The sequence below is a fragment of the Sinimarinibacterium flocculans genome, assembly GCF_003201205.1.
Lineage (GTDB): Bacteria > Pseudomonadota > Gammaproteobacteria > Nevskiales > Nevskiaceae > Solimonas > Solimonas flocculans.
Genome location: NZ_QICN01000015.1, coordinates 1 through 55,784, shown reverse-complemented (window position 1 = coordinate 55,784; position 55,784 = coordinate 1). Strand labels below are relative to the sequence as shown.

58 protein-coding genes and 1 pseudogene (1 of these 59 running past the window's edge) are annotated in these 55,784 nt (G+C 63.9%); 45 read left to right on the top strand and 14 right to left on the bottom strand.

What is annotated here, in order from left to right; translation table 11 throughout:
- Together C8D93_RS19340 and C8D93_RS19335 are read left to right on the top strand one after the other, a co-directional pair.
- On the top strand, positions 1 to 18 hold the 3' portion of the coding sequence (locus C8D93_RS19340; RefSeq protein ID WP_110266882.1) for a hypothetical protein. Its footprint begins 666 nt before the window's first position; the window shows 18 of its 684 coding nt (coding positions 667-684); its start codon lies off the left edge, out of view; the stop codon is at positions 16 to 18.
- On the top strand, positions 15 to 332 hold the full coding sequence (locus tag C8D93_RS19335) for a type I restriction endonuclease (RefSeq protein WP_146216676.1): 318 nt from the start codon (positions 15 to 17) through the stop codon (positions 330 to 332). Before C8D93_RS19340 ends, C8D93_RS19335 begins: the two co-directional genes overlap by 4 nt.
- A 310-nt stretch (positions 333 to 642) precedes the next feature.
- Here C8D93_RS19335 and C8D93_RS19330 read toward each other — a convergent pair whose 3' ends face one another.
- On the bottom strand, positions 643 to 1,668 hold the full coding sequence (locus C8D93_RS19330; protein ID WP_110266894.1) for a DNA-binding protein: 1,026 nt from the start codon (positions 1,666 to 1,668) through the stop codon (positions 643 to 645).
- Between the two features lie 105 nt (positions 1,669 to 1,773).
- Here C8D93_RS19330 and C8D93_RS19325 point away from each other — a divergent pair, with 105 nt between their 5' ends.
- The 3 genes from C8D93_RS19325 to C8D93_RS19315 all read left to right on the top strand — a co-directional run bounded on the left by C8D93_RS19325 (position 1,774) and on the right by C8D93_RS19315 (position 4,548).
- Positions 1,774 to 2,973, top strand: a complete 1,200-nt coding sequence (locus C8D93_RS19325) for a site-specific integrase (RefSeq protein ID WP_170124132.1) — start codon at positions 1,774 to 1,776, stop codon at positions 2,971 to 2,973.
- Between the two features lie 77 nt (positions 2,974 to 3,050).
- Entirely contained in the window at positions 3,051 to 3,842 is a 792-nt protein-coding gene (locus C8D93_RS19320) for a Panacea domain-containing protein (RefSeq protein WP_110266879.1), read from the top strand.
- A 112-nt stretch (positions 3,843 to 3,954) separates the two neighbouring features.
- Positions 3,955 to 4,548 carry a hypothetical protein gene (locus C8D93_RS19315; RefSeq protein WP_211307431.1) on the top strand — a complete coding sequence of 198 codons (594 nt, stop codon included), beginning with the start codon at positions 3,955 to 3,957 and terminating at the stop codon, positions 4,546 to 4,548.
- Between the two features lie 106 nt (positions 4,549 to 4,654).
- Here the strand turns inward: C8D93_RS19315 and cadR are convergent, their stop codons facing one another.
- A complete protein-coding gene (gene cadR / locus C8D93_RS19310; protein WP_110266877.1) occupies positions 4,655 to 5,164 on the bottom strand; it encodes a Cd(II)/Pb(II)-responsive transcriptional regulator in 510 nt (169 codons plus the stop codon).
- Positions 5,165 to 5,237: 73 nt separating this feature from the next.
- Between cadR and C8D93_RS19305 the strand changes: the two genes are divergently transcribed.
- Together C8D93_RS19305 and C8D93_RS19300 are read left to right on the top strand one after the other, a co-directional pair.
- Positions 5,238 to 5,876, top strand: a complete 639-nt coding sequence (locus C8D93_RS19305; RefSeq protein ID WP_110266876.1) for a cation efflux transmembrane domain-containing protein — start codon at positions 5,238 to 5,240, stop codon at positions 5,874 to 5,876.
- Positions 5,863 to 6,111: a hypothetical protein gene (locus C8D93_RS19300; RefSeq protein WP_110266875.1), complete on the top strand. Its 249-nt coding sequence runs from the start codon at positions 5,863 to 5,865 to the stop codon at positions 6,109 to 6,111. The genes C8D93_RS19305 and C8D93_RS19300 overlap by 14 nt, the downstream gene beginning before the upstream one ends.
- Positions 6,112 to 6,259: 148 nt before the next feature.
- Here C8D93_RS19300 and C8D93_RS20830 read toward each other — a convergent pair whose 3' ends face one another.
- Positions 6,260 to 6,406, bottom strand: a complete 147-nt coding sequence (locus C8D93_RS20830; protein WP_170124131.1) for a hypothetical protein — start codon at positions 6,404 to 6,406, stop codon at positions 6,260 to 6,262.
- A gap of 280 nt (positions 6,407 to 6,686) precedes the next feature.
- Here C8D93_RS20830 and C8D93_RS19290 point away from each other — a divergent pair, with 280 nt between their 5' ends.
- The 5 genes from C8D93_RS19290 to C8D93_RS19270 are packed head-to-tail and all read left to right on the top strand — an operon-like array spanning position 6,687 to position 13,893.
- The gene (locus C8D93_RS19290) at positions 6,687 to 7,946 is read left to right on the top strand and encodes a TolC family protein (RefSeq protein ID WP_110266873.1); all 1,260 of its coding nucleotides are present in this window, start codon (positions 6,687 to 6,689) and stop codon (positions 7,944 to 7,946) included.
- Between the two features lie 12 nt (positions 7,947 to 7,958).
- The gene (locus C8D93_RS19285; protein ID WP_245904013.1) at positions 7,959 to 9,014 is read left to right on the top strand and encodes an efflux RND transporter periplasmic adaptor subunit; all 1,056 of its coding nucleotides are present in this window, start codon (positions 7,959 to 7,961) and stop codon (positions 9,012 to 9,014) included.
- Entirely contained in the window at positions 9,004 to 9,639 is a 636-nt protein-coding gene (locus C8D93_RS19280) for a cation diffusion facilitator family transporter (protein WP_110266872.1), read from the top strand. The genes C8D93_RS19285 and C8D93_RS19280 overlap by 11 nt, the downstream gene beginning before the upstream one ends.
- Positions 9,632 to 12,775 carry an efflux RND transporter permease subunit gene (locus C8D93_RS19275; protein ID WP_110266871.1) on the top strand — a complete coding sequence of 1,048 codons (3,144 nt, stop codon included), beginning with the start codon at positions 9,632 to 9,634 and terminating at the stop codon, positions 12,773 to 12,775. Before C8D93_RS19280 ends, C8D93_RS19275 begins: the two co-directional genes overlap by 8 nt.
- Positions 12,772 to 13,893 carry a fatty acid desaturase gene (locus C8D93_RS19270; protein ID WP_110266870.1) on the top strand — a complete coding sequence of 374 codons (1,122 nt, stop codon included), beginning with the start codon at positions 12,772 to 12,774 and terminating at the stop codon, positions 13,891 to 13,893. The genes C8D93_RS19275 and C8D93_RS19270 overlap by 4 nt, the downstream gene beginning before the upstream one ends.
- A gap of 485 nt (positions 13,894 to 14,378) precedes the next feature.
- Here C8D93_RS19270 and C8D93_RS19265 read toward each other — a convergent pair whose 3' ends face one another.
- The 4 genes from C8D93_RS19265 to C8D93_RS19250 form a co-directional block, all read right to left on the bottom strand.
- Complete coding sequence (locus tag C8D93_RS19265) at positions 14,379 to 15,221, bottom strand: alpha/beta fold hydrolase (RefSeq protein WP_211307430.1); 843 nt, start codon at positions 15,219 to 15,221, stop codon at positions 14,379 to 14,381.
- Positions 15,222 to 15,273: 52 nt separating this feature from the next.
- Positions 15,274 to 15,729, bottom strand: coding sequence for a DUF305 domain-containing protein (locus C8D93_RS21190; protein ID WP_110266891.1), 456 nt, complete (start codon positions 15,727 to 15,729; stop codon positions 15,274 to 15,276).
- 82 nt (positions 15,730 to 15,811) lie between these two features.
- A complete protein-coding gene (gene cueR / locus C8D93_RS19255) occupies positions 15,812 to 16,300 on the bottom strand; it encodes a Cu(I)-responsive transcriptional regulator (RefSeq protein WP_110266869.1) in 489 nt (162 codons plus the stop codon).
- Entirely contained in the window at positions 16,297 to 18,522 is a 2,226-nt protein-coding gene (locus C8D93_RS19250; protein WP_245904011.1) for a heavy metal translocating P-type ATPase, read from the bottom strand. The genes cueR and C8D93_RS19250 overlap by 4 nt, the downstream gene beginning before the upstream one ends.
- Positions 18,523 to 18,674: 152 nt before the next feature.
- On the opposite strand from C8D93_RS19250, the gene C8D93_RS19245 reads away from it, so the two are divergent.
- The 7 genes from C8D93_RS19245 to C8D93_RS19215 all read left to right on the top strand — a co-directional run bounded on the left by C8D93_RS19245 (position 18,675) and on the right by C8D93_RS19215 (position 24,324).
- Positions 18,675 to 18,872 carry a heavy-metal-associated domain-containing protein gene (locus C8D93_RS19245; protein ID WP_110266890.1) on the top strand — a complete coding sequence of 66 codons (198 nt, stop codon included), beginning with the start codon at positions 18,675 to 18,677 and terminating at the stop codon, positions 18,870 to 18,872.
- Between the two features lie 57 nt (positions 18,873 to 18,929).
- Positions 18,930 to 19,364: a hypothetical protein gene (locus C8D93_RS19240; RefSeq protein WP_146216675.1), complete on the top strand. Its 435-nt coding sequence runs from the start codon at positions 18,930 to 18,932 to the stop codon at positions 19,362 to 19,364.
- 75 nt (positions 19,365 to 19,439) lie between these two features.
- Complete coding sequence (locus C8D93_RS19235) at positions 19,440 to 21,017, top strand: TolC family protein (RefSeq protein ID WP_146216674.1); 1,578 nt, start codon at positions 19,440 to 19,442, stop codon at positions 21,015 to 21,017.
- A gap of 39 nt (positions 21,018 to 21,056) precedes the next feature.
- Complete coding sequence (locus C8D93_RS19230) at positions 21,057 to 21,359, top strand: hypothetical protein (RefSeq protein ID WP_110266865.1); 303 nt, start codon at positions 21,057 to 21,059, stop codon at positions 21,357 to 21,359.
- Positions 21,359 to 22,789, top strand: coding sequence for a copper oxidase (locus C8D93_RS19225; RefSeq protein WP_211307429.1), 1,431 nt, complete (start codon positions 21,359 to 21,361; stop codon positions 22,787 to 22,789). The genes C8D93_RS19230 and C8D93_RS19225 overlap by 1 nt, the downstream gene beginning before the upstream one ends.
- A 12-nt stretch (positions 22,790 to 22,801) precedes the next feature.
- Positions 22,802 to 23,791 carry a c-type cytochrome gene (locus C8D93_RS21450; RefSeq protein ID WP_146216673.1) on the top strand — a complete coding sequence of 330 codons (990 nt, stop codon included), beginning with the start codon at positions 22,802 to 22,804 and terminating at the stop codon, positions 23,789 to 23,791.
- A 62-nt stretch (positions 23,792 to 23,853) separates the two neighbouring features.
- A complete protein-coding gene (locus tag C8D93_RS19215) occupies positions 23,854 to 24,324 on the top strand; it encodes a DUF411 domain-containing protein (RefSeq protein WP_211307428.1) in 471 nt (156 codons plus the stop codon).
- A 229-nt stretch (positions 24,325 to 24,553) separates the two neighbouring features.
- Here C8D93_RS19215 and C8D93_RS21185 read toward each other — a convergent pair whose 3' ends face one another.
- From C8D93_RS21185 to C8D93_RS21395, 3 genes are all read right to left on the bottom strand, one after another.
- Positions 24,554 to 25,405 carry a sterol desaturase family protein gene (locus C8D93_RS21185; protein ID WP_170124130.1) on the bottom strand — a complete coding sequence of 284 codons (852 nt, stop codon included), beginning with the start codon at positions 25,403 to 25,405 and terminating at the stop codon, positions 24,554 to 24,556.
- An 85-nt stretch (positions 25,406 to 25,490) separates the two neighbouring features.
- The gene (locus C8D93_RS19205) at positions 25,491 to 26,249 is read right to left on the bottom strand and encodes a helix-turn-helix domain-containing protein (protein WP_110266863.1); all 759 of its coding nucleotides are present in this window, start codon (positions 26,247 to 26,249) and stop codon (positions 25,491 to 25,493) included.
- 123 nt (positions 26,250 to 26,372) lie between these two features.
- Positions 26,373 to 26,603, bottom strand: coding sequence for a type II toxin-antitoxin system RelB family anti-toxin (locus tag C8D93_RS21395; RefSeq protein ID WP_110266862.1), 231 nt, complete (start codon positions 26,601 to 26,603; stop codon positions 26,373 to 26,375).
- Between the two features lie 182 nt (positions 26,604 to 26,785).
- Here C8D93_RS21395 and C8D93_RS19195 point away from each other — a divergent pair, with 182 nt between their 5' ends.
- The 6 genes from C8D93_RS19195 (at position 26,786) to C8D93_RS20505 (ending at position 29,454) form a co-directional block, all read left to right on the top strand.
- The gene (locus tag C8D93_RS19195) at positions 26,786 to 27,124 is read left to right on the top strand and encodes a hypothetical protein (RefSeq protein WP_110266861.1); all 339 of its coding nucleotides are present in this window, start codon (positions 26,786 to 26,788) and stop codon (positions 27,122 to 27,124) included.
- A 69-nt stretch (positions 27,125 to 27,193) separates the two neighbouring features.
- Positions 27,194 to 27,523 (top strand): hypothetical protein, encoded by a 330-nt coding sequence (locus tag C8D93_RS19190; RefSeq protein ID WP_110266860.1) that lies wholly within the window; start codon positions 27,194 to 27,196, stop codon positions 27,521 to 27,523.
- On the top strand, positions 27,523 to 27,798 hold the full coding sequence (locus tag C8D93_RS20515; protein WP_146216672.1) for a nuclear hormone receptor family protein: 276 nt from the start codon (positions 27,523 to 27,525) through the stop codon (positions 27,796 to 27,798). Before C8D93_RS19190 ends, C8D93_RS20515 begins: the two co-directional genes overlap by 1 nt.
- A gap of 34 nt (positions 27,799 to 27,832) precedes the next feature.
- Positions 27,833 to 28,345, top strand: a complete 513-nt coding sequence (locus C8D93_RS20510) for a hypothetical protein (RefSeq protein WP_146216671.1) — start codon at positions 27,833 to 27,835, stop codon at positions 28,343 to 28,345.
- 290 nt (positions 28,346 to 28,635) lie between these two features.
- A complete protein-coding gene (locus tag C8D93_RS19180) occupies positions 28,636 to 28,911 on the top strand; it encodes a hypothetical protein (RefSeq protein WP_110266858.1) in 276 nt (91 codons plus the stop codon).
- 33 nt (positions 28,912 to 28,944) lie between these two features.
- Positions 28,945 to 29,454, top strand: coding sequence for a hypothetical protein (locus tag C8D93_RS20505; RefSeq protein WP_146216670.1), 510 nt, complete (start codon positions 28,945 to 28,947; stop codon positions 29,452 to 29,454).
- Between the two features lie 71 nt (positions 29,455 to 29,525).
- Here the strand turns inward: C8D93_RS20505 and C8D93_RS19175 are convergent, their stop codons facing one another.
- The 3 genes from C8D93_RS19175 to C8D93_RS19165 are packed head-to-tail and all read right to left on the bottom strand — an operon-like array spanning position 29,526 to position 30,933.
- Positions 29,526 to 29,792, bottom strand: coding sequence for a thioredoxin family protein (locus tag C8D93_RS19175; protein ID WP_110266857.1), 267 nt, complete (start codon positions 29,790 to 29,792; stop codon positions 29,526 to 29,528).
- Between the two features lie 3 nt (positions 29,793 to 29,795).
- Positions 29,796 to 30,521 carry a hypothetical protein gene (locus C8D93_RS19170; RefSeq protein ID WP_110266856.1) on the bottom strand — a complete coding sequence of 242 codons (726 nt, stop codon included), beginning with the start codon at positions 30,519 to 30,521 and terminating at the stop codon, positions 29,796 to 29,798.
- Positions 30,511 to 30,933 carry a heavy metal-responsive transcriptional regulator gene (locus C8D93_RS19165; protein WP_110266855.1) on the bottom strand — a complete coding sequence of 141 codons (423 nt, stop codon included), beginning with the start codon at positions 30,931 to 30,933 and terminating at the stop codon, positions 30,511 to 30,513. Before C8D93_RS19165 ends, C8D93_RS19170 begins: the two co-directional genes overlap by 11 nt.
- A gap of 135 nt (positions 30,934 to 31,068) precedes the next feature.
- Between C8D93_RS19165 and C8D93_RS19160 the strand changes: the two genes are divergently transcribed.
- The 18 genes from C8D93_RS19160 to C8D93_RS19075 all read left to right on the top strand — a co-directional run bounded on the left by C8D93_RS19160 (position 31,069) and on the right by C8D93_RS19075 (position 48,220).
- Positions 31,069 to 31,491, top strand: coding sequence for a MerR family transcriptional regulator (locus C8D93_RS19160; protein ID WP_110266854.1), 423 nt, complete (start codon positions 31,069 to 31,071; stop codon positions 31,489 to 31,491).
- A gap of 1 nt (position 31,492) precedes the next feature.
- Positions 31,493 to 32,125, top strand: coding sequence for a DUF4396 domain-containing protein (locus C8D93_RS19155; protein ID WP_170124129.1), 633 nt, complete (start codon positions 31,493 to 31,495; stop codon positions 32,123 to 32,125).
- Between the two features lie 517 nt (positions 32,126 to 32,642).
- Entirely contained in the window at positions 32,643 to 33,944 is a 1,302-nt protein-coding gene (locus tag C8D93_RS19145; protein WP_110266851.1) for a TolC family protein, read from the top strand.
- A complete protein-coding gene (locus C8D93_RS19140) occupies positions 33,937 to 35,274 on the top strand; it encodes an efflux RND transporter periplasmic adaptor subunit (protein ID WP_170124128.1) in 1,338 nt (445 codons plus the stop codon). Before C8D93_RS19145 ends, C8D93_RS19140 begins: the two co-directional genes overlap by 8 nt.
- Entirely contained in the window at positions 35,271 to 38,414 is a 3,144-nt protein-coding gene (locus tag C8D93_RS19135; protein WP_110266849.1) for an efflux RND transporter permease subunit, read from the top strand. The genes C8D93_RS19140 and C8D93_RS19135 overlap by 4 nt, the downstream gene beginning before the upstream one ends.
- 65 nt (positions 38,415 to 38,479) lie before the next feature.
- Positions 38,480 to 38,860 carry a hypothetical protein gene (locus tag C8D93_RS19130; RefSeq protein WP_146216669.1) on the top strand — a complete coding sequence of 127 codons (381 nt, stop codon included), beginning with the start codon at positions 38,480 to 38,482 and terminating at the stop codon, positions 38,858 to 38,860.
- A 132-nt stretch (positions 38,861 to 38,992) separates the two neighbouring features.
- The gene (locus C8D93_RS19125; protein ID WP_110266847.1) at positions 38,993 to 39,253 is read left to right on the top strand and encodes a hypothetical protein; all 261 of its coding nucleotides are present in this window, start codon (positions 38,993 to 38,995) and stop codon (positions 39,251 to 39,253) included.
- Positions 39,254 to 39,519: 266 nt separating this feature from the next.
- Complete coding sequence (locus C8D93_RS19120; RefSeq protein WP_110266846.1) at positions 39,520 to 40,278, top strand: AraC family transcriptional regulator; 759 nt, start codon at positions 39,520 to 39,522, stop codon at positions 40,276 to 40,278.
- A 73-nt stretch (positions 40,279 to 40,351) separates the two neighbouring features.
- Entirely contained in the window at positions 40,352 to 41,215 is an 864-nt protein-coding gene (locus C8D93_RS21180) for a sterol desaturase family protein (RefSeq protein ID WP_170124127.1), read from the top strand.
- Between the two features lie 126 nt (positions 41,216 to 41,341).
- Complete coding sequence (locus tag C8D93_RS20815) at positions 41,342 to 41,479, top strand: hypothetical protein (RefSeq protein ID WP_170124126.1); 138 nt, start codon at positions 41,342 to 41,344, stop codon at positions 41,477 to 41,479.
- Positions 41,480 to 41,537: 58 nt separating this feature from the next.
- A complete protein-coding gene (locus tag C8D93_RS19110) occupies positions 41,538 to 41,975 on the top strand; it encodes a hypothetical protein (RefSeq protein ID WP_110266845.1) in 438 nt (145 codons plus the stop codon).
- Between the two features lie 113 nt (positions 41,976 to 42,088).
- Complete coding sequence (locus C8D93_RS19105; protein WP_245904008.1) at positions 42,089 to 43,702, top strand: TolC family protein; 1,614 nt, start codon at positions 42,089 to 42,091, stop codon at positions 43,700 to 43,702.
- A gap of 43 nt (positions 43,703 to 43,745) precedes the next feature.
- Positions 43,746 to 44,027: a hypothetical protein gene (locus C8D93_RS19100; protein ID WP_110266844.1), complete on the top strand. Its 282-nt coding sequence runs from the start codon at positions 43,746 to 43,748 to the stop codon at positions 44,025 to 44,027.
- Positions 44,027 to 45,454: a multicopper oxidase family protein gene (locus C8D93_RS19095; protein ID WP_110266843.1), complete on the top strand. Its 1,428-nt coding sequence runs from the start codon at positions 44,027 to 44,029 to the stop codon at positions 45,452 to 45,454. Before C8D93_RS19100 ends, C8D93_RS19095 begins: the two co-directional genes overlap by 1 nt.
- 18 nt (positions 45,455 to 45,472) lie before the next feature.
- Complete coding sequence (locus C8D93_RS19090; RefSeq protein WP_110266842.1) at positions 45,473 to 46,057, top strand: c-type cytochrome; 585 nt, start codon at positions 45,473 to 45,475, stop codon at positions 46,055 to 46,057.
- A complete protein-coding gene (locus C8D93_RS19085; protein ID WP_110266841.1) occupies positions 46,050 to 46,709 on the top strand; it encodes a class I SAM-dependent methyltransferase in 660 nt (219 codons plus the stop codon). Before C8D93_RS19090 ends, C8D93_RS19085 begins: the two co-directional genes overlap by 8 nt.
- Positions 46,706 to 47,731, top strand: coding sequence for a rhodanese-like domain-containing protein (locus C8D93_RS19080; protein ID WP_110266840.1), 1,026 nt, complete (start codon positions 46,706 to 46,708; stop codon positions 47,729 to 47,731). The genes C8D93_RS19085 and C8D93_RS19080 overlap by 4 nt, the downstream gene beginning before the upstream one ends.
- 3 nt (positions 47,732 to 47,734) lie before the next feature.
- Complete coding sequence (locus C8D93_RS19075) at positions 47,735 to 48,220, top strand: DUF411 domain-containing protein (protein ID WP_110266839.1); 486 nt, start codon at positions 47,735 to 47,737, stop codon at positions 48,218 to 48,220.
- Positions 48,221 to 48,950: 730 nt separating this feature from the next.
- On the opposite strand, the gene C8D93_RS19070 is transcribed toward C8D93_RS19075, so the two are convergent.
- Positions 48,951 to 51,926, bottom strand: a complete 2,976-nt coding sequence (locus C8D93_RS19070) for a Tn3 family transposase (protein WP_110266838.1) — start codon at positions 51,924 to 51,926, stop codon at positions 48,951 to 48,953.
- A gap of 668 nt (positions 51,927 to 52,594) precedes the next feature.
- Here C8D93_RS19070 and C8D93_RS20500 point away from each other — a divergent pair.
- Both C8D93_RS20500 and C8D93_RS19050 read left to right on the top strand, forming a co-directional pair.
- Positions 52,595 to 53,743 (top strand): hypothetical protein, encoded by a 1,149-nt coding sequence (locus C8D93_RS20500; protein WP_146216668.1) that lies wholly within the window; start codon positions 52,595 to 52,597, stop codon positions 53,741 to 53,743.
- A gap of 64 nt (positions 53,744 to 53,807) precedes the next feature.
- Positions 53,808 to 55,688, top strand: a pseudogene (locus C8D93_RS19050) (type I restriction endonuclease subunit R); the annotation flags it as partial.
- Positions 55,689 to 55,784: the final 96 nt, after the last annotated feature.

Genomic DNA, 55,784 nt, shown 5'->3' with positions numbered 1-55,784 from the left:
CGAGAAATGACCGCATGAGCCCCACGCTCGGCATCAGGGAAATGTCCGCCAGCTATGGCGAGCTGATGCTGGTCGAGCAGCCGGCCATTGCATGCCTTGAGTCGCTGGGCTGGACGCACGCGAACCTCTACACCGAAACCTTCGGCGAACACGGCTCGGAAGGGCGAGAGAGCGAGCATCAGGTGGTGCTCACGCGCCGGCTTCGCGCCGCGCTGTCGAGGCTCAATCCTGATCTGCCGGCGGATGTCCGAGACGATGCGATCGGGCAGGCCATCGATCAGCTCACGCGGGACCGCTCCAAGCAACTTGCCGTCAACGCCAACCAGGCCTAATCCCACGGAAGCTCTTCTGAGACGCCAAAGAGGTCTCTAAGCTTCTGTTTTTAAGCAGAAATGTGTGCGACTGCCGCATGCCGTTGCTCGTAGATTCGACTTATCCACAAAATCTCGATAAAACGAAAAAAGTCGTCCACGGAAGCTCTCCTGAAACGCCAAACACATCTATACCTTATTGATTTACTTCAAATCCTATCGCATTGCCGATGTGCTGCCGTCTGCTCTGAGTTTCTGCCAGTCATGGACCAGCATATCAATCAGCCATACCTTGACCTTATCGCTCGTTCTCGGCGGCTCGCAGCGTCCTTCAGGAATCGGCCTTGGGACGCCCTGACTTACTGCGGGCGGCCGTCGGAACGAGGCGGTCCAGTTGCGCTTCGAGTCCTTCGAGCCTCCCCCGCAGCCCGGCGGCGTCGCCGGCAGCGGCGTCGCGCTCGTGCGCCAGTCGATCGGCTCGTGCTCGCTCATGATCGCGGTCGGCTCGGAGTTGGTCGCGCTGGGTCTGAAGCGACGCCAGCTCGCGCTCGTGCGCGTCCGCAGCGGAACCCAACGAAGCTTCTGCGACCGATCGCGCGCGCTGTTCTCGCGACAGCTCGGCCGACAGGCGGATTGCGTCCTTGCGCTGCTCCGCGAGGTCCTTTGAGAACTGCGCGATCGCCGCGTCCAGATCGGCAATCCGCTTGGCGCTTGCCGCCTGCTCCTTTTCACGCTCGGAGATCAGGCGGCGGTTCTGGGTCCGTTGCTCGTCGATCTGGCCCAGCAGGTGTCGCTCGTTGCCGTCGGCGCGGGCGCGCAACTGCTCAATCTCCTCCTGATGCTTGCGCGCCGCGCGGTCGCGCTCTTCAATCGCCGCCTGCGCACGGGCCTCGGCGGCGCTGACGGCGCGCAAGGCGTCCGCAATCTGCACCTGAAGCGCGGCCAACTGGCGCTGACTGGCCGAAACCTGATCGCGCGCTACAGCCAAGTCCGCGGCTAGTGCGGTGGCCTGCGCCTGCAACTGGTTTTTCTCGGATTCGTAAGTGCGGCGCTCGCCCTCAAGCGCTGCGCGATCGGCGTCCAGGGCAGCGCGACGCTCACCCTCGATCTGGTCGACCTCGACCTGTGCGGCATCCCGGATGCTCTGGTAGAGCTGAGCGGCCGCCGTCGCGATCGGCGCCGGCAGGTTCAGGCGCGCCGGCAGTGCTTGGTAATAAGCCTTGAGATGGGCGTTGACGGTGGCTGGCGACCCGGTGCCAAGCACGCCGCGCACTCCCTCGATGGTCGGCCGATCGCCTTTTTCGAGCAGCAAATCGGCCGCTCGGGTGACATCTTCCAAAGTGACGCCAGGACGCATGACGGTCTCCCAACTTTCAAAACGTCGAAAACTCCGATAAGTTTCGATAATGGATATTTATCGAAACTTATTTTTCTGACTCGTCATGAATATAACGTATTACGTATGATAGAAGATGATTCCATCACCGGCGACGCACTGCTCGCAGCGGCCCGATCCGCGAGCGCGCTGTTGCCTGAAGCGGTTGTCGTCAGCGATCGTGCCAGCCTCGAAGCCGGTACCCAAGCGGCGCTGCGGGCATTTCGGCTTGCGGCGACACCCAGCAGCACCTGGGAGACCTACGCCCGGGCGCTGCGCTACGTTTGCGCTTGGGCGCAGGCCCGGTTCGGAGAGCCCCTCCCGGTGCCCACACCGTCCGCCATCGTCGTCCAGTTCGTGCTCGACCACTTCGGCCTGCCGCAGCGGGATACGGCCGGCAGGCTCTCACTCGAAACGGTGATGCCACCCGCCGTCGACCAGGCTCTCGTCGACGGGCGATTCAAGGCGCGCTTGGGTTCGTTGAAGATGTCGACGATCGACCACCGTCTTGCAATCCTGTCCTGGGCGCACCACGAAAAGCAGTTGATCAGCCCGACCGAGGACGCATCGGTACGGCGATTGCTCACCGACTGTCGCAAGCTGGCGCTCGAGCTTGGCCAGGCTCCCAAGCCCAAGGCGGCGGCCACGCAGGAAGCCCTCGATGCGATGCTGGACACCTGCGATGATTCACTGGAGGGCCTGCGGGACCGAGCACTGCTTCTGTTCGGGTGGGCCAGCGGGGGCCGCCGCCGCTCGGAGATCGCGGCGGCCCTCGTCGAGGATCTCGAATGGCTCAATGATCGGAGCGCCGTGTTCAGGATGCGCCGGTCCAAGACCGGCGACGTCGGGCCCAAGCCGGTGGTCGACGAGGCGGCGGTCGCGATGCGTGCGTGGCTCGATCGCGCCCAGATTCGGAGCGGTCCGATCTTTCGTCGTCTTTATCGCGGTGGCGCGTCGCTCGGTGGCGGGCTGACGCCGCATTCGGTCGGCCAGATCGTCAAGTCACGCGCGTCGCTGGCGGGACTCAATGGCGATTTTGCCGGCCACAGCCTGCGGCGCGGCTTCGCGACAGAGGCAGGCATGAACGCCGTGCCCTTGTCCGATACCATGGCGATGACGGGGCATCGGACTGTGAAGAGCGTCGTACGATACTCAGACTCGGGCTCGATGGTCGGACGAAAGGTGGCGAATCTGCTGGTTCACGGGCGCCGCCGCAGCGGCTCATCGCGATACGATGCATCGAGCAACACGGTCGCGGACCAAGACGTCGGAGACGAGCCAGAGTGAGCGCACACGACTTGCGTCTTCCGCGGACATCGCAATAATGCGCGCCGTCTTCGCCAGCGCCCGCAGCGCGCCCCCGTATGTCCGTTGATGCCGCCAAAGCGGATCTGATCCTCCAGTACGCCCTGCTGCTTGCCGGGCAGGAGGATGATTTTTTTGATCGGCAGCTGGGCCCCATCCACCTGCTCAAGTACTGCTATCTCGCGGACCTAATCCACGCACGCTACGAGGAGGGTCGGACATTCACCGGGGCGAACTGGACTTTCTACAAGTTCGGACCGTGGGCGCAGGACGTACACGCACGCATCGCACCTGCCGTGCGAATGGTGCAGGCCGACGAGAAGGTCATGGCCAGCGACTATGGCGACCGTCAGGACTGGTTTCGGTGGTGGAAGTCGGATGACCGACTTCTCGAAGCCAAGGAGAACTCATTGCCGTCCTGCATCCGACGGGAACTGCGCCCTCTCGTCCATCGCTTCGGCAAAGACACGCCGGCATTGCTCGACTTTGTCTACCGGACCGCGCCCATGCTGGATGCCGCGCCGGGTCAGAGGCTGGATTTCGCCCTGGAGGCGCGCGCGCGCCCAATTAAAAATGCCGACGTCGCCGATACCGCGTCGACGCTTTCAGCGAACAAACAGAAGAAGCTACGGGAACGGCTCAAGACGATCCGCGAGCAGTCGAGCACCCGCTCGGCGGGTCGCCAGAAGCTCGTGAAGCTCGATCAACCCCGATACGACGAGGTGTTTGAACAGGGTGTGGCGTGGCTGGAAAGTCTGGCGGGGCCAGCACTTCCTGAAGGCAATCTGGTGGCCGAGTTCTCCGATGACGTCTGGACATCATCGACCCGCAAGGGTTCGGACTTATCCTGACGACTGCGTCCAGGCCATCATCCAGGACCCTTCGCGCTGGTGGGTCCCGGATGAGGGCCATACGCTGTGCCGAGGGGCCTTGCTGTATTGCTTCGTTGCACATACGGATCAGGTGCCCTACCAATTCGAACCTGTTGGCCGAACGGTGCCTACCGAGCACGGCAGCGCGACCGTCAAGGTTTCCCCCCTGAAAGTAGGCGAACCGTTAAAGCCCGTGACGGCGTTGCCGGTCGCAGCACTTCCGCTCAAGCCTGGCGAGGTATGGGCCGCGTACCGCGCCAAGCGCCGCCCGTGCATCGTCATCTCCGATGAATGTCCAACCGTGGATCGCGGGCTCACCAAGGGCATGCCGAACGCGACGACCGCCCCAACAATGCTCGTGGCGCCGTTCTACGGTGCCGACAAGGACGGTTCGCGCGCCGGCTTCAACGACGGCTTCATCGATCGGATTCGGCATTGCGAGTACCCACAGTTCATGTGGGATCAGCTGCCGCTCGAAGGTGGGCCGCAGACCTCGATTCTCAGGCTTGACCAGATCCAGCCGATTGGTCGTCATTATCACGCGTACAAGACCTGCGGCTGGAAGCTAAGCGACGATGCCCTTGCGGTCTTTGACGACCTGATTCACTGGCAGATCTGGGGCGGTGTCCCGGAGGGAAGCGATCTCGTCGCGTTCAGGGAGCTCATGCAAGCCACGTTCGGCTAGAGGGCCCACGTCTTCATTCCCGCGCAAGTCGATGCGCTGACGCGAGTCAACTTCGTATCGCGACTCGAAATTGGTCTTCATTGGATATCGAGCGGCAAGCGACATATCAGCGTTGACATCGCGACCGACCAAGTCCGTCTCGGGTACTTGCTACGCTACGACGCTGTCGGTCGCGAGGGGTCGCGGCCGATTCTATTCGCGATGCACGTGCCCGCGTGCCGCTTAGTTCCTGCAAGATCGCACAGTCCTTTGTGGTGCCCCCGGCATGGCAGGAGGCCCGGATTTTCCGAAGCTCGGCTTCCAGCGCATGCAGGGTTCGAATGCGGACCAGGACGTGATCAATATGCGCATCGAGCACGTGGTTGACCTCTTCGCAGCCTTGCTCTGGCCTGCTCTGCAGATCCAGCAGTTGACGGATTTCGGCCTGCGTCATGTCCAGCGCGCGGCAATGCAGCACAAACGCAAGCTGCTGGCGCTGACTCTCATTGTAGAGGCGATAGTTGCCATAGCTGCGGGCCGGACGCGCGAGCAAACCCGCTTTCTCGTAGTAGCGGATGGTCTCCACCGGCACGGACAGTTCGCGCGCCAACTCGCCGATGCGATAGGTCTCGGGCATGCACACCCACCTCCTTGACCCTGAAGTTACTACAGGGTGTGCAATACCGCCACCGCTCCATTCCAAGCACCCCATGTCTGACGCTTGTTCCTCCGGCCCATGCAGCTCTCGCCAGCCCCCGCCTCCTGCGTACCGCCGCGTGCTCTGGGTGGCCCTGGTCGTGAATCTGGCGATGTTTGCGGTGGAGATCGCTGCCGGTTGGAATGCCGCATCGGCGGCACTGCTCGCTGACGCAGTCGATTTCTTTGGCGATGCGGCCAACTACGCCGTCTCGTTGTTCGTCCTGTCGATGGGGCTGACCGCACGAGCACGTGCAGCCTTGACCAAGGGCCTGGTCATGGGTGGCTATGGCCTGTATGTCTTGGGACAGGCGGGCTGGAACGCGCTGCAAGGGGTGTCCCCGGACGCGGTGACCATGGGTGTTGTCGGTGTATTGGCACTGACGTCGAACCTCGCCGTAGCGGTGCTGCTCTACGCCTTTCGAGATGGCGACGCCAACATGCGCTCGGTGTGGCTGTGCTCGCGCAACGATGCGATCGGCAATGTCGCCATCGTTCTTGCAGCCATCGGCGTATTCGGCACCGGCACCGCATGGCCTGATCTAGTCGTGGCCGGGATCATGGGTGCTTTGGCAATCTCGGCAGCCCAGCAAGTGGTCGCCCAAGCTCGCCGTGAGCTGGCGACGACCGGAGTTCGACATGCTCACACCTGAATTGACCTGGATCGCCTTAATCTCGGTGCAAACGCTGCACTTGTTGCATCATCGTCTGGCAAAGCGCCATATCAGCTTGGTCGAGGTTTCGACTTCGGCTGTACTGATGATTCCCCCTCAAGGCGTCTTGGCGCCTGTCCTGCTGATGACGCTGCACGGGGCACTGATCGTTGTGCAGATCATGGGCAGCATCTCGATTCAGCGGTTCTCACCGCAGTGGGAGAACGTCGCGTGACCTGCGGTGTGCCGAAGGGTCGGCGCTGGGCAATCGATATCAGCAGCACTCGCGGCCGCGGGTCGATCTCGGCGATCGTCAACGCAACGGGAACCTGTCGAGGGTCGTGGTAGTCTAGCGTTCGATGTTTCGCTCTCTTGCCATCTGGTCACTGGTCGCGGGTCTCGTTGTAACGAGGCTGCTCGGCTTGCATCTGCATGTTTGTGCGGGCATCGAGAGCCTTGGCCACGTTCACGAGTCCACACACTACGCTGACGCCGGGTTGTTGTTCGGCGAAGAACACGCCAATGATCATCCGGATCACCTGGAAGTCGAACTCACGTCAGTCGGCTTCCCTGGGCAATACCTCGACCCCGATGGCGATACCGCGCCTGCGCTGATCGGTCCTGATCGCCTGGACCCAACATCGTCTGCCGGCTGGCTGAGTGTTCGCATTCCACGCGGCCCTCCCGTCCTGCACCCTGCGCGCCCCGCATTCTTCACTCCGGCCCCTCGCGGCCCGCCCATGAACTCCCTCGCCTGAACCCCTTCATGCCCTGATCAGGGCATCCGTTCACGCAGTCGGGAGTTTTTCCATGTTTTTTCGACTCATCGCCGCAGGGCGCCTTGCGCCCGTGGTTCTGCTTGCGGTGGCTTTCAGTGATCCGTCCGTTGCCAGCGGCGCGTCGCTCAAGTTGCGAGACGCGCTGGCGCGTACCCTGGAGTCCAATCCCGACCTCGCGGCCTACGAGTACGTACTCAGGGCACAAGATGGCCGGATCACACAGGCTGGCCTGCGGCCCAATCCGGTTATCACTGCAGACGTTGAGAACGCTTTTGGCACTGGTGAAACGCGCGGTCTTGACGCCACTGAAATGACGATCGGTCTGAGCCAGCTGATCGAGCTTGATGGCCTGCGGGACAAGCGAGTCACCAGTGCACAGTTCACCCGTGAAGGCCTTGAGATCGACGGTCAGATCAGACGCCTCGACATTCTCGCGGAGACGGCGCGGCGGTTCGTCAAGTTGGTCGGCCAGCAAGAGCAACACCGGCTAACGCACCTTGCCGTCGAACTCTCCGAGAAGACCGCGGAAGCCGTGCAGCGTCGTGTCGCTGCAGCGATATCGCCTGAATCCGAGCGGGATCGGGCTGCGGTCGCCTTAGAACGTGCGCGCATCGCTGATGCTCATGCCGAACATGCGCTAGTCGCAGCGCGCTATGAGCTGGCTGCGTCGTGGGGCGCGATCCAACCTGATTTCGTGGAAGCCGCCGCCGACTTGTACGCGTTGCCGGAACTTTCCGCGTATGAGGATCTGCTCGCTGCGCTTGAGCGTACGCCCGACCTTTCGCGATACCTGAGTGAACGCCGGTTACGCGAATCCGAGGTAACCCTCGCCCTAGCCAGCCAGCGTCCGGGCATCGAGATCGGCGCGGGCATCAGGCGGCTCGCGGAGATTGACGACACGGCATTCGTCTTCAATGTGGGCATCCCACTGACGGTCAATAACCGCAACCAAGGCGCCGTGGCCGAGGCGGAGGCGCTCAAGGCGGGTGCACAAGCCAATCGCAGCGCTGCCCTGCTCAAGGCCCGCACACAGTTGTTTAGCAATCACCGCGAACTGCAAGACCTTGGGCAGCAGGTGCGTGCATTACGAGAGCGGGCTCTGCCGCGGACCGAAGCGGCACTGAAAGGGACTGAGTCTGCCTACGAGCGGGGGCGTTACAGCTACCTGGAACTGGTTGATGCGCAGCGCGAACTGCTCAGCGTGCGTGACAACTTGATCGAAGCTGCCATGCAGTACCACCTCACCCTGATCGAAATCGAGCGACTTACTGCTACGGCCGTAAGTCGCTGAAGGACACGTCGCATGAACATGAACACAACCAAGCGTTACCTCATCGTCGTCCCGGCGCTAATCGCACTCGCGCTAGGCGCCTGCGGTGGCAGTAACGGATCGCCCCATCTGGACGAGCAAGGTCACGAACACGAAGACCGACGCAGTCATGGCGAAAACGCCCCTCACAGTGAATCCGAAAAACATGAGGAGGGGGATCGCCACGAGACCGACAAGCAGTCAGACGTCGATACGCACGACGAGGAAACTGCGCACGGCGAAACGCTCAGGTTGACTCCCGAGGCACGCGATGCTGCTGGACTGACGATCGCACCGGCCGGACCCAGCACTCTGGTGGAGACGCTGCTGCTCTATGGAGCCGTCGTCCCCAATGCCGAGCGCACACGCGCCGTCTCGGCCCGATTCCCGGGAATGGTTCGAAGCGTTGATGTCAGTATTGGCGATCGGGTGCGCCAAGGCGCGATGCTGGCCACGGTCGAGAGCAACGAGAGTCTTCGGACGTTCGCTGTTACCAGCCCATTGGATGGCACGGTCATCAATCGCTTCACCAACCCCGGCGAACAGGCAGATCGCGAGGCCATGTTCGTCGTGGCCGACCTTAGCAGCGTTTGGGTCGACCTGGCGCTGTATCCGCGCGACCGGGGGCGGGTACAGGTAGGGCAATCCGCACAGATCTCGGCGGAGGGTCCGCTAAGCGCGCTCGGAAAAGTGATCTTCGTCTCACCGATGTCCGCTCGAGAAACGCAATCGCAAACCGCGAGGGTGCTTCTGGAGAACGTCGATGGTATTTGGACGCCGGGACTCAACGTTCAGGGTCATGTGGCGATTGGTGAGTTCGCCGTCTCGGTCGCAGTGCCCGACGCTGCACTGCAGCAGATCGAGGACAGTACGTCGGTGTTCGTCGAGCACAACGGCGAGCTTGAAGTGCGACCAGTCAGGGTTGGTCGCAACGACGGTCGGAACGCGGAGATTCTCGAAGGCCTGAAAGCTGGTGAGTCGGTTGTTGTCGAGGGCAGCTTTGTCCTCAAGGCCGAACTCGGCAAGGGAGAGGCTGAACATGGGCACTGAGCACGGCACTTCTCTCGATCCGCGCGACAATCGGCAGCGCCGCACGCTGCTCCAGGTCACGGGCCTGAACGCGGGCCTGTTTGCAGGGCTAATCGTTGCCGGCTTGGCGTCCGAGTCCAGCGCCCTGATTGCGAACGCGCTCGACAATCTGTCGGACGCTGCTGCTTACGCCCTCAGCTTTTTCGCGGTCACTCGCTCGGACCGCTGGAAGGTGGCCGCGGCAAGCGTCACCGGTGTGATGTTGCTGGTTCTGGCCGTGGGCGTGACGGTGGATGCCCTACGACGATTCGTGGTCGGGTCCGAGCCGCTCGGGCCATGGATGATGGCGGCAGCCGTCGGCGCAGCTGCGATCAATCTTTGGTGCATCTTCCTGTTGCGGTCGCAGCATGGCGAAGACGTGAATATGCGCGCCGCCTGGACCATGAGCATTAATGATTTCGCCTCGAACTTCGGCATCCTGCTCGCCGGCGGATTGGTCGTGCTGATGGGGCGGAATTGGCCTGACCTGGTGGTCGCCCTGCTCATTGCGCTCGTCGCAATCAGTGGTGGGGTGCGCACGCTCAAGGATGCGCATCAGACGCTGCAGTCTTCTGGTACGGACTCCACCGGACATCGCCATGATTGAATCGATTCTGCGTTTTTCCATCGCTCGTAGCGGTGTCGTCATGGTGCTGATGCTCATGCTGGCCGCGCTGGGCATCTACAATTATCAGCGCCTGCCCATAGATGCAGTGCCCGACATCACCAATGTTCAGGTGCAGATCAACACGCGAGCAGCTGGTTACACACCGCTGGAGGTTGAACAACGGATCACCTACCCAATCGAGACGGCAATCACTGGGCTCCCGGGTTTGGACTACCGACGCTCCTTGTCGCGTTACGGTCTGTCGCAAGTCACAGTGATCTTCGAAGAAGGCACCGACATCTACTTCGCGCGGCAGCTGATCAATGAGCGGCTGCAACAGGTGCGAAGCAGCTTGCCGGACGATGTCGAGCCAGCAATGGGCCCGATTGCCACTGGCCTTGGCGAGATCTTCCTATATACCGTCGAGGCCGACGCCGATGCGCGGCAGCGTGACGGCACGCCCTATGACGCTACCGCGCTACGCAGCCTGCAGGACTGGGTGATCCGTCCGCAGCTGCTGCAGGTTCCGGGGGTAACCGAAGTCAACAGTATCGGCGGCTATGCCAAGCAGTTCCATGTGCAGCCCTATCCCGAAAAGCTTCTGGCATACGACCTAACGTTCGCCGACGTCATCAGGGCGGTTGCGCGCAACAACGCGAATCGCGGCGCCGGATATCTGGAACGCAAAAGCGAGCAGCTGCTGGTCCGCATCCCCGGCCAGGTAGACGGTATCCCCGACTTAGGTCGCATCGTGGTGGCGACTCGCGGGGGGCTGCCGATTCATGTCTCCGATGTGGCCGAAGTGGGCTTAGGGAAGGAGTTGAGAACTGGCGCAGCAACGCGGGATGGCCATGAGACTGTACTGGGCACGGCCGTAATGCTGATCGGTGCTAACAGCCGAGAAGTTGCCAAGGCCGTCGCCGAACGTCTTTCACGGGTCAACGAGTCCCTCCCGAAGGGGATCAGGGCCGTGCCCGCCTACGATCGCACGGTACTCGTGGACAAGGCCATCGCCACAGTTCAGAAAAATCTTCTGGAAGGCGCGCTACTGGTCATCGTCATCCTGTTCTTGCTACTCGGCAACCTCAGGGCCGCGCTGCTCACCGCGATGGTGATTCCCCTGGCCATGCTGATGACGATTACGGGGATGGTCGAGAGTCACGTGTCTGCCAATCTCATGAGCCTGGGGGCACTGGATTTCGGCTTGATCGTGGACGGTGCGGTGATCATCGTCGAGAACTGCTTGCGCCGTCTGTCGCAGGAGAGCGAGGAGCGGGGTGCCCTCAATCTCAAAGAACGCATGCAGACCGTTTTCGAGTCCACTGCGGAGGTAATCAGGCCCAGTCTGTTCGGCGTATTCATCATCATGGCGGTTTACCTGCCGATCTTTGCGCTTGAGGGGGTTGAGGGAAAGATGTTTCACCCGATGGCACAAACAGTGGTGATGGCGCTTGCGGCCGCGTTGTTCTTGTCTGTGACCTTCGTTCCCGCTGGAGTGGCGCTACTGTTTCGCGGCCCGGTGCGTGAAAAGCACAATCGCGTGATGGAGGCCGCTCGAAAGGGCTACGAACCGCTGTTGCGCTGGGCGCTCAACGCTCGTGTCGCCCTACTAGCCGCAGCGGTAGTTCTGGTCCTGGCCTGTGGCTGGCTGGCGACGCGCCTAGGCAGCGAGTTCGTGCCTAGCTTGAACGAAGGCGACATCGCCGTGCAGGCTCTACGCATACCGGCAACAGGCCTCTCCCAGTCGGTGGCGTTCCAGCAGCAGGTCGAGACGCGCTTGCTGCAGTTCCCTGAGGTGCTCACTGCTTTCGCGCGTACTGGCACCGCTGAAGTCGCAACCGACGCAATGCCGCCCAATATCTCGGACGGTTACGTGATGCTCAAGCCTCGGGACGAGTGGCCCAACCCTGACAAGCCCAAAGCCGAGTTGGTAGCGGAGATCCAGGAAGCGCTCGAACAACTCCCTGGAAACGCCTATGAGATGAGTCAACCAATCCAGCTACGCTTCAATGAATTGATCTCCGGCGTACGCTCGGATTTCGCCATAAAGCTCTACGGCGATGATCTCGATCTAATGCTCTCTACGAGCAATGAGATCTCAAAGGTGGTGCGCGGGATTCCAGGCGCTGCAGACGTTAAGGTTGAACAGGTCACCGGCCTTCCTGTCCTGTCCGTTGTTCCGCGCCGGGAGGCACTGGCCCGCTACGGCATCGCGATATCGGACCTCCAAGATGTGGTCGCCACCGCCATTGGCGGCCAGGAGACAGGACTGGTCTACGAGGGTGATGCACGCTACGACATCGTTGTTCGCCTGCCTGAGGGTCGCCGCGATGACATTCGCGCCCTTGAACGCCTGCCGGTGCCTTTGCCGACGGGGAATCAAGTGCCGCTGGGCGAGGTTGCGAAGCTGACAGTTGCGCCCGGCCCAAACCAGATCAGTCGTGAGGACGGCAAGCGCCGCGTTACCGTTACCGCCAATGTGCGAAATCGCGATCTCGGGAGCTTTGTGGCCGAAGCTCAGCAGGCCGTCCGAGGAGTTGCGATCCCTCCCGGTTACTGGATCGATTATGGCGGCACATTCGAGCAGCTGGAATCCGCATCCCAGCGGCTGTCTATTGTCGTGCCGCTCACGCTGGCACTGATTTTGGGCCTGCTGGTGCTGGCCTTCGGCAATCTGCGAGATGCACTGGTGATATTTAGCGGCGTGCCGCTGGCGCTAACCGGTGGGGTGCTCGCTCTTTGGCTGCGCGACATTCCGCTCTCGATTAGTGCGGGCGTAGGCTTCATTGCACTTTCAGGCGTCGCAGTCCTGAACGGACTTGTGATGGTGAGCTTTATCAAGTCCCTGCGCGCGGAAGGAATGGCACTTGATGACGCCATCGTGCAGGGGGCGCTCATCCGTCTACGGCCCGTGCTGATGACCGCGCTGGTGGCAAGCTTGGGCTTCGTGCCCATGGCGCTCAACGTCGGCACTGGCGCGGAGGTGCAGCGTCCGTTGGCTACGGTGGTGATCGGCGGAATTGTGTCGTCCACGTTGCTGACCTTGCTCGTGCTACCAGGCCTATACCACATCGTGTGGAGGCGCAAGCCCGGGTCGATGGTCGCTCATGCCGAACCCGTCGGGATGTCTCCATGAGCAGCGCGCTTGCCGATCTCAAGCGACACAAGCGCTCGCTTATCGCACGCCACGCCCGAGCCAGCGACTGGCTGGGGATGATGCACGTCGGAGTTACGCTCGTCCCGCTGGCATTACTATGGTGGATAGTATCGTTCGCGGGGTCACAATCTCCTGCGCTTGTAGTGCTTTCCACGCTGCTGATCGGATTATTCATCCTGCGCTGCTTTGCACTGATGCACGACTGCGGGCATGGTTCGCTGTTCAAGTGCCGAGCACTTAACCGGTGGTTCGGCTTCCTGTTCGGCGTGCTGTCAGGTATGCCGCAACACGTGTGGTCGCGGCATCATCAGTACCACCACGCGACCAATGGCAACTGGTCAAGATACCGCGGTCCCTTGGCCACGCTGTCGGTAGACGAATACGCCGCGCTAACGCCGGCACAGCAACAGTCCTATGCGCGTGCCCGTCGCTTGCGCATGGCGCCGCTCGCAGGCCTGCTGTACGTGGTGGTCAACCCGCGACTGACATGGTTGCTCGGCACGGTCAGCCTTGTGAACCATGTCGTACGTCGAAAGCGATCTGACCCTGGCGCTTCAATTCGCGACCATGTGCGCGCCTTCCGCAGTCGCCATTGGAGCACGTCCGCGGAATACCGGCACATGACGCTCAACAACCTAACGCTGTTTGCAGTCTGGGGCGCAATGTGCGCATGGATCGGACCGTGGCTATTCGCTTCGGTGTACCTTTCTAGCACTTCGCTGGCAGGTGCAGTTGGTATCGTGCTCTTCACCGTGCAGCACAACTTTGAGCATTCCTACGCAGCTGGTGACGAGGGCTGGGACTACGACCGATCAGCGATTCACGGCACCAGCTACCTCGTACTACCGGCGTGGCTCAATTGGTTTACGGCAAACATTGGTTATCACCACGTTCATCACTTGTGCGCGCGCATTCCCTGCTATCGGCTCGCGGCATGTCATGCCGAGAACGCAACACTGTTCCGCGACGTGCGACGACTACGGTTGTCCGACGTGCTGCCATCGCTCGAATATCTTCTCTGGGATCCAAACGCACAGAGGATCATCTCCATTGCCGAATATATGAGGACTCTGCCGCTTTGCGCAAAGAGGAATTAGCACGCTGCGTGGTGTCGTGCGCAAAATGAACAGGCCGCTGGTAGCGGGCGCCCTTGCTGAACCTCCTATCGTGAAGGGCATGCGGCCGACATCGTAGGTTTGGTGCCTTTCCGGCGATAGCCGATCATCAGCGACGTCCGACAATGAGCTCCGAGAAGATCCTAGTCAGCGAGGCTTCCCATGAACGTGATGGCAGAAGGCGACTTTGGCCTTCAGTGCCCGGCGGCGCATAGCACCGAGTGCGAAGGGTTTGCGTAGGAGAATGTCCTAAAACTCGGCCTACTTAATTTAACGCTTACCCAAACGAGGCCGATGATCGCAGCGTTTCAGAATTGTCCCAAGGGAAAGTTTCTACCCGCGTGCATATACACCCTGACTGCGGTGCGATGAGTCAATGACCGCTCCTGGGAAGGCAACTCGGCGAGTTCAACTTCCCCTGTATCATCTCTTGGTGCTACCAGAGCGCCGCCGCCCCCGCACTGGGACTAGGTCGCCGACTGACGAGCGATGAATTCTGCGATCTCTGGTGCGAACGCACTGGCAAACGTGTGCGCTGTGTCAATGTCTGGCGACATTATCGTGCAAGCGTACTCGCCGCCCTTGAGCATCCGCGCCAGATTCCTTGCAAGGCCCGGCGGGTGCCGAGCGTCCATTCCCGGGAAAATGAGTGCAGGCGCTTCAATGCTTGCGAGATCATTCACGCTTCGAAATGAGCGGTCGTAACCAATGGACGCCGCAGCGGCGATGCTGGCGGGGTCAGACCGGGGAATCGCATCGCGCACCATGACGCCAATGATCGGAGCGAGATCCGGGAGAATTGGCGCCCATGCGGCGTCGATTCCGTCTGTGCGGACCCGCTCTGCAAAGGCCTCCATGAACGCCACCTCGAGTTGTTTGGCGTCGTCGTCTTCGATGTCCTCGACGCTGATCAGGATGAGGCCTTTCGCCCGCTCCGGATAAGCCTGGGCGAAACGAAGCGCAACCGTTGACCCGAGGCCCGCGCCTCCCACAAATGCTCGATCGAGACCGAGGTGATCCAGCAGTGCGGCGACGTCATCAGCGTATTGGGCCCAGGTGTGGCGGCCCGCGTCCCTGCAGATGGACCTTCCATAGCCGCGGATGTCCGGGAGGATGACCCGGCAACAATTCAATAGCTGACGACCGAGCGGCAATAAGCTCTGATGGTCCGGCCCGCCTCCATGCATGAGGACTAGGGATGAAAGCTTCGGATCGCCTGCGGTGACCGCGAACAGCGTCTGTCCATCAAAAGCGCTGTAATTGATGCTCCGGAACTCCCCTTTAGAAACTGACATGGCAAGCACCCTCATGCAGGCGAAGCATGAGTTTCGGTGTTGGAGCTGACTCCGGAGCCACGGCCACTTACTCCATGCCCCGAAGGTCTTTCAGAAGGAGCTTCATCTCAGCGATCTCACGCCGCTGCGCTTTGATGATCTCATCCGCCAATTCGCGGACGCGCGGATCGGAAATGTGAGCGCGCTCGCTGGTCATGATAGCGATGGAATGATGCGGCACCATCGCACTCATGTAGTCAACGTCATCGACCGTGGCTTGGCTTCTCACCAGCCATAGCGACCCTGCAAATGCCGCCGCGCTGAGTCCAAAGATCACTGCATTAATTCTTTGGCTGGGGTACATGCTTGCCATGAAACCCAGCATCACTGTCGCCATGACTGCGCCCATCAGGAGCGCCATCCAGGCCCTTGTTTCACTCCAGAGCACGTGGTCGATGGCATAGGTGTTGAGATACATCGCCGCGTACATCACGACGGTGGACGTGCCGATCATCGCGGCGAAGCGTGCGTACGAAATCTTCACGATTCTTGCCTCCCAACTGTTGAGGGTCGGTGTCGATAATCCCAGGGCGGCGTTAATCTGCGCTGAGCGGCGAATGAACACGTCAGGGATGCTTCTGATCGTGTCCTTTGGCGCAAGCCAAATCCTCAAGAATCGGGCAGTCCGGGCGCTCGTCCCCATGGCAGCGGTTCGCCAGGTCCTGCAGGGTGTCGCGCATGGCCTGCATTTCTGCAATGCGGGCATTCAGATCGTCGACATGCTGCAGCGCGAGCTTCTTGACCTGCGCACTGCTGCGGCCGCGCTTGCTCCAGAGTTCCAGCAGGGCCTCGATCTGCTTGATCGAGAATCCCAGGGAGCGGCCGCGCTTGACGAACCTCAGAGTGTGCAGGTCGTTCTCGCTATAGATGCGATAGTTCGCAAAGGTGCGATCCGCTGCTTGAATCAGGCCGATCGATTCGTAGTGGCGGATCATCTTGGCGGACACGCCGGTGGCTTGGGCAGCGTCGCCGATGTTGAAGTACCCCGACTGCCGGGCCTCGGACGCCTCGATCCGCGGGCCCCGGTGCCGGTGGCGGGTTGCTGCTGCGCTCATACGTCTGCTCCTGTCAATTCGGCTTCACGATGCGGATGGGCGCTGGCCGGCCGCCAGCGCATCAAGGTCAGCGCATTCAGCAGCACGCTGACGCTGCTCAAGGCCATCGCCGCACCCGCCACTACCGGGGACAGCATGCCCAGCGCAGCGAGTGGAATGCCAGCGGCGTTGTAGGCAAAGGCCCAGAACAGGTTCTGGCGGATCTTGCGATAGGTCAGATCGGAAATCTCCAGTGCGTCGGCCACCAGATCCGGATCGCCGCGCATCAGGGTGATGCCCGCCGCGTGCATCGCCACGTCGGTGCCCGTCGCCATGGCAATGCCGACGTCCGCCTGCGCCAGCGCCGGCGCATCGTTGATGCCGTCGCCGACCATGGCGACGCGCTTGCCAAGATGCTGGATGCTTTCGATCTCGCGCGCCTTGTCGGCGGGCAGGACGTTCGCCCGTACCGAATCGATGCCGATGACCGCAGCGATCTTGCGTGCCGCAGCCTCCTGGTCGCCGGTCAGCATCACGGTCTGCAGGCCGCGCTGCTGCAGGCGATGCACGGCTGATCTCGCCGTGGCCTTGGGAGCGTCGCTGAAGGCCAGCAAGCCCAGCAGCTTCGGCTGCTCGCCGACTTGCGCAACCCAGGAGAGCGTCCGCCCATCGGAGGCAAGCTCGTGTGCTGCTGTCTGCAGCATCGCAAGATCAAGCTGCTGCTCCTGCATCAGGCGCTCGCTGCCGATCAGAATCGGACGGCGCTCGATGATCGCCGAGATCCCGCGCCCGGGCAGCACTTCAACGGCTGATGCGGATGTCGGCTCCAGTCCGCGATCGGCAGCGTAGCTGACGACCGCACGTGCCAGCGGATGCTCGCTGTTGGCCTGAATGCCGGCGACGAAGCGGATCAGCGTGTCGGCATCCTGGTCGGCCGGAACGACCGCTTCGAGCACCGGGTGCCCCTGCGTCAGCGTGCCGGTCTTGTCGAACGCGACCGTATCGATCTGGCGGGCGCGCTCCAGTGCCTCGGCGTCAGCAATCAGTATGCCGTGATGTGCGGCAACGCCGGTGCCGGCCATGATCGCGGCGGGCGTGGCCAGGCCCAGCGCACAGGGGCAGGCGATCACCAGCACGGCCACGGCATGCAGTACGGCCTGTGTCCAATCGCCATCGACCAGACCCCAGCCGAAGAATGTCAGCGCGGCAATGACGAGCACCGTCGGAATGAAGACGGCCGTCACGCGATCGACGAGCTTCTGGATCGGTGCCTTGTTGCCCTGCGCGTCTTCGACAAGCCGGATGATTCTTGCCAGGGTCGATTCCGCGCCAACCGCCGTCGTGCGGATTCGCAGGACACCTTCGCCATTGACCGCGCCGCCAGTCACCTTGTCCGCCGGCGCCTTGGCCACGGGCAGGCTTTCACCGGTGATCATCGATTCGTCGACATGGCTGTATCCATCGATGATCTCGCCGTCGACCGCGATGCGCTCACCTGCGCGAACGACCACCATGTCGCCCGGCTGTACCTCATCCAGTGGGATATCGGTATCGACGCCGTTGCGGCTGACGCGCGCCACGTTGGGTCGGAGTGCCTGCAGGGCGCGGATCGCTGCCGTGGTCTGGCGCTTGGCGCGCGCTTCCAGCCATTTGCCCAGCAGCACCAGCGTGATCACTGCAGCGGATGCTTCGAAGTACAGGGCATGGGTGTGTGCGCCAGCCGCCAGCACCAGGTAGGCAGACAGCCCGTATGCCGCGCTGGTCCCGATGGCGACCAGCAGATCCATGCTGCCGGTGCCCGCGATCGCCGACTTCCACCCGGCCTTGTAGAACCGTGCGCCGAGCCAGAACTGCACGGGCGTTGCCAGCAGCCATTGCAGCCATCCAGGGAGCCCGACATGGATGCCCGTCGGCATCAACAACATCGGTAGCACCAGCGGCAACGACAAGATGGCGGCAGCCGCCACGCGCCAGCCATCCGAAGTCCTGTGCGGTGTCGCCGCAACCGTTGGACCGCCACGGGAGCCACCGACGCTGTACCCCGCGTCGCGCACCGCGCCGACCAGGGCCTCCAGGTCGACACCTGCAGCGTGGCGCACCTTGGCGCGTTCGGTGGCCAGATTGACTTGGGCATTGGTCACGCCTGGGAGGCCCGCGAGCGCCTTCTCGACGCGAAAGACGCAGGAAGCGCAGGTCATGCCTTCGATCTGAAGGTCGGTGACGGTGGTCGTTGCGGCGTTCATTGAGAGTCTCGGCTGGAAGCGGTGGTGGCAGGCTGGGCGTTCCCATGGTGGGAAGGTCAAGCCGCCGGCTCCGTTGTCAGCAATCGCTTGACCTTCCCACCATGGCAAGCCGGATGCTTTTCTCGCCATATCGGCAAGCACTGGAGATGGAGATGTACGAATTCACTATCGAGAAGATGAGCTGCGGGCACTGCATCAAGACCGTGACGCAGGCGGTGCGCGGCTGCGACATCAACGCAGAGGTCGACGTCGACCTCGCGACCAAGCGGGTGGGCGTCAAGTCCACCGCGGCGGAAGCGGATCTGCGCACGGCATTGGCCAAGGCAGGGTACCCGGCACGCGCGTCGTGACGGCTGGTCTGTCGACTCGGGAAAGGCGGTTCGGCCGTTGAACTATTTGCGCTACGGGTGTTCAATCCAACCATGTTGATGCGTGCAAGCCGGCTGTTCGCCTGGTTGCTGGCGCTGAGCCTCGCCCTGCAGGGTGGGGCTTTCGCCAGCGGCGTGGCCTGCGCGCATGCGGCGAATGCGGTTGCGACGGTGGTCGAAGCGGCTGCTGACGTCGCGCCGGACCCGCACGCACATCATCGGATGCACGCCTCCACCGACGCAGACGCCTCAGCTGCCGTGACGCCGGCCGTGGATGCCACATTCGCGGGCCTTTGCGATTGTGGTTGCGTCTGCGCGAGCAGCTGTCTGACGCACTGCGCGTCTGCCCTGACCGCCACGTTCCCCGTCCTCCCGGCGGACTGGCCTGCGCCGCGCCTGCAGCCGGCGGGCATGCCGACGGACCTGACTTCACCGCCGCTGTCCACCCCGCTGCGACCACCGATCTTCGTCTGACGCCTGCTTCGCGCAGGCGGGCGCCCGCTGCACGCGCGTCTGCCTGCTGTCCAGCGTTCAACGGAGAATCCCATCGTGCGTTACACCGTCCCCCGTGGGCGGCTCGCCAGCGTTTTCGTCGCCGCCGTCCTGACGGGCTGCGCTACCGCACCGGCCGATCGCGGCCTGAGCGAGGTGCAAGGTCTGCTGAAGGCCCGCGACCCCACCCTGGCGTCTGCCCAGACAGCCCTGTCGGCTGATCCCGAATCCATCGACACTCAAATGGCCACCCTGATGGCCGCTCCGCTGACAGCGGACCGCGCCCTGAGCGTCGCCCTGCTCAAGAGTCCGCGGCTGCGCGTCATCTATGCGCAGCTCGGTCTGGCGCAGGCTGACTGGCTGGACGCCAGCCGCTTGTCCAACCCGGTCCTGTCGTTCTCGGCGCTGGAGTCCAGTGCGTCCGGCGAGCGCACGCGGCTGGGCTACGGCCTGGTTCAGAACTTCACCGACCTGCTGTTCCTGCGCAGCCGCAGCCGCATCGCAGCACATGGTCGGGACCAGGTTGAGGCGGACGCGGCCGCGGCCATCCAGGATCTCGCCGCCGAGGTGCTGAGCCGCTACTACGAGGCGGTTGGCGCCGCGCAGACTGCGCAAATGCGCCGTGTCATTGCCCACGCCGCTACGGCGTCGGCCGATCTGGCGCAGCGATTCAAGGACGCGGGCAACATCAATGCGCTGGAGCTGGCGCGCGAAAAGGCGGCAGCCCATCGTGCGGTGCTGGAGCAGGAATCCGCCGAGGCCGAGGCCAGCAGCGCAGCCCTGGCGCTCAATGAAGCCATGGGCCTGTCACCGCCGCTGGCTTGGACGCTGGACCCGCAGCTGGCCCTGCCGGTAGATGAAACGCTATCGACCGATGCGCTGGTCGCCAGCGCGTTGCAGCAACGACTTGACCTGCTGGCCAAGCAAAGAGAAATCGACGCCATCGAAGGCGCGTTGGGACTGGCGCGGACGCTGCGCTGGATTCCGTTCGTCGAGGTCGGCCTTGAAGGCGAACGCGAAGGTGACGGCTCGCGCTTGCTCGGCCCTACGGTGGCGATCGAGATTCCGCTGTTCGGCAAGAGCCAGAGCGAGGTGCTGCGGATGCAGGCGCGTCGCGAACAGGCGATCGCCGAGGCCGAGGCGATTCGTGCCGAAGTCGCCAACGGCGTCGCCACTGCCCTGACGCGGATGCAAGCGGCGCAGGCCCGCGTTCAGCGATTCCGGGAGGGGCTGATTCCGCAAAGCGAAGCCGTTGTCGCGCGCATGCAGGAACTGCAGAACTACATGATCGTCGGGCAGTTCGAATTGCTGGTTGCCAAGCAGGAGGAGTACGAGGCCTACGCCGGCTATCTCGACTCGCTGCGTGATTACTGGCTTGCCCGCGTGGCGCTGCAGCACGCCGTTGGTGCCGCGTTGCCGGCGAATGGACAGGACGGGCCATCAAGGACCGGCGCCATCCGCCTTCCGGACGCTGCCGCTGGCGGCGGTCACAGCATGCACTCCGGCATGCATCACGGCGCGAGCCACCAAATGTCGGGCGATGTACACACGCAGCACGACATGCATCCGCCCGCCGAGTCCTCATCCGAGCCGACCGCGCCGCCGCGCGAGACCGACGCACACGCGCATCACTGATGCGCCGGGTCCGATCGCTCAAATCACTGGAGACACATCATGACATTCCAAGTTCGCATGTTCTTCGCCTCGCTGCTGTTCGCAGCGTCTTCCATGGCGCTTGCCCACGATCCGGCCGAGCACGCCAAGGAAGCTGCCGCAGCGGGCAAGGCCGCCGATTGTTCCGCGCTGGACCACAGCGCGATGGATCCCGCCGACCCGGTGGCACGCGCGCTGATGGCCAAGTGCGGCATGCAGGACGGTGACGGGGGAGCTCACGAGGGTCATGGATCCCCCGATGCGCAGACGAAGTCCGAGCCGGACGAGCTGTCCACATCGTCCAGCCACCACGGGGAGCACTAATGACCAGCCGTCGACAATTGCTGCAGATGATGGGCGCGGGCATCGTCGCGGGCGCTTCGTCCCGCGCGCTGGCCCAGCATGAAGGGCATGACATGTCGCGGATGAGCGCGACGCCTGCGTCCAGCACAGTTCCCGTGCCTGCCGGTCTGGAGCCGCCCAGGGCGCAGAAGCGTCACGCGCAGGGCTATCTGCCGGTTCGCACCCTCAACGGCTGGACCTTGCCCTACGAGATCAAGAACGGCGTCAAGGAGTTCCACCTGGTCGCAGAGGAGATCGAACACGAGTTCGCGCCCGGCTCGCGTGCGAAATGCTGGGGCTACAACGGCACCACGCCGGGGCCGACGATCGAGGTCGTCGAGGGCGATCGCGTGCGGATCTACGTCACCAACCGCCTGGGCGAGCCCACCAGCGTCCACTGGCATGGGATCGACGTGCCGGTCGGCTACGACGGCGTTGCCGGCCTCAACCAGCCGGCGATCGGCCCCGGCGAAACCTACGTCTACGAGTTCACGCTCAAGCAACACGGCACGCACATGTATCACCCGCATGCCGACGAGATGACGCAGATGGCCTTCGGCATGATGGGTCTGTTCATCATCCATCCACGCGAACCGGAGGCTGTAGCGGTCGACCGCGACTACGCCTTCCTGCTGCACAACTGGTCCATGCACCCGGGGACCTACAGGCCCGATCCGTCGGTCATGGTCGATTTCGATCTGTGGACCTTCAACAGCAAGGTGTTCCCGGCCACCGAGCCGCTGGTGATGCGCACCGGAGAACGCCTGCGCGTGCGCATCGGCAACCTGTCGATGTGGAACCACCCCATCCACCTGCACAGCAATCCGTACTGGGTCACCGGCAGCGATGGCGGCCGCTGGCCGCAGAGTCAGTGGCGACGCGAGACGACCGAAATCGTCGGCGTCGGCCAGATGCGCGACATCGAGTTCGTCGCCACTGAGCCTGGCGACTGGGCCTTCCACTGCCACATGGCCCACCACACGATGGGACCGATGGGCCACGGTGTGCCCAATCCGGTGGGCGTGGACCAGTCCGGTGTCGAGGCCGAGATCCGGCGCATGCTGCCCGGTTACGGCGCCATGGGCCGGTACGGCATGAGCGAGCACAGTGGGCACGTGGCCATGGGGTTGCCCGGACCGGAGAACACGCTGCCGATGATGGCCGGCGAAGGGCCGCACGGGCCGATCGAGATGGGTGGCATGTTCACGATCGTCAAGGTGCGCGACGACCAGAAGCCGGGGGACTACACCGATCCGGGCTGGTATCGCTCGCCGAAAGACCAGATGGCTCGACGCATCAGCGTCGATCCGGGATTCGGCCAGCCGCATCGTCGCCACCCCTACGGCTCACCGACCGACACGCCGGCCAAGGTGAAGCAGCCGCAGATGGATCACTCCCGCCATGGCGGTTAAGGAGATCATCCCGTGAAGCTACTACGCGCTGTACTACTGGTTGCTTTTGCGACGACGATCGGCGCCGTCGGGTTCTTGTACTCGGGCTTGTATCCGATGGGCGCCGATACCCCGCACACCGGCCCGGTCTACTGGGCGTTGGAGACGTTGCGCGAGCGCTCTATTGCACGCGCGATCCGGGACATCGAAGCACCGGATCTGAGTGATCCACAACTGCTGCTGGCAGGTGGCCCGGATTACAACGATATGTGTGCCGGTTGCCATCTCAAGCCGGGCCGCTCCGCATCCGATCTGAGTCAAGGCCTGTACCCGCAACCGCCGAATCTGGCAGAAGCGAGCGATGATCACAGTCATGCTCATGATCCGGCCATCAGTGCAGCGCGTCAGTTCTGGATCATCAAGCACGGCATCAAGGCGAGCGGGATGGCTGCGTTTGGTCCGACCCATGATGACGAGCGGATATGGGCGCTCGTAGCGTTTCTGCAGAAGCTGCCGGAGCTCACACCAGCTCAGTATCAGATCCTGACGGCACGCGATGCCGCAGATTCAGGTGCAAGCCGACAATCGCACTCCGATACCGGGCACGGCGAAGCTCCGAAACCGAACCTTGATCCTACGGACCAAAGTGCTGTCAAAGCGTTGGACGCCTTCACCCACGCCCTCCGGTCCGGCGATGCCGAGTCTGCGCTCACACTGCTGTCGCCTCAGGTATTGATCTATGAAGGCGGCGGTGCTGAGCGCTCGCGTGATGAATACCTGGATCACCACCTGAAGGCCGACATGGCCTTCCTGAGCCAGGCCCGCATCGACATCCGCAATCGCGTGGTACAGAAGGTCGGCACCGCCGTCGTCGTTCTCACGGAGTCGCGAATCGAGGCGTCCTCGCAGGATCAACCCGTCAGTCTGCTGAACACCGAGACGGCGGTGCTCGAGTTCGGCGCAGAGGGGTGGCAGATCACGCACCTGCACTGGTCTTCACGCGATCACGCGTCAACGCAATGATCGGAGCCGATAGGATGAACGCGAGAGTAAAACAGACTTCATTCCGGTCCAGACGGCGGGCCATGGCCGGGCTCGGCGCTGTGGTCGCGATTGCGCTGGGCGTCGCTATCGTGATTGAGTCGCGGCGAGGGTTGCCGCCTACGGCGGACGCTGGCGCCATCGTGGTCTACAAGGACGCGGGCTGCCGGTGTTGCACGAAATGGGTTGATCACCTGCGCAGGGCCGGCTTTTCGGTTGCAGTCGAGAATCGCTCAGATATGGCGGCGGTCAAGCGCGACCTCGGCGTGCCGTCGTCGCTCGCGTCCTGTCACACCGCCCAGGTGGACGGCTACGTCATTGAGGGGCATGTACCTGCCGAAGACATCCGAGCGCTGCTCGCCCGCAGGCCCGATGCGGACGGGCTTGCGGTCCCCGGCATGCCCGTCGGATCTCCTGGGATGGAAAGCGGGAGCCGCATTGATCGATACGACGTTCTGCTCTTCGCCAGCGAAGGTGACCCATCTGTCTTCGCAACGCACGGCGCCCAATTTTGAGCGTGAACAATCATTTGCTCCATACCTCCGAACGTGAGTGCGAAACGTGGCGGTGATGGGATGCGACCTGCCTTCTCCCTTGCGGGGCATGCCAGTACCGCTTTTCGCTCTCCGGCAGAGCGCGGCGCAGGCATGACCCGCCTGAAGCCCAGACTCCCACTTGGGGCGGGCATCGAGCGGCTCGTGATATCTGCGGCTGCTGCTTGAACCGCCGGAACGCTAGGTCGGCTCAAGTTGATGATCGCCTGAGCGGCCACAGAAGCTGGCCGATGTAGGTTGTTGGAATGTCCGCCTCATTCAGCCCCACTTCACCACGTGCGGGACTGTGCGGCGCGTCGTGATGCGTGCCGAAGATCCTGTCCCAGATCAGGAATACCTCGCCGAAATTCACTTGAGCGTCCTCGAAGTCACGCTTGTGATGCCAGCGGTGCATCTCGGCGACGCCCAGCAGATGGCGGAACGGTCCGAGCCGGTAGTCAAGGTTGGCGTGCTGAAACGCCAAGTGCACGCTCATGATGCCGAGCCAGGCTCCGACCGCAATGGGCGTAGCGCCTAATGCCAGCAGCACGGTCAAACCGGGGCCCGCGAGCACCAGAGCGGATAGCGGATGGCGGCGACCACCGTTGAGCCAGTAGAGGCGCTCCGGCATGTGATGAATCGCATGGAGCCGCCAGAGAAAGCCGCTGGCATGGCTAGCCCGGTGCATCAGGTACAGCCCCAGATCCATGATTGCGCCGGTGACCAGGACCTGAGCCCACATGGGCGCCGCGGCTGGCCATAGAGGCGGCCACTGCGGCACCCACAGCCGCAGTCCGAACGCACCCGCGACGCTGATCTGGATCAAAGCATGACTGACCAGCAGATGGAGTACGTCCACCCTGGTATCGCCGTCGTGATCGCGGTTCCAGTCCGGCTCAAAGGGCGCCAGTCTCTCCAACAGGGCAACCACCGCCATGCCGGCGACCACGAGCAAGGGAAATACTGGCCAATAGGCCACGCCACTTGCCGCAAGTACCACCAGCGTCAGGGCCAAACCACCCATGACCGCGGGATACGAGAGATATCGAACTGCGGGCTTCATGCGTCTTGCTCCATCGCTGGTTCCACCGATGGATACACGCTACGACGTGAGGATCGAGAATCGCTTGAACGAATTGGCTGAACCCTCACTCAAGTCCAGTCTTGAGCGAGAAGGCCGGATTGAGCAGCACCTGCGGTGGGATCCCGAAGGTCCGTCGAAAGCTGCGCGACAGATGGGCGGAATCCGCGAATCCGGCGGCGTGCGCGGCCTCGGTCAGACGGTAGCCCTGCGCCACGCTGGCCAGGGCTTGCTGCAGCCGCAGCCACCGCAGGTAAGGCCGCAACGGCATCCCTGTATGCGCGCGGAACAGATGGCCGAACCGGCCGGGTGAAAGGCTCACCCGGGCCGCGAGTTCCGACGTGCTGATGCGCTCAGGTAACGGACGCGGAAGCGTCGCTAGCAATTGTGCAATGCGTGGATCATGGAACGGTGGCGTTCCGCTTGCCGCAGCGGAATCCAGGATGATTGCGACCACCCTCTTCAGTGTCTGCGCGGTGACGCACTCAGGCTGCCGAAGTAAGCCGCGCAGGTGCTCTGCCTGACCGGCACTGAGCGCGCGAGCTCCGGCGCCGCACCAGGCATCCAGCTGTCGGCCGAGATCCGTTTCCCGATTCACGTACGCCAGCAGTAAGGGATCGCGACCGCCGGTCAGCCGGTGTGCGTGGTCCGCTGCGATCACCGCACCAGCCCCTTCCAACTCGCCCGACTTCTCAGACCACAGCCCAACGGTCCCGGTCAGGCCAACCACGAGCTGCACCGCGTGATGACGGTGAGGCACGTGATCGCCTGCCGTGCCGAAAAAGATGGCCCATCCGGGCTGAATGATCGCTTTGCCTGTCCACATCGCTCCATCATCCAGACTGGAGTGACTCCGCTGCAACCGGGCTTGACTCCGGACCCATGTTCAAGATTTACGCTTCTACCCAGCTAGTCTGAACAAGGCGGTGCCCGGCGAACATGGGGCAGTCTATGTGGGGCGTCTGAGCAGCAGCTCGCCGTCGATGCCGAACGCCTCCGCGAGCTTCTCAATCGTGTCAACGGAGATCGCCGACTTGGCGGACTCAACACGGCTGATATATCTCTGGCTCACACCCGAGCGGTGCGCCAGATCCTCCTGAGTCCACTGGCGTGCGTGACGTTCATTCCGCACATTCACAGCGAGCCTCTCACGAAGGCTGATTTTGCGCGGCCGGACCATGCGCAAAGGCTTGGGTCCGGGCCGTGGACTGTCCACGACCTATAGGTCATAATGCGCACGCCGGCGCTCCCTGGCGCTCGAAATGCCTGTCGATGTGTCAGCGGACAGTCCGAAGCCGCGACAGGCAAGCTGGGGCATGCGGTCGAACCCATCCAGAACACCGGAATATCAAGGGGTCGAGCGTGTCCTTTGTTCTCGTCTACGGCGATCACGAGATCGCGCTTCCGTTGCAGTTCGAAGCGCATGTCGAGGAAATACTGATCCGCCTGATGAGGGCGTCGCCGGAATCTCCCATGCAGGAGCGCAGGCGGCTGGAGCTGTCCTCCAGCATCGTCGAGGTGGTCTCGTCGATGTTGGAGAACAACGTGATCCCCCCTTCGGAGAAGCAGGTCAAGTACGCGGTCGCGATAGCCCGCGAGCTGAACCTACAGATCCCGGCGACGGTGCTGCAGCACCGTCACGCGATGACCGAGTTTCTGGCCAACCACGCCGAGACGTACCGGAAAAGTCGCGTGCGCTGACGCATTCGAGCGTCAGTCCCTGCGCGACGCGGGGCCTCGAAGTTGATCGACGTACTACATGCAGGGCCGATGAGCGGTTCGGCGCTTGAGCGGCACATTGCCCGGCGCGAGGTGATCCCCCAGGTCCAGAACCGACCTGACCGGGAGTATCCGGAGGTTCGCTGGGACCAATACGGCGTCGTTCCCACGAACGAAGTTGCCGTGACCGCGAGCTGCGGACCGATTGCAGTATTCGCATTGGCCCCGTCCGGGCTCGTCTTTCCTGTTATGGCGGACCGCATCTACGGCACCGACGTGATGGACATCCAGCTCGGCCAGGAACTTGCGGAGGCGCTCTGGCGCCGACACGGAGTCGAACTGGCGGCCCAGGCGCTGAGTCAGCGCATCGGGAGGCGCTGATGGCCGCCGATCAGACCATCCGGTTCGCCCGCGAAATCCGTCTGCGCCGGCGGGGGCATCCGGAGCAGATGCTGCGCGTCTTGCAAGACCATGCCGGGTGGTACTACGTCCTTCGACTGGCGGGCACGCAGGATTTCGGTCCGTACCTGCTCGAAGAAATCACTGGCGCGTTCGATGTCGAGCCCGAACCGCTGTCCGTCCATGAGTTATGCCAAGGGCCTTCAAACGGCGAATCCGGAGCTGATCCGCCGAATTCAGAAGATCACCCGTTGTGAACACAGCCACCTTGCACCTGATTTGGAGAGATCGATGCCAACATCCGAGCAATTGCCCACCTACCTCAACCAAGCACTCAAGGATGGGCGCGCCATAACGCTGCTCGCCGACTACCGTCCAGCCGAACTCACCAGTTACTCCCTGACGGTCTTCGGCCTGGTCGACACCGTGGGATTCGAAGGGCTTCTACTAGCCGACGATGACTCCGGTACCGAGTACGTCCGGATCCCGCTACCTGGGAGCGTTGCAGGAGGTGTCGCCGAAATTCGAACTGACTCGGCCGATGCTCGCGCCGTACACGAGCTGTGGTCGCTCTGGAACAACGGCGTACGAGACAACTACCTTCAGTTCACGGGAACGATCGCGACAGCCTGGGCGCTTGCAAGGCTAGACTCGGCGCTGGCAGGGGCGACCGTCGTTGGTGATAAGTCCATGGAGACCGCTCCTCAAGCGAAAAAGCGACGGTCAAGGGCGCGCGCGGGCGGGACTCCGCCGAAGTCGAGGCGGGCCGCCAGTAATGCCGGCAATCGACGGGGCCGCAAGTGATCCGAAGGTCAGTTGGATCGCCATATGACGGCATGCGGCCGACATCGTAGGTTTGGTGCCTTTCCGGCGATAGCCGGCCATCAGCGATGGATCGAGAATGAGCACCGAAAAGATCCAGTCAGCGAGGCATCCCATGAACGGGATGACAGAGAACGACTTCGGCCTCCAGTGGCAGGCGGCGCACAGCACCAAGTGCGAAGGTTTTGCGTAGGAGAATGTCCCAAAACTCGTCCTACTTAACGCTTACCCCTGGTCGCGCAGGCTTTGACCCTTCGCGCGGGGAGCGTCTGATGGCTGCCGACCAGCGCGCGCGATTTGCTCGCGAGATCCGCTTGCGCAGGCGAGCCTATCCGGACCAGATGCTGCGTGTCCTTCAGGACCACGCTGGCTGGTACTACGTCCTTCGACTTGCGGGCACTCCGGATTTCGGTCCGTACCTGCTCGACGAGATCACCGACGCGTTTGATGTCGAGCCCGAACCGTTTTCCGTGCACGAACTGGACCCAGCGCCTTCCGAGGCTGAATCGGAGGCCGACCCGCCGAAATCAGGGGAGCGGCCGCAGTGAACTTCGCCACCTTGCACCTGATTGGAGAGAACCATGCCTGCATCCGAGCGTCTGCCTACTTATCTCACCCGGGCAATCAAGAGCGGCCGCGCCATTACGCTGCTCGCCGACTACCGTCCTGCCGAACTGGCCGGCTTCTCGCTGACGGTCATCGGCCTGATCGACCGCGTGAGTTTCGAGGGGATACTCCTGGCGGACGATGATCCGAGCACTGAGTTCGTCCGACTTCCACTCCCAGAGGGCGCATGCGGGACTGTTCCCGAAATTCGAACCGATTCGTCCGACGCCCGCGCCATCCATGAGTTGTGGGCTCGCTGGCACAGCGGGGTTCGAGATGGATACCTCCGGTTCACGCGCACGATCGCGACTGCACTCTCGCTGGCGAGACTGGATTCGGCGCTGCAAGGGGCAACCATGGTAGGCGACGGTCCCTCGGAGTCCGCTCCGCGACGGCAGAAGCGACGGCCAAGGACGCCAGCCGGCGCACAACGCGATTCACCGCGCTCCGCAAGCCGCACCGGCAAGCGACGTGACGGTAAGTGAGGTAAGGATCACACGGGATCGCCGTGCCGGAATCGGGAATCCTCCAGAGACTGTCCGCGACACCCGATCTCCTAAAGCGCTCGTCCGATCCCGGACTGACGCAAGCTGTTCGCATCAGGGCCTCGGCCCGCACAGCAGCCTGCCAGCGCGCCGTTGATCGCCACCGCCGGGACGGACCGCACCCCCAGGGCTTTGGCGCGCGCGGCGACCACCGGATCGTGCATATCCAGCACGGCGACTTCGCAGGACTCACAGGCGATGTCGTGAACCAGCTGGACAGTGTCATCGCAGGCGGGGCATCCCGCGCTGAAGACTTCGATCTTGCGTTTGGTGCTCATGATTTACTCCTTGGTCACGGATGGAGAAGCGTCCGGCTCGCAGGCTGGACAGTGAAGGGCTGCGGCGTCGGATCGGGGCCACGAATTCCAGATGCAAGCCCCGAACAGGGCCGAGGCGCCCACATAAGCGGCGACATTGCTCTCGAAGCCGAACTTGCCTGTGACGATGGCCGCGCCGGCGAGTGCTGCGAGCCGCAACGGGCCGTAGCCCCGCCGCTGCGGCGCACGCCAGGCGAGCAGACTCAGCACCAACGCCAAGGCGGCCAGGGTCAGCGGCAGCAGGAAGGCCGTCTCCAGCAGGAACGGCAGCCCGAGCGCGCCGACCAGCGCCGCGTAGGCCGGCCAACACGCCGGGCAGATCAGCTTGGGCAGAAAAGCGATGCCCACTGCCGGACCCCAAAGGCCAGCGCCTTTCCAGTCGAAACGGCTGCCGGTCCGCCGCAGCGCTCGGGTAATGACGTCCACCGGCGGCACGCCCGACATCGCATTTCCGCCCTGCGCATACAGACGACAGCAAGCGGTGGCGTCCGCCATCGGTGCAACATCCCGGCCGTTGATCAGGATGGTCGGCGAGCCAAAGCGTCGGACGCGCGCAGGCGCGGCGTTGTCGTCGCGCCGCCACTCGCGCCAGCGCGGTGGCTGCGAGGCCAGGGCGAAGGCCCGCAGCAACTGCGTTCGCGCCTTACCCACGTTCGGGCAGTCGGCGTCATAGATCAGTTCAACGCTCATGTTCAGGTTCCATCGTCATCAGGATAGGGCACGCCTCGGTCGGGCCGTCGCCAGGACAGCGCTTCATCAGCCGCGTCAGCACGGTCCGCATCCGCTTCAGGCTGGCGAGCCTGCCTTCGATGTCGGCGACCTTCGCTGCGGCCCGTTCGCGCACATCGGCGCAGGATTTGTGCGGGTCCATACTCAGCGACAACAGTTCCTGGACCTCGCGCAGCGAGAAACCCAACTCCTGGGCATGCCGGATGAAGCGCACGCGTTGTACGCAGTCGGGCGCAAACTGTCGGTATCCGGACGCGCGGCGCGCCGGCGACGGCAGCAGTCCCCGGCGTTCATAGAAGCGGATCGTCGGCACACCGACGCCGGCACGTTTCGCCAACTGGCCGACGGTCAGAACATCGCTCGCATTGCTCATGGCGGACATCCTCCACCCTGCACCATAGTGCAGAGTCAAACCCCATGACAGCGCGTTCCTGCTTCTGCCGAGCGACTCCTTGACTCTGGACCTGAGTCGAGGGTTTAAGCTGTGTTCAGAAAAGCGGAGTGAGCTATGCAGACGTTGACCATCGGCAAAGTGGCGAAACAGGCCGGTGTCGGCATCGACACCGTGCGTTTCTACGAGCGCGAAGGTCTGCTGCCCGAGGCGCGGCGCGCGGAGAGCGGCTACCGGCTCTATTCGCTTGACGACGTGGATCGCCTGCGTTTCATCCGCCGCGCGAAAACCCTGGGCTTCAGCCTTGAGGAGATCGCCGAGCTGCTGCGACTGAATGCCGCCGAAGGCAGTCGCTCGGACGTCAAGCACCTCGCGCAGCGGCGTCTGGCCGATCTTGACCGGAAGCTGGGCGAATTGACTGCCATCCGCGATGCGCTGGCCACGCTGGTGCGGCGGTGTTCCGGTCAGGGATCACTCAAGGGTTGTCCCATCATCGAAGGCGTGCTGGCTCAGGACACGCCGAGTTACAGGGAGCACTGACATGGAGCACGAACACGTTCACGCCCGCACCCTGACTCGGACGAGGGGGCATGACGGCGGCGCTATAGATCAGAAGCAGGCTCTCGACGAACATGCCTGTGGCGCTCATCACAAGGTGCGTGAGCATCAGGGCGGAGCGAACCCCGGCCAGCCGTCACCGGCTGCGAAGATCGCCTCGCCGCACGCGCATCATGTGCACGGTGGCGCGCCGCAGTCACACGCGCGGCTGACCACGTCGGCAACACTGCATTGTCTGACGGGCTGCGCCATCGGCGAGTGGATCGGCCTCGCCATCGGTGTGAGCCTGGGCTTCAACCCCTGGGCCACCATGGCACTGGCGACGGCGCTGGGGTTCCTCAGCGGCTATGCGCTCGGCCTGTGGCCCCTGGTCAAGCAGGGCATGAGCTGGACGCAGGCATTCCGGACGATCTGGCTGGGCGAGACGATCTCGATCGCCGTGATGGAGTTCGCCATGAACTTCACCGATTATCACGTTGGCGGCGTGCAGGCGGCCTCGGTGTTCGCGCCGCAGTTCTGGCTAGGCTTTGCACTGGCGCTGCCCGCGGGTTTCGTCGTCGCCTGGCCGGTGAACTGGTGGCTGCTGCGCAGCAGCGTCAAGAAGCCCTGTCACTGACCGGTTACCGTCTGGCGGTCATGCCCGAGCGTTCATGCCGATTGCGGAACCCTTGAAACCTGCCTAGAGTCATAGCCGTCATGAATCGCATCCGGACACTGCTGAGCATGCTCCTGGGGCTGGTGCTCCTGGCGCAGGGCATTGCCGTGTCCGCTGCGCCGCGGGCCTCGTTGTCAGCGGCCCCAGCCCTCTCGGCGACTGTCATGGCCGACATGCCCTGTCACGGGCAGATGGCGAGCCAAGCGGACGAGATGGGCGAGCAGCAGCCCTCCTGCTGCGACGAAAACTGCCCCGACATGACCACCTGCGCCCTGGGCCATCTGGCGTCGGTCGCCATGGTATCTCTGGCCCTGCCACAGCCGGCCGGAGTCGGACGCGGACTCACGCCCGTTATCGCCGCTTCGCGCACGACTGGCTCTCTGCTGCGCCCTCCGATCGCCCTCCACGGTTAATGCCTGTCTGCGGCTCGTCCTGAGCCGCTCTGGGCCGCTGTCCGGCCCGACCGTGGAGAAGAACGATGATTCCCGTATTCCGCCGCGCGGCTGCGCGGCTCCTGAGCGGCGCGCTGCCGCTCGCCCTGTTGCCGTTCACGCTCGGGGCACAGCCGGCCGCAGACGTCGCGCTGAAACTGCCGGAGGCCGCGAACCTGGCGGTCAGCGCCCAGCCTCTGCTTCAGGGCCTTGAGGCCCAGACCCGCGCGGCGCGCGAAACCGCCGTCGCAGCCCGGCAATTGCCCGACCCGCAACTGTTCACCGGCATCGCCGATCTGCCGGTGAACACGGACGACGCCTACTCGCTGACCCGTGACGGCGACACACAGATCGTCGTCGGCCTGATGCAGGAGTTTCCGCGCGCGCAGAAGCGCCGCTTGCGCGGCGAGCTGTCCGAGCGCGAGGCCGCGCGGCTCGATGCGGAGCACGATCTCGCCCGGCGAGCGATCCGCCGGGACGCGTCCCTGGCCTGGCTGGAGCTGTGGCGCTACGACCAGCTGCTGAGCCTCGCCCGTGCCAGCCTGCGCGAAGCCGAGGCGCAGACGCAGGCGGTCGAGATCGCCTTGAAGACCGGCACCACCGCCACGCAAGCCGAGTTTCTGGCCGCACGCCAGGAAGCGGATCGTCGGCGCGACGAAGTCGCCGCGGCTGAGCAGAGCGTCGCCCATGCCCGCAACGCGCTGTCGCGCTGGATCGGTGAGGCGGCATGGCGGCCGGTCAGTCCGCAACTGCCGGAAACGCCGACCCTGCCCAGCCTCGCCGCGACCCTGGACCGGGTACGCGCGCATCCGCAGCTGGCCGGCGCCAGTGCTCAGGTCGCCGCCGCGCAGACCGGCGCGGCGCTGGCGCAGGCCGCCTTCAAACCCGACTGGCGCGTGGAACTCGGCTACGGCTACCGGCCCGCCTTCTCCGAGATGCTGATGCTGCAGGTCGGTGTGGATCTGCCGGTGTTCACGCGCAACCGGCAGGACCGCGGCCTCGCGGCGGCGTTGGCGCAGCGGGACGCCGCCGAGTTCGCGGTCGAGGACGCGAGCCGCCAGCTCGTGGCCGAGGCCCGGCTCAATCACCACGACTACGAGCGCTTGACCATCCGTCTGCAGGACTATGAGCAGACCCTGCTACCGCAGAGCCGGAACCGCATCACGGCGGCGCTGGCGGGCTGGCGCTCCGGCCGCAACGCGCTGCGCGAGGTGCTCGATGCCCGCCGCGCGGCGCTCGAAATCCAGATGGCCCGGCTCGATCTGCAACACGATCTCGCCCGGCGCTTCGTCCAACTCACTTATCTCGGCGCCTTTGAAATCGACGCCGGGGAGAACACCCATGAATAAGAAAACCCTGATGGCCTTGAGCCTTGTGGTTGCTGCCGGTGCCGGCGGCGGCTGGTGGTATGCACAGAGCATGACCCCGCACAAGCACCAGCTGGTGAAGATGACCGACGAGCAAGGCAAGGTTTACTACACCTGCCCGATGCATCCGCAGGTCAAGCAAGGCGAGCCCGGCAACTGCCCGATCTGCGGCATGAAGCTGGTGAAGCGTGAGGACAAACCTGCCGATGCCGCCATGAGCGACGAGCGCGAGGTGCTCTACTGGTATGACCCGATGCGGCCGGACCAGCATTTCGATGCGCCCGGCAAGTCGCCCTTCATGGACATGGAGCTGGTGCCCAAGTACGCCGACGAGGCCGGTATGGGCATGTCCGGCAGCACCGTCGTCGAGATCGATCCGCGCATGGCGCAGAACCTCGGCATGCGCACCGCCGAGGTCAAGACCGGCACGTTCTGGCAGCGCGTGGACGCGGTCGGCAGCGTGGCGGTGGACGAGAACCGAATCGCGGTCGTGGAGGCCCGCGCCGCCGGTTGGGTGGAGCGACTCGATGTGCGCGCCGTCGGCGACACCGTGCGTGCCGGTCAGGTCGTCGCGGGGATCTACTCGCCCGAGCTGCTGGCCGCGCAGGAGGAGCTGGCGCTGGCGCGCAAGCTCGATGACCCGACGCTGATCGGAGCGGCGCAGACGCGGCTCAAGCTGCTCAATGCGAGCACGAGCGGCCGTCCGCAGCGCCAGACGCTGATCGCCGCGCCGCAGTCTGGCGTCGTCACCGAGCTGATGGTGCGCCAGGGCGCGCAGGTCACGCCAGGGATGCCGCTGCTGAAGCTGGCCGACCTGTCGAAGGTCTGGATTCTGGTCGAGGTGCCGGAGGCGCAGGCGTCCTGGGTGATGGCGGGAAAGCCGGCGCAAGCGCGCCTGAAAAGCCAGCCCGGCCAGGTGTTCGAGGGCACGGTGGACTACGTCTATCCGCTGCTCGATACGCAGACCCGCACGCTGCGCGCACGACTGGCCTTCGACAACGCCGACGGCACACTCAAGCCCGGCATGTATGCCGAAGTGACGGTGTTCGGCGGTGCGAAGCGCGGCGTGACCCTGGTGCCGAGTGAGGCGGTGATTCGCACCGGCACCCGCAACGTGGTGCTGGTGGCCGAGCGCGAGGGCCGTTACCGCCCGGTCGAGGTCGTGTTGGGGCCGGAACGGCAAGAGGAGATCGTGGTCGTCGACGGTCTCGAACCCGGCCAACAGGTGGTGACGTCCGGTCAGTTCCTGATTGATTCGGAGGCCAGCCTGCTCGGCGCCTATAACCGCATCGGTGCAGGGAGCACGCCATGATCGCCCGGCTCATCCACTGGTCCGTGCACAACCGCTTCCTGGTGCTGCTGGCGACGGCCATGCTCACCGCCTGGGGCCTGTATTCCGCCGCCAACACGCCGCTGGACGCGATCCCCGACCTGTCCGACACGCAGGTCATCGTGCGCACGGTGTATCCGGGCCAGGCACCCCAGGTGGTGGAGGATCAGGTCACCTATCCGTTGACCACGACGCTGCTGTCCGTGCCCTATGCCAAGACGGTGCGCGGTTACTCCTTGTTCGGCGAGTCCTTCGTCTATGTGTTGTTCGAGGACGGGGTGGACCTGTACTGGGCCCGCTCGCGCGTGCTCGAGTATCTGTCTCAGGTACAGGGCCGCTTGCCGCCGACCGCGCGCGCGGAGCTGGGGCCGGACGCCACCGGCGTGGGCTGGATCTATGAATACGCGCTGGTCGATCGAACCGGCCAGAACGACATCTCGCAGCTTCGCGCGATACAGGACTGGTTCCTGAAATACGAGTTGAAGACGGTGCCCAACGTCGCCGAGGTCGCCACCCTCGGCGGCTTCAACAAGCAGTATCAGATCGTGCTTGATCCGGATCGCCTGCGCGCGTTCAAGCTGCCGCTGGAGACCGTGATGGACGCTGTGCAATCAGCCAATGCCGAGGCCGGCGGCTCGGTGCTGGAGCTGGCCGAAGCCGAATACATGGTGCGCGCACGCGGTTATCTGAAAACACTGGATGACTTCCGCGACATCCCGGTGGGGCTCGGCGAGGCCGGCACGCCCATTCTGCTGCGCGACGTGGCGACGGTGCAGCTGGGACCGGAGACGCGGCGCGGCATCGCCGAGCTGGATGGCGAAGGCGAGGTCGTCGGCGGCGTGATCGTCCTGCGCTCGGGCGAGAACGCGCAGTCCACGATCGAAGCGGTGAAGGCCAAGCTGGAGACGCTCAAGGCCAGCCTGCCGCCCGGTGTCGAGATCGTCGAGACCTACGACCGCTCCGCATTGATCGAGCGCGCGGTGGAGAACCTCTCGCACAAGTTGCTGGAGGAGTTTCTCGTCGTTGCACTGATCTGCGTGATCTTCCTCTGGCATCTACGCTCGGCGCTGGTCGCCATCATCACCCTGCCCATCGGCATTCTCGCCGCCTTCATCGTGATGCATGCCCAGGGCATCAACGCCAACATCATGTCGCTGGGCGGCATCGCCATTGCCATCGGCGCGATGGTGGACGCCGCGGTGGTGATGATCGAGAACGCACACAAGAAGCTCGAACACTGGCGGCACGATCATGCCGGGCAGGAACTGGAAGGCGAAGCGCGCCTCAAGCTGATGGCTGAAGCCGCCGCCGAAGTCGGCCCTGCGCTGTTCTTCAGCCTGCTCATCATCACCGTGTCCTTCGTGCCGGTGTTCCTGCTGGAAGCGCAGGAGGGCCGCCTGTTCACGCCGCTGGCCTATACCAAGACCTATGCGATGGCGGCGGCGGCGGGCCTGTCGGTGACGCTGATTCCAGTGCTGATGGTGGCCTTCATCCGCGGCAAGATTGTGGACGAGACCGCGAACCCGCTGAACCGGTTGCTGATCGCGCTCTACCGCCCGGTCATCAATCAGGTGCTGGCCTTCCCGAGGGCGACGCTGGTCATTGCCGTGGCGGCGGCACTCGCCACGCTGTGGCCAGCGACGCGCCTGGGCAGCGAGTTCATGCCGCCGCTGGATGAGGGTGATCTGCTTTATATGCCGACCGCGCTGCCGGGTCTGGCCGTCGGCAAGGGCGCGCAGATCCTTCAGCAGACCGACCGCATCCTGAAAACCTTCCCCGAAGTGCAGCGGGTGTTCGGCAAGATCGGACGCGCCGAGACCGCCACCGATCCGGCACCACTGGAGATGGTCGAGACCACGGTGATGCTCAAGCCGCAATCCGAGTGGCGCGCGGGCATGACCACGGAAAAGCTCATCGAGGAGATGGACGCGGCGCTGAAGATTCCCGGCATGGGCAATGTCTGGGTACAGCCGATCCGCAACCGCATCGACATGCTCGCCACCGGCATCAAGTCGCCGGTGGGCATCAAGATCGCCGGGCCGGATCTGAATGTGATTCAGCAGATCGGCAATGAGATCGAATCCGTGGTGAAGCAGGTGCCGGGCACCGCCTCGGCCTTCTCAGAGCGGGTGTCCGGCGGGCGCTATGTCGAGGTGGTGCCGGATCGCATTGCCGCCGCACGCTACGGCCTCTCGATCGAAGACGTGCAGCGCATCGTCAGCATCGCCGTCGGCGGCCAGAACATCGGCGAAACCATCGAAGGCCTGCAGCGTTTCCCCATCAATCTGCGCTACCCGCGCGAGTTGCGCGACTCGGTGCAGGACCTGCGCGAGCTGCCCATCGTGACGATGCGCGGCGAGACCCTGACCCTGGGCAGCATCGCCACGGTAGAGATTGCCGATGGCCCACCGATGATCAAGTCCGAGAACGCGCGGCCCAACGGCTGGATCTATGTGGACATCCGCGGCCGCGACCTCGGCGGCTACGTGGCGGACGCGAAGCGGGTCGTGGCCGAGCAGGTGCAACTGCCGCCGGGCTACTCGGTGGCCTGGTCAGGGCAGTTCGAGTATCTGGAGCGTGCCGCAAAGCGCATGAAGATCGTCGTGCCGTTCACGCTGGCGGTGATCTTCCTGCTGCTGTACCTCACCTTCCGCAGCGCAGCCTCGGCCGCGCTGATCATGGCGACGCTGCCGTTCGCGCTGGTCGGTGGGTTGTGGCTGATCTACGCCCTGGGGCATCACCTGTCGGTGGCCTCGGGCGTCGGCTTCATTGCGCTGGCCGGTGTCGCGGCGGAGTTCGGCGTCATCATGCTGATCTACCTCGACAACGCCATCCGCGAGCGCGAGCAACGCGGCCAGATGCGCACCGTTGCGGACCTGCGCGAGGCGCTGATCGAGGGCGCAGTGCTGCGCGTGCGCCCCAAGGCCATGACGGTGGCCGTCATCATCGCGGGCCTGCTGCCCTTGTTCATCGGCGCGGGCACCGGCAGCGAGGTGATGCAGCGCATCGCCGCGCCGATGGTCGGCGGTATGGTGACGGCACCGCTGCTCTCCATGATCGTGCTGCCGGCGGCGTATCTGCTGTTGCGCGGCCGGCGGCTGGCTCGGCAGGTGCTGTCATGACGCGCCGCAGCAGGAACGCGGTGACCGTAGGCCGGTCCAACCAGAGTGGGCAGCGGAGGGGCGGTATGAACCGACGCTTGTGGGTCGTGCTGCTGGTCATGGCGAGCTTCATGCCGTGGCGGGTGGCGCTCGCCTGCGCCCATCAGGCCGGTCTGGTCCAGGAACGCTGCTGCTGCCTGGAGCAAAGGGCGGTTTGCCCGCAGATCAAGACCGGCGTCGGCCAATGCTGCAAGACGGTGCTCGCCGCGCCGTCCCAGTTGGCGGATTCGCAGGCGGATACATTGCCGTCACCCGACGGCGGCAAGCCGCTGGCCCCGCCGCCCTCTTCCGTCAGCTTTACGCCTTTGCCCCCCGCGTCCGGGCATGGCATCGCGTGGCTGACCCCTGACCGCGGCTGGTTCGCGGGCAACGAAACCTACCTGCAAACCGCGAGACTGCGGCTGTAGCGCGCCGGAGGGCTTCAGGCGGTTCGCTGAGGCCTGGCTTCACCCAACGAATCGAGCGGCATGCCCTGCATGCCGTCCAACCCGTTCGTGAAGAAGAGGCACGCTATGAACAACACAACCCGAGTCATCCGCATGCTCGGCATCGGCGTAATCGCCGGGCTGAGCCTGATCCAGACGGCGCAGGCCGCCCCCGAAACCTACGGTCCGCGCGGCACCGTGCGGTTCGAACCGCTTCCGGAAACAGTCCAGAACTGCACGACCAGTGTCCGCCAGGTCTGGGACAGCAGCGCCAAAAGTCGCAAGGCCGTGACGGTGCGTGAGTGCGCCGGCGCCAAGACCCGCAAGATCAAGACCTGGACCGGCCCGCGCAACACCATTCCGGTTTACGAGTGACGCGGGACGCCATGAACGCACCGCCCGAACGTCTTACTTGGACCCCGCGCTCGTCGCGCTGGGCGTGTCGGCGACAGGCTCGCGCCCGCGCACCTCCGGCGGGTCGCTCGACAACGCGTCACGGTGTCGGCGCTATATCCCGTATCGCCGCGGAGACTGGCATGCTGTTTCCACAGCCGGGAGACGCGATCCGCTCGTGGAGCAGGTTCGGCTGTACACCAGGCGCCGCAGCGCCAAGCCCGGATCACTGAGCGGCAGGGGTGAGCATGTCCGACGACGCACAGAAGCAATCCGCGCCAGGCGTCTGGTACGGCCGGGTGCGCATGGGCCTGGGCTGGGGATGGTTCCAGGGCGCCGTCGGCGATCCTGCTGCGCACGCGCACTACGCGATTCAGCTCGTGCTGTGCGATCGACCCGTGCCGGTCTGGACCGCGTCCGAAGGTTGGCAGAAACGCTGCGCCATCCTGCTGGGACCTTCCTTGATGCATGCGCTCGGTCGCAGCGACGAAGCGGTCACACTGGTCTATCTGGAGCCCGATTCAGACGCGGGCCGGCGCATTCGGCAACTCCTGCAGCACGGCGTGGCGATACTGAGCCCCAAACAACAGGCCGCCTGTCACGACGCACTCGATGCGAGGCCGCAGGCGCCGGATGAGGCGCTGGTCGAGCAGTTGGTGCCCGCCGGCGGCGGAGTCGCAGAGCGACGCACTGATCCGCGGATCGACGCACTGCTCGCCGACGTGGACGCGTGGCTGGACGAGGCCGCCGGCACTTCACGGTTGGCGGCCGCGGCGGGCATGTCGGTGAGTCACTTCCAGCATCGCTTCCGTGCACAAACCGGCATGCCGGCGCGCCCCTATCTTCGCTGGCGTCGCCTGCTGCGGGCCATGCATGCGGTGCTGACGGGCGCCACTCTGACCGACGCGGCCTTGCTCGCCGGGTTTGCCGATGCCGCGCATTTCACACGCACGATGCGTCGGCACTTCGGAATCACGCCTCGGGCCTTGGCCGCGATGACGCCGTAAGCGGACAGCAGGTTCGTTCAAGACACTGAGCACCGGGTCGCACAGACTGGAGCCTCGTCTTGGAGCGCGCACGATGATCCTGCTGATTCGCTACGGTGCCTATCCCATGATTGCCGGTGGCGCCTTCGCGCTGCTGATCGATCTGGCTGGAGCCGGGATCGCTTACTGGCCGACGTTTCCGTTGATCGTTCTGGCCGGGATCGCGGCCGTCGCCGTGCTCGAGCGCGTGGCGCCGTATGAGCCGGATTGGAACCGCGATCACGAGGGTGACACCAGGGTCGACCTGCTGCATCTGATCGTCAGCTACATGCTGATTCAATTTGCCGTGATCCTGCTGTTCGGCTTGCGCGCCTGGCGTCCCGAGTGGGCGAGCGTCTGGCCCGAACGATGGCCCATGTGGGCGCAGGTGGCGCTGGCCGGGCTGATCATGGATCTGGGCCTGTACGCCATGCACCGTGCCAGCCATGCGAGCGGACTGCTGTGGCGCTTGCATGCGATACACCATAGTCCGCAGCGACTGTACTGGCTCAATGGCGGACGCCGGCATCCGCTGTCCGCGCTGGTGCTCGCCGGGCCCGGGCTGCTGGCCCTGATGGCCCTGGGGGCGACACCGGTCGCGGTCGGCGCCTGGTTGAGCTTCATGAGCATCCATCTGGCTTTTCAGCATGCGAATCTCGACTACCGCCTCGGCCCGCTGCGCCATCTGCTGGGCGTCGCCGAGATGCACCGCTGGCATCACAAGCGCGACTTCGAGGACGCGCAGGTCAACTTCGGCGAGGTGCTGCTGATCTGGGACCGGTTGTTCGGAACCTTTTACGACGCCGCGCGAAGCCCGGGGCGCGGCGACGTCGGCCTGCGCGACGACGCCGTCCCGCGCAGCTATCTCGGACAGCTGCTGTGGCCGTTGAAGACGGCGCCGGACCGCCGCGCCGAGTAATACTCCGACTTGGCCCGTCGGCGCCGCATTCCGCAAGCCAGCGCGCCGGCGGTGCCATGATGAGATCGACGGCGTCGAACACGTGGACGTCGATTTCGAGCAGGGCATCGTTCTCGTGGACACCTCGTGATGGCGCGGCTGTGCCGGCGGGTGGACGCATGGAACCGGCGCGTCTACTGGATGTCTGTCGGACTGTGGATCGTCGGGTTCGCCGCCGCTTATCTGCTGCTGCCGGTGACGCAGATGCTCGATCGACTCCCGTGATGTTGCGCCCCAGTCGTCGCTTGCCAAGCGTCTACCGAAAGGCTACAAAGGCCGCCTCGTGAAAACCCTGAAGACCGTGCTCATTCTGCTGCTGGCGTGGACGTTCTCCGTCCAGGCCATCGCCGGCGCTTCGGGGGCCATCTGCCGCCAGGCGGGCGAGCGGACTGCGGCGGAGGCGCCGCAGCTCGAACACACCGCGATGGCTATGGCGAACGATGCCCACGCGATGCACGGTGCCGGGCACGCTGACCATCGCAAGGCTGCCGAGGGGAGCAGCACCCAACAGCAGAAGGCAGCGTCGGAGCCGATGCCCGGCTGCGACTGCGGCTGTCAGTGCGTCGACCAGCTTTGCGGCAGCTCTGCCTCGGGTCTCGCCGCCGGTCCGGCGGAGGGCATGGCCCGATTCTTCGCCGACACGCTGCGCCCCGCCCGAGGCGCAGCGAGCCCGGCCAGCGCCCACGCGCGCGATCTGATCCGTCCTCCCAGTATCACCTGACGTGAAGCCGCGGCCGCGGCGAGGCTCGTCCTCGCCCGCGGTCCGCTCTTCCGCAAGCCCGCTGCTGCGTCAGCGCGGCACCTGCGCATTCAGGATGGTCCCGGAGGTTTCATTTGGTTTCCCAACGATTGCTGTTGCTGTCCGGCGCGCTGCTGGTCGCCGGTCTGGGCGGCTGCGCAAGTATCCCCGCCGACTGGGGGCGCGGTGAGGCCGCCCAGCTCGCCGCGTCCCATGGACGCACGATTCCGCAGGCCGACGATGCGGCCGCCTTCACGCGCGAGGCGCTGAGCCGGCCGCTGACGGCGGACACCGCGGTGCAGCTCGCGCTGCTCAACAACCCGCTGGTGCGCAGCGAGACGGCACGCCTGGGGTTCGCGGCCGCCGATCTGTACGACGCGGGACGCCTCGCCAACCCGGTGTTCTCGGCGACACGGCTGTCGCCCGGCGACGCTGCGGCGCCGAATGCGCAGCTGACGCTGGGCATCGCCTTCAACTTCGTGAACCTGCTGTTCCTGCCGGTGAACACGCGCTACGCCGGCGCGCAGTTCGAGGCCGCGAAGCTGGCGGTCGCCGCCGCGGCCGTGGACCTGGCTGCCGACGTCGAGGCGGCGTACTACGAAGCGGTCGGCGCCGAGCAGCTGGCGCAGATGCGCGAGGCCGTCGTGCGCGCCGCCAAAGCGTCGGCCGATCTGGCGCAGCGCTTCTTCGACGCCGGCAACATCAGCCGCCGCGAGCTGGCGCTGGAGCAGGCGGCGGCGAGCCAGGCCCATCTCGATGCGCTGTCGGCGCGCGCCGCGGCGGTCGAGGCGCGCGGCGCGCTCAATCGGCTGATGGGATTGTCGGCGGCGCAGGACACGTGGTCGCTCGACGCGCGACTCGCCGAGCCGCTGCCGCGCGAAGACGAGCTCGGTGCGCTGCTGCGGCTTGCCGCCGGATCGCGGCTCGACGTCGCGGCGGCGCGCACCAACGCCGAAGCGCTGGCCGCCCGCTTCGGCCTGGAGCGCCGCACGCGCCTGATCGGCGGCATCGAGATCGGCGTCGAGCGCGAGAAGGACTACGACGGCGCCATCAACCTCGGCCCGACGCTGCAACTCGAGCTGCCGTTGTTCAACTGGGGCGCCGGCCGCGTCGCCGCCGCACGCGCCGCGCTGGAGCAGGCGGAAGCCGAGCTCGATGCGCGGGTGCTCGACAGCAGCAACGAGGTGAAGCTGGCGAACGCCCGGCTGCTCTCGGCCAAGGCGCGCGCCGAAAGCTACCGCAGCGCGCTGATCCCGCAGCGCGAGGCCGTGGTCGAGCAGATGGAGCGTGAGGTCAACTACATGCTGATCGGCGTTTTCGAGCTGCTGGTTGCGAAGCAGCAGGAGTATGACGCCTACGCCGGCTATCTCGACGCGGTGCGCGATTACTGGATCGCACGCACCGAGCTGGCGCGCGCCGTCGGCCGGCAACTGCCCAGCAGCGACCAGCCCGCCGAGCCGACGCTCGATCCGCAGGAGCTGACCAAGCCCAAGGGCGGCAGCATGGATCACAGCGGCCACGCTATGGGCGGAGTGAAGGGCATGGATCACTCCGGCCGTCACATGCAGCACGAAGGTATGGAGACGGACGACATGCCCGGCATGCAGGGGATGGATCACGGCACGCACGAAGCCGCGTCGGAACCCGAGCCGAAGCAGGAGGAGCAGCCTGCCGAGGAGAAGCCCGCGCACGAACATCAGCACCACTGAATTCCCAACCGGCGCACCGCGCCATCAACCAGGAGCTTTACCGATGAACAAGCTGATCCAATCGACGCTGATCGCCGCCCTTGTGCTGGCCGCGCAGGCCGTCGCCGCCCACGACCCCAAGGAGCACGAGAAGGAGGCCGCGGCCAAGAACGCCGGCCCCGACTGCGCGCAGATGAAGGATATGGACAAGTCGAAGATGGACATGAACGACCCGGTGATGAAGGCAATGCACGAGAAGTGCATGGGCCAGATCGGTCACGAGGACATGGATCACACCGACGGTGAATCCAAGGCACCTGCCAAGGCCGACGAGCACAAGCACTGATGGTCACGCGACGCAATCTGATCCAGGCAATTAGTCTGGGCGGCGCCGGTCTTCTGACCGGTGTCGCCCGCGCCCAGCACGAAGGCCACACGACGAGTCCGCCGACGGCCGTTCCAGCCACGCCGCCTGCGCCGCCACCCGGGGCGCTCAAGCGCCATCCGCAGGGCTATGTGCCGGTGCGCACGCTCAACGGCTGGACCTTGCCCTACGAGACGAAAGACGGCGTGAAGGTCTTCCATCTCGTCGCCGAGGAAGTCGAGCACGAGTTCGCGCCGGGCTGCCGCGCGAAATGCTGGGGCTACAACGGCACGACGCCGGGGCCGACGATCGAAGCGGTCGAAGGCGATCGCGTGCGCATCTACGTCACTAACCGTCTGGGCGAACACACCAGCGTGCACTGGCACGGCATCGATCTGCCCAACGGTTTCGACGGTGTCGGCGGCCTCAACCAGCCGCACATCAAACCCGGCGAGACCTACGTCTACGAATTCACGCTCAAGCAGCACGGCACGCACATGTATCACCCGCACGCCGACGAGATGGTGCAGATGGCGTTCGGCATGATGGGCCTGTTCATCATCCATCCGAAAGATGGCGAGGAAGTGCCGATCGACCGGGACTACTGCTTCCTGCTGCACAACTGGGCGCTGCATCCGGGTACGTACCGCCCGGATCCGTCGATCATGCAGGACTTCGACCTGTGGACCTTCAACAGCAAGGTCTTTCCGGCGATCGAGCCTCTGGTCGTCGGCCTAGGCGAGCGCGTGCGTATCCGCATCGGGAATCTGTCGATGTGGAATCACCCGATCCACTTGCACAGCAATCCGTTCTGGGTGACGGGCAGTGACGGCGGACGCTGGCCGCAGTCGCAGTGGCGGCGCGAGGCCACCGAGATCATCGGCGTCGGCCAGATGCGCGACTACGAGTTTGTGCCGACCGAGCCCGGCGACTGGGCGTTCCACTGCCACATGGCGCATCACGTGATGAACGCGATGGGGCACGGCATTCCCAATCCGACCGGCGTCGACCAATCCGGCGTCGAAGCGGAGATCCGCAAGATGCTGCCCGGCTACATGGCGATGGGCAAGGACGGCATGGCCGAGCACGCCGGTCACGTTGCGATGGGCCTGCGCGGTCCCGACAACACGCTACCGATGATGACCGGCGAAGGGCCGTTCGGACCGGTCGAGATGGGCGGCATGTTCACGGTGGTGAAAGTGCGCGAGGGGCTCGCACCCGGCGACTACCGCGATCCCGGCTGGTACCGGCATCCGAAGAATCAGGTCGCCTGGCGGATCAGCAGCGATCCGGGATTCGGCAACCCGGTCCGCCGCCAACCCTACGGTCCGCCGCAGCTGTCGGCGGCGGGCTCGCCGAGCCCCATGCCGGACATGCCGGGCATGGATCACTCGAGGCACGGCGGCTGATGCACCGGAGAAAGGACGATGAAAGTGCTGAAACTGTTACTCGTGTTGCTCGCGGTCCTGGGCGCGGTCGGCTTCATCTACATGGGCGTCTATCCGATCGGCGCCGACGTGCCGCACACGAAGCCGGTGTACTGGCTGCTGGAGACGGTACGCGAGCGCTCCATCGCCGCCCGCATCGGCGGCATCGAGGTGCCGCCTCTGGACGATCCGCAGATGCTGCTCGCGGGCGGAGCCGACTACAACGACATGTGCGCCGGCTGCCATCTCAAGCCGGGCAAAACCGAGTCGGACCTGAGCATCGGCCTGTATCCGAAGCCGCCCAATCTCGCGCAGCCGGCGGAAGACCACGGTGACGGCCACGCGCACGGCGATGCGCGCGCCAGCGCCGCGCGCCAGTTCTGGATCATCAAGCACGGCATCAAGGCCTCCGGAATGCCGGCCTGGGGACCGACGCACGACGACGCGCGCATCTGGGCGATGGTCGCCTTCCTGCAGAAGCTGCCGACGCTGACGCCGGCGCAGTACCAGATCCTCACGGCGCGGGGCGGCGGCATGGGCCACGACGGACACGGCGCGAGCGCCGGGAACGAGCACGATGACTGAGCGCTACATTCCGGCCTTGTCGTACCGCTGGCTGACGCCGCTCTACGATCCCGTGGTCGCATGGGCCACGCGCGAGCGTACGTTCAAGTCGGCACTGCTGCAGCAGGCGAACCTGCAGCCCGGCGGGCGGGTGCTGGACCTGGCCTGCGGCACCGGCACGCTGACGATTGCGGCGCAGCAGGCGCAGCCCGGTGCCGAGATCCGTGGGCTCGACGGTGACGCGGCCATCCTCGCACGTGCGCGCGCCAAGGCGCGAAGCGCGGGTGCGGGCTTGCACTTCGACGAAGCGATGTCCGACCGCATGCCGTATGCCGACGCGAGCTTCGACGTCGTGCTGTCGAGCCTGTTCTTCCACCATCTTGGTCGGGATGCCAAGCCGGCGACGCTGCGCGAGGTTCACCGCGTGCTCAAGCCCGGCGGCTGGCTGCACGCGGCCCACTGGGGCAAGGCGGCGAATCCGCTGATGCGCGCCGCGTTCATCCTCGTGCAGTTGCTCGACGGCTTCGAGACCACGGACGACAACGTCGCCGGCCGCCTGCCGGCGTTCATGGTCGACGGCGGCATTGTCGAGGCCGCGGAGACGCGTCGCTTCGCCACCCCACTGGGTACGATCGCGCTGTACCGCGCACGCAAGCCGGGGCAGGAGCCATGAGTCTGCGCCGCACCAGCCCCGACGAGCTCAAAGGGCGCCTCGACGCTGCCGAGCCCGTGCTCGTGCTCGATGTGCGGCGTCCGGAAGCGTTCCGTCGCCATCCGTCGGGAATCGCCGGTGCGATTCCGCTGCTGCTCGACGTCCCGGAACCGCAGATTCCGGATGTGCCAAGGGAAACGCCGGTCGTCGCCTATTGCCTGTGCTCGGGACAGGCGTCGAGCACGCGCGCGGCGCGCTGGCTCGAAGCTGCGGGCTACACCGACGTCGCCGTGCTGACGGGCGGGCTGCCGGCGTGGGAAGCGGCGGATTTTCCGCGCGCGCCGATTCATCCCGATGACGCTCGTCGGATCACCACGTGGATCCCGCCGCCGCGCCAGGCCACCGGCGCAACGGGCGGCAGCCTGATTGCCGAAAGTGCGTTCCTCGCCGGAGAGCAGCTGCCGGCGCGACGCGACATGGCGGTGCTGTTCGTCGACATGGTCGATTCGACGCAGTTGCTGTTCATGCACAGCCCGGAGGAAATGCTGGGCCTGGTCCAGGCCTTCATGGAAATCGTCGTCGATGTCGCCGTGCAGCACTGCGGCGACGTGCACGACTTCGAGGGCGACGGCGCGATGCTGTACTTCGCCGGCGTCGGCGAGGCGCTGCCGGCAGCGTTCAATCTGCGCACCGCGCTGAACGCACGGCGGCGCGAACTGCCGGAATTGCCGCAGGCGCGCTTCGCGCTCGATGCCGGGCCGCTGGTGGTCGGCCACGTCGGCGCCGTCGAGCGCCGCGGGCTGTCGTTCATTGGTCCGAGCGTCAACGCCGCGGCGCGCATTCTCAAGCTGGCGCCGCCGGGCGGCATCGTCGCGACCTATCGCATCGTCAGCGAGGCCTGGTACACCGATCCGGATCTCGCCGCCCGGTTCGTCGCGCTGCCGGAGCAACAGCTGCTGAAGGGTTGGCAGGAGCCCGTCTCCGTCTACGTGGCGGCGGACGGCAGCTTGGCTGCCGACGTGTGTCAGGACTGCAGGAGTTGATTCATGCATACCATCGCTTTCACTGCATTCGGCCTGATCGTTCTGCTGGCCGCCGCTTGCTCGAGGTCGACGCCCGAGGGCGCGCCGGTCATCACCGTCTACAAGAGCCCGACCTGCAACTGCTGTTCCGTCTGGGTCGAACACCTGAAGGCGAACGGGTTTGCGACGCGGGTCGAGGCGCAGCGCGATCTGGCGCCCGTCCGAGCGCGGCTGGGCGTGCCCGCCGAGCTCGGTTCCTGCCACACGGCCGTCGTCGACGGTTATCTGGTCGAAGGCCACGTGCCGGCCGAGGACATCCGGCGCCTGCTCGCGGACAAGCCGAAGGCCAAGGGGATCGCCGTGCCCGGCATGCCGATCGGTTCGCCCGGCATGGAGGTCGGCGCACGTCGCGATCCCTACGAGGTGCTGCTGTTCGACGAGACGGGACACACGCAGGTGTTCGCGCGCCATGGTGACTGGCCCGCGGCGGAGGACGCGCATGCGCACTGACGCCGGCCATCTGGTTCGACCCACCGGTCTACCGGGTATAGGTCGCGGGCAACGTGTACCTCATCTCGGCAAAGTCCGATGAATGCAGAAACTGCCCACCACAGCACGTTCTCACCCACATCCGGTCGCTTCGTGCGCTACGGTTAGAACTCAAAACATCCGCAGCCGGTGCGCCAGCCCGCTGGCCACGAAGGACTGCGCGATTCTCAAAGAGCTGTCCGATCCGCGGGCATGCCCGTCACGGGTGGAAGCCGCAGCCGCAGTCCACGACTGAGGCGGGTGCGGAAATTGGGGTCTTCGGCCACGAAAGCTTTGCGTTGAGAAATCGCCTTACTTGACGGCTACCCCGATTCTCAAAGAGCTGGCCGATCCCCGATTACGCCAAGCGCCGGGAGAAGCTGCACCCGCCGTCCACAATCGAGTCCGGCACGTGCGCGCCGCGAAGAGGGGCGTGTCGCAGCAAGGAGTGCGTTAGCTTTTCGCGTGTGCGTCTGCCAAAAGCAGGGCGAGATGCATAAACCAAGTAGCCATCCATGATTCCGCTCAAGTTGGTGCTACTACCCATACAGCGAGCGCAACAAATTCCGCCTAGTTATCGATTAGCCCTTTAGCACCTCCCGGTGCCCCCGGGAATCTTGCTGCGGTGATCCCCGAGGGCTATCGAAGTGAGCAACTGCCACTTTGGCGATTCAGGCTGGCGATGCCCAACTAATCGGGCAGCGCCAGATTTCTACATGCTCTCGATCTGAATGCGGTCTCCCATATCGAGCTTGAACTCGCCATAGGGGTTCACGTGAAGATAGATCAGCGGGGTCAGCGCACGAAGGTCTTCGGGCTTGAGGCGCCGCCGCCACTGCTTCTCGCGAAGGACGCGCTGGATCATCAGCGTGTTGACGTACACCAGGGACGATTGCAGCAGATGCAGACACAGGACGGACAGTTCCTGATCCTCTAGGCGATTGGTCGCGACTTCGCCGCTCTTGCCGTAAAAAATGAAGCTGTTGGCCGAGTTCCAGTTCTCGACCACGTTAAGACCTTCGTGGATCTCCTGACGCAACGTCAGGCTGTTCAGGTAGCGGCAGAGGAAAATGGTCTTTGCCGCCAGGCCCAGCTGCTGGAGAGCCCGGTAGGTGGGGTGCTGAGCATTTTCCCGAGTGAACCGGCGCAGCACCGACTCCGCGTCGACCCCATTGGACATCGCCGAAGCAAACCGTACCATCTCGTCATACTGCTGAGCGATGAGTCCCCAATCAATCGACCGCGCCAGGATCGGGGCCAGCTTCGGATAGTTCGCAGCCGTGCCAGGGCCAGGCAGATAAAGCCGCTGCTTGCTGATTGCCTTCAGCCGCGGCAGCAGTTCAAAACCGAGCAACCGCGAGAAGGCAAATCCGACCGCGCTTTGCCCATGGCTATCGACGTAGTTCTTCTCGACCTCCATGTCCGAGCAATGCCGCAGGACGCCTTCCATCATCGCTGCCACCTCCGATGACGAGCACTTCTTCAGCTGGGAGTAGATGCAAACCGACTTGCGCTCCACGTGCCAGTAGATCATCACGCCACGGCCGCCGTAGCGGATATGCCATTCGGTCATGAGATTCTGATCCCAGCTGCCGAACTTCTTCGAATCCGATGCGCACGCAGTAGTGCCTTCTCCCCAGATCTCCGGATCCCGCGCTGCGAATGTCGCGTTGACCACCTTGCCGATCGCGTTGCGAAGGAACTCTCTCGTGATGTAGCGGCGTTTCGCGTAGACGAGGTCTTTGTAGCTTTCCGGAATCTCGCTGGTCACCACTCTTTTGAGCCCAGTATTCGTACCCAGGCCATAGAGAGACAACAGAAGTCGTCGCTGGAGAGCGGGCTTCTCCAAGGCCTCGCGGCTCGCAGCGGTCTTGAAACAGTCCGTCACTCCAACTCTGAACTCGGTCTCCTTCAAGATGTCGAGCAGGCCTGTCGCCGGCCACTTCTTGTTGATTTCAATCTTCAATGCGTGAAGATTCTCTGGCTCTTTCTGCTCATCAAGAGGTTCCAAAGCGATCCTGTTCATACCGACCTCACGCAGCTTCACGTATCGATTACGAGGCAGGTCGTCGTTGAGCTGCTGCAATGCCTCCGCCATCTCCAGGCGAATCTTGTTGATGAAGTCATTTGATTCGCTCGGCAAATCCAGGTCGGCGTAGTAGTCGGCTCGTCGTTCGTTGAAATCACTCGGCAGGTCTTCGTCCGGATTACCGTACTTCCTTGCGCCTTCAACCCAAATCTCCCTGCAACGCAACTGGATTCTGAGAGACTGAAGCACGCAGATTTCGTAGTTGATGCGATTGATGCGCTCGTTGCCGTCCTTTCCTTCTTCGAGAACAACATCGCGCCATTTGGCCGGGACGACGCTTTCGAGCCGCAGGTCAACGTGGTCAGGAAAATACTGGAAGCGGTCATTGCGGTATGTCCTGAGGATCTCCAGTGCCTCGATGACCGGCTGATGCAGAGTGTTGTTTGAACGGAAGACCAGGTTGTCCAACATCCGCGGCAGCATCTGGCGATAGTGATTGCTGTAGGAGTTGCGCATCACCTTATGCACGATGGTACGGAATGCCGGGCCGCCGGACTTGAACTCCTTAACCACAGCGTCAAGCGAGTCCTTGGGCACGATCGGGAAGATGACATCTGAGATCACGCCGTCCGGGTTTTCGACGGAGAGTTCGGCGATCTTGAACAGCATCTGTGACTTACCGCGAACACGCTTGAAGTCGTTGAGCAGTTCCTTCTCGACTCTGCGTTCGGCGCGAACATCGATACGGTGAATGAGGCTGACAAGCAGCTCGACAAATCCATCCAGGATTTCCCGCCGACGGAGCCAGCAGTAGACGGCGACCAAGACATACCTGGCCGGCGATGTTAGCTGCCGCAACTCGCTTGAGTCGTACGAGGACGTCCGGCGCTTGAGCACTTCGAGCTCGCGCGGAGGAATCGCCAGCCAGGGGGCATCCGGAATCATCAGGCACTTGATGCTGTTGAGCTTGGCGACCTCGCGAAAGACCGATTCCAGGCTGGCTCTACCTGGATCGCTCTTAATCTGGTGGAAGGTCAATGGGGCGGTTTCACCGTCGGGCATCTCGGCTGTGTCCGGCCCCTGACCGTCGATCAGCTCCGGGTCAGACAGTTGCAGCATTGCGTCGATGGCATTGAGGCATTCCTCAGGAAGCGCGTTCAACAGGCGCTGGTACAGCGATTTTTCGAAGCTATTCTTTGCGCTTGCGACGTAGGTCTTAATACGTTCATCGCTTGGCGATTCGATCTTTTTGCGCCTGAGCCACTTGTCGACCTCCGCCTCGACGGTCGGATCGTCTGAGGTATGGGGGAGCACCTCCGCGATGAGCCAATCGATCAGCGGCTGGCCATCCTGGTTAGTAGCCTCGCGGACACCAAGGTGCTCTCGGATGGCGGATCGATGCCGTGAAGCCGTCCGATCATCAAGTCTGTACTCGCTAAAGAGCGCGGGATTGATCGACAGCTGATCGCCGATGGCCTCGACGACTGCGGTTGGGATGTCGCGCCGGGTGGTGGGAAATGAGTTTTCGTACTGGAAATACTTCAGCAGTACGAAGTAGCCGAGCCTGGTGATCCGGGACTTTCCGGCCGGGATTTCCATTTCCTTAGGCGACAGCGTCCAGTGCTCCGCCATTTCCAACTCTGTAAACTTGCGTCTCATGCGGATTGCTCCGCATTCGGCTGCCTCGATACCTGCACGTCCATAGCTTCCCCCGGCGACGGGCCGAGCAAGGCCCTCGTCGCACTTCAAGACGATGAAAAAAGCTCTCTGAAGGGGCCTCGGTCTTGACCGGACCGAGAAAACGACGCACGATCGAACCGTAAGTAGGTGGTAATCGCTGTCAGAGAACCCAGGGTCGCCACCCTGGGTTTTCGCGTTTTCAGGCTCCCTCAATCATGACGCGGCGATGTTCTAGGAAGGCGTCATGGGGAACCTCCGGGTCGCACGACGGGTGTAGCAGCGTCGACAGTCATTTCGGGCGCTGCCGGGACCGTTGCGAGGGACTTGAGATGTGCATCGACTGCGCTGCGCAGCCAAACCGAGCGATGGCGAACCAGTCTCGGCAGCGGCATCCCAGGATCGGTGCCGTGGTGGCGAAAGCGCCAGAGAGCCGCACGGATCGCACCAGGTGTCGTCTTGTACAGAGCCGCGACTTCCTGGATTTTCAGGACCTCATCCGACACAGCCGATTTCTCCTGATCACAAGCGGTTACGCCGAGCTACTCGGAGCCAGCTTGCCGAAGAACTAGGAGTAGCGATCAGTAAGATTTCAAATTCCCTCTTGAAGTCATATAGTATTGTTAATAAAGTGTTTTATCATCTCCTGCATGACCTATTCGCCGGCCACGAAGGAATTGATTGCGCTCATTTGGATCGAGATGCGTGCGTATCCGCGGGGCACTCCCGCCCACAGGCTGTGGCATGGCGCACTGAAAGTCTTTTGCGACAAGACGATCGTCGAAAACCGTCTCCGCAAGTGGGCAGCGTATGCGGCCCGCAACCCAGATGATGAGAATCTCATCCGCTTCGAGACCATCGAATCGGCGTTCGGTGTAGTCGCTGATCGGTTCCCATCAAGGTGGAAGTCGGCGTTCCACATCGAACAAGTGCTCAAGTTTCTCAGCCGCGAAGGCGACAAGTACGCCGATCTGGTCATCCAGAGTCGCGAGAATTTCCCACGGTTCAAGCCCGGCGAGATTCGCAGGAATCGCGCATTTGTCGAAAGCGAACTGCAGGTTGATCGCTATGCCAACCGCGATTCCGTCGACGCCGAAAGGGTTCAGCGCGCTTGGCAAATAGCGGGAGACGCGCTTCAGCATCTATACAATCGATACTCTCTTCACCGCGAGAAACGAAAGCCAAAAGGAGCGATTCATCCAATTGGCTGGTGCAACGTCTGCTGGCGGGTAGGAACGAGCCGCGGCAAACGTATCTATCTCTGTGGCGAGCACACACCGGGATCCACTGCCTACAAGAAGGCACATTTAGCCAAGCTATGGATTCCGATGGATCACCCGGCCAACGAGAGCAACGCGTACTTCTCGCTACGCTACAAGGAACTGCGGCGGAGTGTTCCGACGGAAATCCGAGAGGCGAGTAGCCTTTTTCTAATGGAAGATCTCGTCGGATGCCACTTCGATCTGGACTCAATTTCCGAATACCGAGTTCAAGGCTGGGACTATGACGGGGTATTTCCAGCCGTAACCAGGTTCATTCAGCGAAGGCTTGGGGGCCGGTTATCGATTGCGAACGCGAAGGGCGTTCTTGCAGTTATAGATCCTGTGGCCAGAAAGCACGCTGCAGCGCACGTGCGAGTGCACGATGCGTTGGTCAAGGATGAGCGGCTCTACGTACAACGCTTGATGCTGGCAGAGACGTTCTTGGTCACCTGGGAGGCCCGGCGGCGTAGTCACGGGGGAAAGCGTTGGAAGCGCGAGGCGGGGGACAAGCCGAAGTTCATCGTGACGCTGGCATAAACGCTGAAGCAAATGCACCCACGGATCTCTATAAATACAGATACTTACAGGGGCGTTTGGCGTCTCAGAAGAGCTTCCGTGGAATTACCCCAACCACGAGGTCTACGCGCTGATCAAGGACGGCGTGAAGGTGACGGTGCCGGACGAGCAGGGCGGGCAGACCACCGAGACGCTGCGCGTGATCGACTGGAACACGCCGGGCAACAATGACTACTTCGTCGCCTCGCAAATGTGGGTGGCGGGCGATATGTACCGGCGGCGCTGCGATCTGGTGGCGTTCATCAACGGCCTGCCGCTGGTGTTCATCGAGCTGAAGCGTCCGGCGGAGCCGCTCAAGACCGCATTCGACAAGAACCTGCGCGATTACCGCGGACAGTCCATCCCGCAGCTCTTCCATCCCAACGCCTTCATCCTGCTGTCCAACGGTGCGGACACCAAGATCGGCACGCTGACCGGTGCCTGGGAGCACTTCTTCGACTGGAAGCGGGTGGACGATGAAGCCGAGGTCGGCAAGGTTTCGCTGGAACGCGCGCTGCGCGGCTTGCTTGCGCCGGCCAAGCTGCTGGACTACGTGGAGAACTTCACCGTCTTCGAGGCCGGCCGTGGCGGCCTGATCAAGAAGACGGCCAAGAACCACCAGTTCCTCGGCGTGAACCGTGCCATCGCACGGCTGGCGGAACTGCGCGAGTCCAACGAGAAGGAGCGCAAGCGCCTGGGCGTCTTCTGGCATACGCAGGGCTCGGGCAAGAGCCTGTCGATGGTGTTCTTCACGCAGAAGGTACTGCGCAAGCTCAAGGGCAACTGGAGCTTCGTGATCGTTACCGACCGCGAGGAACTGGACGACCAGATCAGCAAGACCTTCAAGGCCACCGGTGCCACGGCACGCGAGGACGTGCGGGCCAGCAGCGGCGAGCATCTGCAGGAACTGCTGCGCGGCAACGAGCGCTACATCTTCACGCTGATTCAGAAGTTCCGGAACGAGCCGGGCAAGGCATACCCGCCGCTTTCCGATCGGTCCGACGTGATCGTCATTACCGACGAGGCACACCGCAGCCAGTACGACATCTTCGCGCTCAACATGCGCAACGCGCTGCCCAATGCCGGCTTCCTCGGCTTCACCGGCACGCCGCTGATCAAGGGCGACGACGAGCGCACGCGCGAGGTCTTCGGCGAGTACGTGAGTGTCTACGACTTCGTGCGGTCCATCGAAGACGGGGCCACGGTGCCGCTGTACTACGAGAACCGCATCCCCGAGGTGCAGCTCACCAACCAAGACCTCAACCGCGACCTGGAAGCCCTGCTCGAATCCGCGGAGCTGGACGAGGACCAAGAGAAGAAACTGGAGCGGGAGTTCGGCCGCGAGTACCACATCATCACCCGCGAGGACCGGCTGGAGGTCATCGCCAAGGACGTGGTGGCGCACTTCACTGGCCGTGGCTATCGCGGCAAGGCGATGATGGTCTGCATCGACAAGGCAACCGCCGTGCGGATGTACGACAAGGTGAGGTCGCACTGGAAGGATGAGATTGCACGGCTCAAGGCAGAGTTGGCGCAGACCAAGGGCGACGACCGAGAGGTGCTGATTGCTCGCATCACGGTGATGGAAGCCACGGACATGGCCGTCATCGTCAGCCAGGGCCAGAACGAAGTTGAGGAGCTGAAGAAGAGGGGCCTGGACATCACGCCTCATCGCCAGCGGATGCTCAAGGACAAGCTGGACGATAGGTTCAAGGACGAAAACGACCCGCTGCGGCTGGTGTTCGTGTGTGCCATGTGGATCACCGGCTTCGACGTGCCGACCTGTTCCACGATCTATCTCGACAAGCCCATGCGGGCGCACACGCTCATGCAGACCATCGCCCGCGCCAACCGCGTGGCACCGGGCAAGGAGTCCGGCCTGATCGTCGACTACGTCGGCATCTTCCGGGCGCTGCAAAACGCACTGGTGGAGTTGACCCGTTCTCGCGGACACCTGATCTTTTGAGAGAAGGAGTCCGATATGCCCAAGAGTCGAGCGCCGTACCCGGCGGATTTTCGCCAA

Coding starts and splice junctions, on each gene's coding strand:
- C8D93_RS19335 (WP_146216676.1), top strand. CDS start 15: ATGAGCCCCACGCTCGGCATCAGGGAAATGTCCGCCAGCTATGGCGAG.
- C8D93_RS19330 (WP_110266894.1), bottom strand. CDS start 1,668: ATGCGTCCTGGCGTCACTTTGGAAGATGTCACCCGAGCGGCCGATTTG.
- C8D93_RS19325 (WP_170124132.1), top strand. CDS start 1,774: ATGATAGAAGATGATTCCATCACCGGCGACGCACTGCTCGCAGCGGCC.
- C8D93_RS19320 (WP_110266879.1), top strand. CDS start 3,051: ATGTCCGTTGATGCCGCCAAAGCGGATCTGATCCTCCAGTACGCCCTG.
- cadR (WP_110266877.1), bottom strand. CDS start 5,164: ATGCCCGAGACCTATCGCATCGGCGAGTTGGCGCGCGAACTGTCCGTG.
- C8D93_RS19305 (WP_110266876.1), top strand. CDS start 5,238: ATGTCTGACGCTTGTTCCTCCGGCCCATGCAGCTCTCGCCAGCCCCCG.
- C8D93_RS19300 (WP_110266875.1), top strand. CDS start 5,863: ATGCTCACACCTGAATTGACCTGGATCGCCTTAATCTCGGTGCAAACG.
- C8D93_RS20830 (WP_170124131.1), bottom strand. CDS start 6,406: ATGATCATTGGCGTGTTCTTCGCCGAACAACAACCCGGCGTCAGCGTA.
- C8D93_RS19290 (WP_110266873.1), top strand. CDS start 6,687: ATGTTTTTTCGACTCATCGCCGCAGGGCGCCTTGCGCCCGTGGTTCTG.
- C8D93_RS19285 (WP_245904013.1), top strand. CDS start 7,959: ATGAACATGAACACAACCAAGCGTTACCTCATCGTCGTCCCGGCGCTA.
- C8D93_RS19280 (WP_110266872.1), top strand. CDS start 9,004: ATGGGCACTGAGCACGGCACTTCTCTCGATCCGCGCGACAATCGGCAG.
- C8D93_RS19275 (WP_110266871.1), top strand. CDS start 9,632: ATGATTGAATCGATTCTGCGTTTTTCCATCGCTCGTAGCGGTGTCGTC.
- C8D93_RS19270 (WP_110266870.1), top strand. CDS start 12,772: ATGAGCAGCGCGCTTGCCGATCTCAAGCGACACAAGCGCTCGCTTATC.
- C8D93_RS19265 (WP_211307430.1), bottom strand. CDS start 15,221: ATGAGGGTGCTTGCCATGTCAGTTTCTAAAGGGGAGTTCCGGAGCATC.
- cueR (WP_110266869.1), bottom strand. CDS start 16,300: ATGAGCGCAGCAGCAACCCGCCACCGGCACCGGGGCCCGCGGATCGAG.
- C8D93_RS19250 (WP_245904011.1), bottom strand. CDS start 18,522: ATGAACGCCGCAACGACCACCGTCACCGACCTTCAGATCGAAGGCATG.
- C8D93_RS19245 (WP_110266890.1), top strand. CDS start 18,675: ATGTACGAATTCACTATCGAGAAGATGAGCTGCGGGCACTGCATCAAG.
- C8D93_RS19230 (WP_110266865.1), top strand. CDS start 21,057: ATGACATTCCAAGTTCGCATGTTCTTCGCCTCGCTGCTGTTCGCAGCG.
- C8D93_RS19225 (WP_211307429.1), top strand. CDS start 21,359: ATGACCAGCCGTCGACAATTGCTGCAGATGATGGGCGCGGGCATCGTC.
- C8D93_RS19215 (WP_211307428.1), top strand. CDS start 23,854: ATGGCCGGGCTCGGCGCTGTGGTCGCGATTGCGCTGGGCGTCGCTATC.
- C8D93_RS21185 (WP_170124130.1), bottom strand. CDS start 25,405: ATGAAGCCCGCAGTTCGATATCTCTCGTATCCCGCGGTCATGGGTGGT.
- C8D93_RS19205 (WP_110266863.1), bottom strand. CDS start 26,249: ATGTGGACAGGCAAAGCGATCATTCAGCCCGGATGGGCCATCTTTTTC.
- C8D93_RS21395 (WP_110266862.1), bottom strand. CDS start 26,603: ATGGTCCGGCCGCGCAAAATCAGCCTTCGTGAGAGGCTCGCTGTGAAT.
- C8D93_RS19190 (WP_110266860.1), top strand. CDS start 27,194: ATGAGCGGTTCGGCGCTTGAGCGGCACATTGCCCGGCGCGAGGTGATC.
- C8D93_RS20515 (WP_146216672.1), top strand. CDS start 27,523: ATGGCCGCCGATCAGACCATCCGGTTCGCCCGCGAAATCCGTCTGCGC.
- C8D93_RS20510 (WP_146216671.1), top strand. CDS start 27,833: ATGCCAACATCCGAGCAATTGCCCACCTACCTCAACCAAGCACTCAAG.
- C8D93_RS19180 (WP_110266858.1), top strand. CDS start 28,636: ATGGCTGCCGACCAGCGCGCGCGATTTGCTCGCGAGATCCGCTTGCGC.
- C8D93_RS20505 (WP_146216670.1), top strand. CDS start 28,945: ATGCCTGCATCCGAGCGTCTGCCTACTTATCTCACCCGGGCAATCAAG.
- C8D93_RS19175 (WP_110266857.1), bottom strand. CDS start 29,792: ATGAGCACCAAACGCAAGATCGAAGTCTTCAGCGCGGGATGCCCCGCC.
- C8D93_RS19170 (WP_110266856.1), bottom strand. CDS start 30,521: ATGAGCGTTGAACTGATCTATGACGCCGACTGCCCGAACGTGGGTAAG.
- C8D93_RS19165 (WP_110266855.1), bottom strand. CDS start 30,933: ATGAGCAATGCGAGCGATGTTCTGACCGTCGGCCAGTTGGCGAAACGT.
- C8D93_RS19160 (WP_110266854.1), top strand. CDS start 31,069: ATGCAGACGTTGACCATCGGCAAAGTGGCGAAACAGGCCGGTGTCGGC.
- C8D93_RS19155 (WP_170124129.1), top strand. CDS start 31,493: ATGGAGCACGAACACGTTCACGCCCGCACCCTGACTCGGACGAGGGGG.
- C8D93_RS19145 (WP_110266851.1), top strand. CDS start 32,643: ATGATTCCCGTATTCCGCCGCGCGGCTGCGCGGCTCCTGAGCGGCGCG.
- C8D93_RS19140 (WP_170124128.1), top strand. CDS start 33,937: ATGAATAAGAAAACCCTGATGGCCTTGAGCCTTGTGGTTGCTGCCGGT.
- C8D93_RS19135 (WP_110266849.1), top strand. CDS start 35,271: ATGATCGCCCGGCTCATCCACTGGTCCGTGCACAACCGCTTCCTGGTG.
- C8D93_RS19130 (WP_146216669.1), top strand. CDS start 38,480: ATGAACCGACGCTTGTGGGTCGTGCTGCTGGTCATGGCGAGCTTCATG.
- C8D93_RS19125 (WP_110266847.1), top strand. CDS start 38,993: ATGCTCGGCATCGGCGTAATCGCCGGGCTGAGCCTGATCCAGACGGCG.
- C8D93_RS19120 (WP_110266846.1), top strand. CDS start 39,520: ATGTCCGACGACGCACAGAAGCAATCCGCGCCAGGCGTCTGGTACGGC.
- C8D93_RS21180 (WP_170124127.1), top strand. CDS start 40,352: ATGATCCTGCTGATTCGCTACGGTGCCTATCCCATGATTGCCGGTGGC.
- C8D93_RS19100 (WP_110266844.1), top strand. CDS start 43,746: ATGAACAAGCTGATCCAATCGACGCTGATCGCCGCCCTTGTGCTGGCC.
- C8D93_RS19095 (WP_110266843.1), top strand. CDS start 44,027: ATGGTCACGCGACGCAATCTGATCCAGGCAATTAGTCTGGGCGGCGCC.
- C8D93_RS19090 (WP_110266842.1), top strand. CDS start 45,473: ATGAAAGTGCTGAAACTGTTACTCGTGTTGCTCGCGGTCCTGGGCGCG.
- C8D93_RS19085 (WP_110266841.1), top strand. CDS start 46,050: ATGACTGAGCGCTACATTCCGGCCTTGTCGTACCGCTGGCTGACGCCG.
- C8D93_RS19080 (WP_110266840.1), top strand. CDS start 46,706: ATGAGTCTGCGCCGCACCAGCCCCGACGAGCTCAAAGGGCGCCTCGAC.
- C8D93_RS19075 (WP_110266839.1), top strand. CDS start 47,735: ATGCATACCATCGCTTTCACTGCATTCGGCCTGATCGTTCTGCTGGCC.
- C8D93_RS19070 (WP_110266838.1), bottom strand. CDS start 51,926: ATGAGACGCAAGTTTACAGAGTTGGAAATGGCGGAGCACTGGACGCTG.
- C8D93_RS20500 (WP_146216668.1), top strand. CDS start 52,595: ATGACCTATTCGCCGGCCACGAAGGAATTGATTGCGCTCATTTGGATC.